General features: G+C 73.5%; 45 protein-coding genes (2 of these 45 only partly in view). 19 read left to right on the top strand and 26 right to left on the bottom strand.

The window, feature by feature from the left end; genetic code table 11:
- The 3 genes in view from egtC to egtA are tightly spaced (each overlapping or abutting the next) and all read right to left on the bottom strand, a layout consistent with a single transcriptional unit that may run on beyond the window.
- Positions 1-594, bottom strand: partial view of an ergothioneine biosynthesis protein EgtC gene (gene egtC / locus ACFYVL_RS36860; RefSeq protein ID WP_389252927.1) — the 5' portion only. The gene continues 162 nt to the left of window position 1, outside the view; 594 of the gene's 756 nt are visible here — the first part of the coding sequence; it begins with the start codon at positions 592-594; its stop codon lies beyond the left edge, outside the window.
- The gene (gene egtB, locus ACFYVL_RS36855) at positions 594-1,937 is read right to left on the bottom strand and encodes an ergothioneine biosynthesis protein EgtB (protein ID WP_389252925.1); all 1,344 of its coding nucleotides are present in this window, start codon (positions 1,935-1,937) and stop codon (positions 594-596) included. Before egtB ends, egtC begins: the two co-directional genes overlap by 1 nt.
- Positions 1,934-3,268: an ergothioneine biosynthesis glutamate--cysteine ligase EgtA gene (egtA, locus tag ACFYVL_RS36850; protein WP_389252923.1), complete on the bottom strand. Its 1,335-nt coding sequence runs from the start codon at positions 3,266-3,268 to the stop codon at positions 1,934-1,936. The genes egtB and egtA overlap by 4 nt, the downstream gene beginning before the upstream one ends.
- Positions 3,269-3,477: 209 nt before the next feature.
- Here egtA and ACFYVL_RS36845 point away from each other — a divergent pair, with 209 nt between their 5' ends.
- Entirely contained in the window at positions 3,478-4,338 is an 861-nt protein-coding gene (locus ACFYVL_RS36845) for a TIGR02452 family protein (RefSeq protein ID WP_389252921.1), read from the top strand.
- On the opposite strand, the gene ACFYVL_RS36840 is transcribed toward ACFYVL_RS36845, so the two are convergent.
- Positions 4,296-4,694 carry a type II toxin-antitoxin system PemK/MazF family toxin gene (locus ACFYVL_RS36840; protein WP_389253030.1) on the bottom strand — a complete coding sequence of 133 codons (399 nt, stop codon included), beginning with the start codon at positions 4,692-4,694 and terminating at the stop codon, positions 4,296-4,298. The two genes, ACFYVL_RS36845 and ACFYVL_RS36840, sit on opposite strands and share 43 nt — an antisense overlap.
- Before the next feature lie 136 nt (positions 4,695-4,830).
- On the opposite strand from ACFYVL_RS36840, the gene ACFYVL_RS36835 reads away from it, so the two are divergent.
- Positions 4,831-5,883, top strand: coding sequence for a glycosyl hydrolase family 18 protein (locus ACFYVL_RS36835; RefSeq protein ID WP_389252919.1), 1,053 nt, complete (start codon positions 4,831-4,833; stop codon positions 5,881-5,883).
- A 97-nt stretch (positions 5,884-5,980) separates the two neighbouring features.
- On the opposite strand, the gene ACFYVL_RS36830 is transcribed toward ACFYVL_RS36835, so the two are convergent.
- Positions 5,981-6,673, bottom strand: a complete 693-nt coding sequence (locus ACFYVL_RS36830) for an alpha/beta fold hydrolase (protein WP_389252917.1) — start codon at positions 6,671-6,673, stop codon at positions 5,981-5,983.
- Between the two features lie 97 nt (positions 6,674-6,770).
- Positions 6,771-8,021 (bottom strand): MFS transporter, encoded by a 1,251-nt coding sequence (locus ACFYVL_RS36825; RefSeq protein ID WP_389252915.1) that lies wholly within the window; start codon positions 8,019-8,021, stop codon positions 6,771-6,773.
- A 196-nt stretch (positions 8,022-8,217) separates the two neighbouring features.
- Between ACFYVL_RS36825 and ACFYVL_RS36820 the strand changes: the two genes are divergently transcribed.
- Positions 8,218-9,243 carry a LacI family DNA-binding transcriptional regulator gene (locus ACFYVL_RS36820; protein ID WP_389252913.1) on the top strand — a complete coding sequence of 342 codons (1,026 nt, stop codon included), beginning with the start codon at positions 8,218-8,220 and terminating at the stop codon, positions 9,241-9,243.
- A 232-nt stretch (positions 9,244-9,475) separates the two neighbouring features.
- Entirely contained in the window at positions 9,476-10,666 is a 1,191-nt protein-coding gene (locus tag ACFYVL_RS36815; RefSeq protein ID WP_389252911.1) for a thiolase family protein, read from the top strand.
- 80 nt (positions 10,667-10,746) lie between these two features.
- Here ACFYVL_RS36815 and trxA read toward each other — a convergent pair whose 3' ends face one another.
- Entirely contained in the window at positions 10,747-11,139 is a 393-nt protein-coding gene (trxA, locus tag ACFYVL_RS36810) for a thioredoxin (RefSeq protein WP_389252909.1), read from the bottom strand.
- Between the two features lie 125 nt (positions 11,140-11,264).
- Here trxA and ACFYVL_RS36805 point away from each other — a divergent pair, with 125 nt between their 5' ends.
- From ACFYVL_RS36805 to ACFYVL_RS36780, 6 genes are all read left to right on the top strand, one after another.
- A complete protein-coding gene (locus ACFYVL_RS36805; RefSeq protein ID WP_389252906.1) occupies positions 11,265-12,713 on the top strand; it encodes a dihydrolipoyl dehydrogenase family protein in 1,449 nt (482 codons plus the stop codon).
- Between the two features lie 203 nt (positions 12,714-12,916).
- Entirely contained in the window at positions 12,917-13,945 is a 1,029-nt protein-coding gene (tdh, locus tag ACFYVL_RS36800) for an L-threonine 3-dehydrogenase (RefSeq protein WP_389252904.1), read from the top strand.
- 171 nt (positions 13,946-14,116) lie between these two features.
- Positions 14,117-15,310, top strand: a complete 1,194-nt coding sequence (locus ACFYVL_RS36795) for a glycine C-acetyltransferase (protein WP_389252901.1) — start codon at positions 14,117-14,119, stop codon at positions 15,308-15,310.
- On the top strand, positions 15,307-16,221 hold the full coding sequence (locus tag ACFYVL_RS36790; RefSeq protein WP_389252898.1) for a LysR family transcriptional regulator: 915 nt from the start codon (positions 15,307-15,309) through the stop codon (positions 16,219-16,221). Before ACFYVL_RS36795 ends, ACFYVL_RS36790 begins: the two co-directional genes overlap by 4 nt.
- Positions 16,222-16,425: 204 nt before the next feature.
- Positions 16,426-18,315 carry an ABC transporter ATP-binding protein gene (locus ACFYVL_RS36785; RefSeq protein WP_389252897.1) on the top strand — a complete coding sequence of 630 codons (1,890 nt, stop codon included), beginning with the start codon at positions 16,426-16,428 and terminating at the stop codon, positions 18,313-18,315.
- Between the two features lie 166 nt (positions 18,316-18,481).
- A complete protein-coding gene (locus ACFYVL_RS36780; protein ID WP_389252895.1) occupies positions 18,482-19,351 on the top strand; it encodes a winged helix-turn-helix transcriptional regulator in 870 nt (289 codons plus the stop codon).
- Positions 19,352-19,382: 31 nt separating this feature from the next.
- Here ACFYVL_RS36780 and ACFYVL_RS36775 read toward each other — a convergent pair whose 3' ends face one another.
- Both ACFYVL_RS36775 and ACFYVL_RS36770 read right to left on the bottom strand, forming a co-directional pair.
- On the bottom strand, positions 19,383-19,832 hold the full coding sequence (locus tag ACFYVL_RS36775) for a nucleoside deaminase (protein ID WP_389252893.1): 450 nt from the start codon (positions 19,830-19,832) through the stop codon (positions 19,383-19,385).
- Positions 19,833-19,896: 64 nt separating this feature from the next.
- Positions 19,897-20,919, bottom strand: a complete 1,023-nt coding sequence (locus ACFYVL_RS36770) for an Lrp/AsnC family transcriptional regulator (RefSeq protein WP_389252891.1) — start codon at positions 20,917-20,919, stop codon at positions 19,897-19,899.
- 120 nt (positions 20,920-21,039) lie between these two features.
- Between ACFYVL_RS36770 and ACFYVL_RS36765 the strand changes: the two genes are divergently transcribed.
- Together ACFYVL_RS36765 and ACFYVL_RS36760 are read left to right on the top strand one after the other, a co-directional pair.
- The gene (locus tag ACFYVL_RS36765) at positions 21,040-22,557 is read left to right on the top strand and encodes an MFS transporter (protein WP_389252889.1); all 1,518 of its coding nucleotides are present in this window, start codon (positions 21,040-21,042) and stop codon (positions 22,555-22,557) included.
- Positions 22,558-23,206: 649 nt separating this feature from the next.
- Entirely contained in the window at positions 23,207-24,382 is a 1,176-nt protein-coding gene (locus tag ACFYVL_RS36760) for a methyltransferase (RefSeq protein WP_389252887.1), read from the top strand.
- 268 nt (positions 24,383-24,650) lie between these two features.
- On the opposite strand, the gene ACFYVL_RS36755 is transcribed toward ACFYVL_RS36760, so the two are convergent.
- Positions 24,651-25,022: a tetratricopeptide repeat protein gene (locus ACFYVL_RS36755; protein WP_389252885.1), complete on the bottom strand. Its 372-nt coding sequence runs from the start codon at positions 25,020-25,022 to the stop codon at positions 24,651-24,653.
- Between the two features lie 160 nt (positions 25,023-25,182).
- Here ACFYVL_RS36755 and ACFYVL_RS36750 point away from each other — a divergent pair, with 160 nt between their 5' ends.
- Positions 25,183-26,148 (top strand): pirin family protein, encoded by a 966-nt coding sequence (locus tag ACFYVL_RS36750; RefSeq protein WP_389252883.1) that lies wholly within the window; start codon positions 25,183-25,185, stop codon positions 26,146-26,148.
- Between the two features lie 37 nt (positions 26,149-26,185).
- Here ACFYVL_RS36750 and ACFYVL_RS36745 read toward each other — a convergent pair whose 3' ends face one another.
- The 8 genes from ACFYVL_RS36745 to ACFYVL_RS36710 form a co-directional block, all read right to left on the bottom strand.
- Positions 26,186-27,106 carry an RNA polymerase sigma-70 factor gene (locus ACFYVL_RS36745; protein ID WP_389252881.1) on the bottom strand — a complete coding sequence of 307 codons (921 nt, stop codon included), beginning with the start codon at positions 27,104-27,106 and terminating at the stop codon, positions 26,186-26,188.
- Entirely contained in the window at positions 27,103-28,308 is a 1,206-nt protein-coding gene (locus ACFYVL_RS36740; protein ID WP_389252879.1) for an NAD(P)/FAD-dependent oxidoreductase, read from the bottom strand. The genes ACFYVL_RS36745 and ACFYVL_RS36740 overlap by 4 nt, the downstream gene beginning before the upstream one ends.
- Positions 28,309-28,566: 258 nt before the next feature.
- Entirely contained in the window at positions 28,567-31,623 is a 3,057-nt protein-coding gene (locus ACFYVL_RS36735) for a BTAD domain-containing putative transcriptional regulator (protein ID WP_389252877.1), read from the bottom strand.
- Between the two features lie 464 nt (positions 31,624-32,087).
- On the bottom strand, positions 32,088-32,789 hold the full coding sequence (locus ACFYVL_RS36730) for a glutamine amidotransferase (RefSeq protein WP_389252875.1): 702 nt from the start codon (positions 32,787-32,789) through the stop codon (positions 32,088-32,090).
- Between the two features lie 61 nt (positions 32,790-32,850).
- A complete protein-coding gene (locus tag ACFYVL_RS36725) occupies positions 32,851-33,855 on the bottom strand; it encodes a PDR/VanB family oxidoreductase (protein ID WP_389252873.1) in 1,005 nt (334 codons plus the stop codon).
- A gap of 345 nt (positions 33,856-34,200) precedes the next feature.
- Positions 34,201-35,169, bottom strand: a complete 969-nt coding sequence (locus ACFYVL_RS36720; RefSeq protein ID WP_389253028.1) for a diiron oxygenase — start codon at positions 35,167-35,169, stop codon at positions 34,201-34,203.
- Positions 35,170-35,263: 94 nt separating this feature from the next.
- Positions 35,264-36,490 carry a hypothetical protein gene (locus ACFYVL_RS36715; protein WP_389252871.1) on the bottom strand — a complete coding sequence of 409 codons (1,227 nt, stop codon included), beginning with the start codon at positions 36,488-36,490 and terminating at the stop codon, positions 35,264-35,266.
- A gap of 453 nt (positions 36,491-36,943) precedes the next feature.
- Positions 36,944-37,885 carry a PrsW family intramembrane metalloprotease gene (locus ACFYVL_RS36710; protein ID WP_389252869.1) on the bottom strand — a complete coding sequence of 314 codons (942 nt, stop codon included), beginning with the start codon at positions 37,883-37,885 and terminating at the stop codon, positions 36,944-36,946.
- A 335-nt stretch (positions 37,886-38,220) separates the two neighbouring features.
- Between ACFYVL_RS36710 and ACFYVL_RS36705 the strand changes: the two genes are divergently transcribed.
- Both ACFYVL_RS36705 and ACFYVL_RS36700 read left to right on the top strand, forming a co-directional pair.
- Positions 38,221-40,782: an ATP-dependent Clp protease ATP-binding subunit gene (locus ACFYVL_RS36705; protein ID WP_389252868.1), complete on the top strand. Its 2,562-nt coding sequence runs from the start codon at positions 38,221-38,223 to the stop codon at positions 40,780-40,782.
- Positions 40,783-40,816: 34 nt separating this feature from the next.
- Positions 40,817-42,211: a glutamate decarboxylase gene (locus tag ACFYVL_RS36700; RefSeq protein ID WP_389252866.1), complete on the top strand. Its 1,395-nt coding sequence runs from the start codon at positions 40,817-40,819 to the stop codon at positions 42,209-42,211.
- Positions 42,212-42,247: 36 nt separating this feature from the next.
- Here the strand turns inward: ACFYVL_RS36700 and ACFYVL_RS36695 are convergent, their stop codons facing one another.
- Positions 42,248-44,527: an ATP-binding protein gene (locus tag ACFYVL_RS36695; protein ID WP_389252864.1), complete on the bottom strand. Its 2,280-nt coding sequence runs from the start codon at positions 44,525-44,527 to the stop codon at positions 42,248-42,250.
- 270 nt (positions 44,528-44,797) lie between these two features.
- On the opposite strand from ACFYVL_RS36695, the gene ACFYVL_RS36690 reads away from it, so the two are divergent.
- Positions 44,798-45,598: a hypothetical protein gene (locus tag ACFYVL_RS36690; RefSeq protein ID WP_389252862.1), complete on the top strand. Its 801-nt coding sequence runs from the start codon at positions 44,798-44,800 to the stop codon at positions 45,596-45,598.
- 58 nt (positions 45,599-45,656) lie between these two features.
- Here ACFYVL_RS36690 and ACFYVL_RS36685 read toward each other — a convergent pair whose 3' ends face one another.
- The 7 genes from ACFYVL_RS36685 to ACFYVL_RS36655 form a co-directional block, all read right to left on the bottom strand.
- Positions 45,657-49,541: a hypothetical protein gene (locus ACFYVL_RS36685; protein WP_389252860.1), complete on the bottom strand. Its 3,885-nt coding sequence runs from the start codon at positions 49,539-49,541 to the stop codon at positions 45,657-45,659.
- 48 nt (positions 49,542-49,589) lie between these two features.
- Positions 49,590-50,162: a GNAT family N-acetyltransferase gene (locus ACFYVL_RS36680; RefSeq protein ID WP_389252858.1), complete on the bottom strand. Its 573-nt coding sequence runs from the start codon at positions 50,160-50,162 to the stop codon at positions 49,590-49,592.
- A 93-nt stretch (positions 50,163-50,255) separates the two neighbouring features.
- Positions 50,256-50,681 carry an SAM-dependent methyltransferase gene (locus ACFYVL_RS36675; RefSeq protein ID WP_389252856.1) on the bottom strand — a complete coding sequence of 142 codons (426 nt, stop codon included), beginning with the start codon at positions 50,679-50,681 and terminating at the stop codon, positions 50,256-50,258.
- Between the two features lie 148 nt (positions 50,682-50,829).
- Positions 50,830-53,046 carry an MMPL family transporter gene (locus tag ACFYVL_RS36670; RefSeq protein ID WP_389252854.1) on the bottom strand — a complete coding sequence of 739 codons (2,217 nt, stop codon included), beginning with the start codon at positions 53,044-53,046 and terminating at the stop codon, positions 50,830-50,832.
- Between the two features lie 108 nt (positions 53,047-53,154).
- On the bottom strand, positions 53,155-53,637 hold the full coding sequence (locus ACFYVL_RS36665) for a MarR family winged helix-turn-helix transcriptional regulator (protein WP_389253026.1): 483 nt from the start codon (positions 53,635-53,637) through the stop codon (positions 53,155-53,157).
- Positions 53,638-53,717: 80 nt separating this feature from the next.
- Entirely contained in the window at positions 53,718-53,924 is a 207-nt protein-coding gene (locus ACFYVL_RS36660) for a cold shock domain-containing protein (protein ID WP_389252852.1), read from the bottom strand.
- A 192-nt stretch (positions 53,925-54,116) separates the two neighbouring features.
- The gene (locus ACFYVL_RS36655; protein WP_389252850.1) at positions 54,117-54,782 is read right to left on the bottom strand and encodes a methyltransferase domain-containing protein; all 666 of its coding nucleotides are present in this window, start codon (positions 54,780-54,782) and stop codon (positions 54,117-54,119) included.
- A gap of 152 nt (positions 54,783-54,934) precedes the next feature.
- Between ACFYVL_RS36655 and ACFYVL_RS36650 the strand changes: the two genes are divergently transcribed.
- The 3 genes in view from ACFYVL_RS36650 to ACFYVL_RS36640 are tightly spaced (each overlapping or abutting the next) and all read left to right on the top strand, a layout consistent with a single transcriptional unit that may run on beyond the window.
- Positions 54,935-55,606, top strand: a complete 672-nt coding sequence (locus ACFYVL_RS36650) for an ABC transporter permease (protein ID WP_389252848.1) — start codon at positions 54,935-54,937, stop codon at positions 55,604-55,606.
- Positions 55,603-56,277 (top strand): ABC transporter permease, encoded by a 675-nt coding sequence (locus tag ACFYVL_RS36645; RefSeq protein ID WP_389252846.1) that lies wholly within the window; start codon positions 55,603-55,605, stop codon positions 56,275-56,277. Before ACFYVL_RS36650 ends, ACFYVL_RS36645 begins: the two co-directional genes overlap by 4 nt.
- Positions 56,274-57,131: the 5' portion of an ABC transporter substrate-binding protein gene (locus tag ACFYVL_RS36640; protein WP_389252844.1), read on the top strand. It continues 153 nt past the right edge of the window; only the first 858 of its 1,011 coding nucleotides appear in the window; the start codon lies at positions 56,274-56,276; the stop codon falls past the right edge of the window. Before ACFYVL_RS36645 ends, ACFYVL_RS36640 begins: the two co-directional genes overlap by 4 nt.

Below are 57,131 nucleotides of genomic sequence, written 5' to 3'. Positions count from 1 at the left end.
CCAGGCGGTCGCGGTGACGGTCTCGCCGTCGGTGAGCAGCAGGTTCAGCCGCGATCCCGGCGCCGCCCCGGCCACCTCCCAGACCGTGTCGGCCAGCGCCTGGCCCGGCTCGTCGCCGTTGCGCAGCCGGTGCAGCACGAGCGCCCAGACGAGCGCCGAGTCGCAGCGTGCCTCCAGACCGAGCAGCGCCGCGGCGGGCAGGGCCGCGGCGAGCGGGGCGAGGCTGCCGGGCCAGCCGCGGACCGCCCCGTTGTGGCTGAACAGCCAGCGGCCGGAACCGAACGGCGCCGCCGCCGCCTCCCCGTCCGCACCCGCCTCGGTGGCGTCGCGCACGGCCGCGAGCAGCGCGCCGGTACGCACGACCCGGGCCAGGTCCGCGAAGTTCGGGTCCGCCCACATCGGGCCGGTGCGCCGGTAGCGGGCGGGCACCGGGTCGCCCGGCGCGTACCAGCCGGCACCGAAACCGTCCGCGTTGACCGTGCCGTACTTCTGCATCCGGGGCGCCCAGGCCTGCCGGTACAGGCCGTGCGCCGGCGCGACGAGCACCTCGCCGAGCGCCGACTCCGGTCCCAGAAAGGCGAGATGACGGCACATCAGAGGGCACCTTCCGCCGCGTCGCGGGCGGTCCGGAACCCGGCGAAGATCTGCCGGCGCACCGGCAGGTCCCAGTTGCGGAAGGTGCCCCGGCAGGCCACCGCGTCCACGGCGAACGACCCGCCCCGCAGCACCTTGTGCTCCGGGCCGAAGAAGACTTCCGAGTACTCGCGGTACGGGAACGGGGCGAACCCCGGATAGGGCAGGAAGTCGCTCGACGTCCACTCCCACACGTCCCCGATCAACTGCCGTATCCCCAGCGGCGACTCGCCGGCCGGATAGGCGCCGGCCGGTGCCGGGCGCAGGTGCCGCTGCCCGAGGTTGGCGTGCTCGGGCGTCGGGTCCGCGTCGCCCCACGGATAGCGCGTCGAACGGCCCGTCGCCGGATCGAAGCGGGCCGCCTTCTCCCACTCCGCCTCCGTCGGCAGCCGCCGCCCCGCCCACCGGGCGTACGCGTCCGCCTCGTACCAGCTGACGTGCAGCACCGGCTCGTCCGGCGGCACGGGCTCCGTCACGCCGAACCGGCGGCGCAGCCACCGTGCCCCCTCGCGCCGCCAGAACAGCGGTGCTTCCAGGGAGTGCCGGCGGACCATGTCCCAGCCCGCCGGGTCCCACCAGCGCTCCTCGCGGTACCCGCCGTCCTCGACGAACGCCAGGTACGCCTCGTTGCGGACGGGCGTCACGTCCAGCAGGAACGGCGGTACGAACACGGGGTGCGCGGGACGCTCGTTGTCCAGCGCCCACGGCTCGGCCGACGTCCCCTGGGTGTACGGGCCGCCCGGCACCAGGACCTCGGCGGGCAGCGAGGCCGCCGCGTCCGGGGCCACCGGCGGCGGGGGAGCGGTCAGCGCGGCCGGGCCGCCGCGCAGCTGATGGGTAATCAGCATCGTTTCGTCGTGCTGCTGTTCGTGCTGGGCGATCATCCCGAAGGCGAAACCGGCGTCCAGCAGCGGCGCACCGCGCAGCGGACTGCGCTCCAGCACGTCCAGGGCCCGGCCGCGCACCTCGGCGGCGTACGCGCGGGCCTCGGCCGGGGCGAGCAGCGGCAGGGCGGGCCGCTCGGCGCGCGGATGCTCGAAGGCGTCGTACACGGTGTCGATCTCGGGGCGCATCGGCTCGCGTCCGCCGACCGTCCGCAGGAGCCACTGCTCCTCCTGGTTGCCGATGTGCGCCAGGTCCCACACCAGGGGGGACATCAACGGCGAGTGCTGGGCGGTCAGTTCGGCGTCGTCGACGCACGAGGTGAGCAGCGCGGTGCGCTCCCGGGCGCGGGAGAGCGCCTCGACGGCACGGCTGCGGAGCCCCTCGGAGTCCAGGTCCGGGGGCTGGGTGGTCTCGGTCATGCGGGCGGGTCCTCTCCGGGGCGCGGGGCGAAACCGGGGGCGGGCGGGGGCGGGGTGCGAACGGCGGCGGGATGCGCGTCGAGCAGGTCGTCGGCGGGGCTGCGGCCGGGCACCACGTACCGCTCGGTGAACGCGGCGACCGCGTCCCGTACCGCGCGGTCCGCGCCCAGCCGGGGCAGCGCCTCGCGCGCCACCGCGAAGCACGCCACCGCGGCGGCGTGCAGATCCGGGTCGGCCAGCCCGGTGCGGGCCGCGGACTCCCACAGCGGATTGCGCGGAGCGGGCTGCGAACCCGCTAGCTCCGCCAGGGGTTTGACGGCACGCCAGGCCGACTCGGCGGCGGCCGGGTCGTCGAAGAGCGCCGCCGTCACGGCCACCGGCACCAGCCAGCCGTCCGGGCCCGGCTGCGCGTCGATCATCCGCAGCTCCAGATGGCCCTGGGGGCGCACCGGCGGGAACAGCGTGGTCAGGTGGTACTCCAGATCGGCCCGGGTGGGCGGCCTGCCCACCCGCGCGGCGTCGGTGAACCACTCCCGGAAGGTCAGCCCCTCAGGCGCGGGCCGCAGCGCGCCGTCCGGGTCCTTCACGCACAGCACCGTCGCGTCCAGCGCGAGGCGCGTCCAGGCGGCCCTCGGCTCGACGCCGGTGGCCGGGGCCTGCGAGCGGGCGGCCTCGATGCCCGCCCACAGCGCCTGCCGGTGCGAACGCCAGCCGGTGGCGGCTCCGCGCGCGAGGGGCGAGTGGGCGAACACGGCGACCAGTACCGCGCCCAGCAGATGGGCCAGCGCCCAGCGGCGGCCGAGTCCGAGCGGTCCGGGTTCCTCGTGCCCGGCGTCCAGGCACACCTGGATCGAGGCGGACGTGCACATCATGGCCATGCCCGAGGGGCCGCTCCGGCCGAGGTGGCCCTCCATGGCCTCGTACCGGGGCTCGCGCAGGAAGCGCCGCGGCGGGTGCCAGGGGTCCTGGCCGTACCCGGCGAGTTCGAGTTCCTGGGGGCGGAGTGCCTCGCGCAGCGCGTCCAGGTCGGCGGAGACGGTGCGCAGGCAGTCGGTGAGCGATGCGGCGGGCAGCGAGCTGAGCTCCAGCTGGCCGCCGGGTTCGACGGTGACGGCCGACCGCAGGGGCAGGGCCCTGGCCGTGGCGTGGGCCGCGGCGAGACGGTCGGGGGAGACGGGCAGATGCGGCTGGTGGGCGTCGTGGACGAGCCATTCGAGTTCGACCCCGAGCGTGCGGGGCGGGCCCGTCTTGAAGCAGATACATCGGAGGAGGTCCTCCGCCTCCGTCTCGGAGATGGGCGGTCCGCCCTCTCCGAACATGTCCTCGGGCATGGCTGTTCCTCCTGTCGGAGACCGCGCCGGGGCGGTCGTCCCCGGCCGGTCGGGCCGGGGCACAGCAGACCACCTAAGCGACTGTCCGCGCGTCGCACAAGAGTGCCTTTGAGCCGCCCGGGTGGACGGCCGGCGACGCCGCAGGCCGAACTCCCGGAGCGGACAAAAGAGTTTGCGCGCACGCCCGTACCGAGGTGAACATCTGCCCCGTGAGCGCACGACTACGCGGTATCGCGAAAGAGACCGAGACAATCGTCGGCGAAGGGCGGTACACCGCGCCCGGCGGCCGGACCGTGTCCCTGGCCGCAGCCCTGGAAACCGCCCTGGCCGGCACCCGGACGTACGGGCCCGAACCGGTCCCCGTCGACCCGGACACGGACCGTGCCACCCGCTTCGAGGTGAGCGCAGAGAGCAGCACCGAGGCCGCCCGCCGCCTCGCCGGCGACGCCACCGGGCCGGTGGCGGTCCTGGTCTTCGCCTCCGCCCGCAACCCCGGCGGCGGCTACCTCAACGGCGCGCAGGCTCAGGAGGAGGCCGTCTGCCGGTCCTCCGCGCTGTACGCGTGCCTGCTGCGGGCACCCGGCTTCTACGCCCACCACCGGGCCGAGCGCGACGTGTTCTACACCGACCGGGTGATCCACGCCCCCGGCGTACCGGTGTTCCGCGACGACCGGGGCGCCCTGCTGGCCGACCCGTACACCGTCGGCTTCCTCACCTCGCCCGCCCCCAACGCCGGTGCCATCGCCCGCAACGCACCGCGGGAGGCGCACCGCGTTCCCGGCGTGCTCGTCACGCGCGCCGGCCGCGTCCTGGAGACCGCGGCGGCCTGCGGCTACCGCCGGCTGGTGCTGGGGGCGTGGGGGTGCGGGGTCTTCCGGAACGACCCGGCGACGGTGGCCGGGGCGTTCCACGGCCACCTCACCGGGGACGGCCGGTTCGCCGGCCACTTCGACGAGGTGGTGTTCGCGGTGCTGGACCGCACGGGCGGCGGACCGGCGCTCACCGCCTTCCGCGACGCGTTCGCCGCTCAGCTCCAGCCGTACAACTCCCGCAGCCTGAACACCACCTGATCGAACCGCGCACGGTCCAGGGCGCACGCCTCGCGGCGCATCCCCTCCTCGTGCACCCGCAGCACCCGGTCCAGGTCCACCCACGAGTCCCGGCCCGCGCCGTCCCACGGGCCCGAACCGATCGCCAGCCACTCCCGGTCGTGGTCGTGCCGTTTGCTGGACAGCCGCACCGCCAGCAGCGTCCCCGCCTCCTCGCGGGCCACCACCAGCACCGGGCGGTCCTTGCCCCGGCCGTCGTTCTCCTCGAACGGCACCCAGGTCCAGACGATTTCGCCGGGATCGGGGTCGCCGTCGTGCTCCGGCGCGTACTCGGTGCGGACCGGCCCGATGCGGCCGGGGTCGGCCTCGGTCGTCATGGCCGGGCCGGAGCTGCCCGGCAGGTCCCTGGGGTCGTCGAGTGAAGTCGTCACGCCCGCCAGGGTAGGGGACCGGGTCCCTCCGGTCGGCCCAGTCCACCCGGCGGCGGCGCGGCCCGCACCGCAGGCTCTGATCATGCGCCCCACCACGCTCCTCGCCGCCCTGACCGCCGTCGCCCTGCTGACCGGACCCGCCGCCTCGCACGCGGACACCCCCGACCCGGACCGCCGGGACCCGGCCGCACCCGCCCGCACCGTCTCCGCCTGGCTGCCCTACTGGGACCAGGAGACCGGCTACCACGACGCCCTCGCGCACGCCGACCAGCTCCACACCGTCAGCCCCTTCTGGTACGAACTCAAGGCCGCCGACCGGGTGGACGCGCACCCCGGCGCCGAACAGAAACACATCGTCGACGGCCTCCACGCGGCCGGCATCAAGGTCGTGCCCACCGTCAACGAGGCCCTGCCCGCGGGACGGCTCGCCGCCCTCGTCACCAGCCCGGCACAGCGCGCCCAGCACGTCCGCACCCTCCTGGCGGTCGCGGACCGGGGCGACTACGACGGGCTCGAACTCGACTACGAGTCCATCGCGCCCACCGGCGACGCCACCTACCGCGAGGTCCGCGCCGGGTACGCCGCCCTCGTCACCGAACTCTGCGCCGAACTCCACCGCCGCGCACTGACCTGCGCGGTCGCGGTCTCCCCGCAGGCCGACGGCAACGGCCGGATCTGGGACTACCCGGCGCTCGGCCGGGCCGCCGACCGGGTCCGCATCATGGGCTACGACCTGCACTGGCGCGGCTCCGGGCCGGGCCCGCTGGCCACCCCCGACTGGTACGACCGCACCCTCGCGCACGCCACCTCGCTGATCCCGCCCGCGAAGATCGAGATGGCGCTGCCCGGATACGGGTGGGACTGGTCGCCCGGCACCCCGACCCGGCACGTCACCTGGAAGGAGGCGGAGGCGCTGCGCGAGCGCCAGGGCAGCCCGTACACCTTCGACGCGGACGCGGGCTCGCCCCACTTCACGTACCGGGAGGGGAACGCGCGGCGCACCGTCTGGTACCAGGACGCCCGCGGCGTAGCCGCCCACCTCCCGGCGCTGCGCAAGCACGGCGTCACCGGCACGGGCCTGTGGGCGCTGGGCTTCGAGGACCCGCGGATGTGGGAGGAGCTGGCACGCGGCTGACCGCACCGCCGGGGCGCGCCGCACGTCCCGGAACCCGCTGCCGCACGTGCGAGCGGCCGGCCCCCCCGGGCAGGGGACCGGCCGCTTCCGGCAGAGATCAGATCCAGCCATCCAGCGACGCCATGAATCCGTCGAAGTCGTCGCGCTGGATGGTGTGTCCGGCGCCCTTGACGGTGCGCACCTCGAAGCCGCGCTCGCGCAGCAGAGCCGCCCGCGCCTCGTCGATGATCAGGCTCGGGTCGGCCAGCTGCACCAGCGACGGCACGACGGGCCCGGCCGGCAGCAGGTCCTGGCCCCGCAGCCCGGTCAGGGCGAGCGCGGTGGTCTCGTCCCAGAGCCCCAGGGTCGCCACCTCGATGTCCACGTCGGCCGGCTCCCAGCGCGGGTTCATCGCCGCGATCTGCTCCCGGGGCGCCGACTTGAACTGCGCGAACACCTCCGGGCCGAACCCGTCGGGCAGCTCCAGGTGCCACGCCGGATCGGAGTAGACCGCACGCCGCGGCCGCAGCCGGTCCACGGCCAGCGAGAGGGTGAGGCCGCCCAGCGAGTGCCCGAGGGCCAGCTCGGCGCCGGCCGGGAGGGTCTCCACGAGGTCGTCGGCGAACAGCTGCGGGGAGTACTCGCCGCGCCCGCTGAGGCCGTGGCCGCGCAGGTCCACGGCGATGACGCGGTAGCCCCTGTCCGCGAGGGCCGGGCCGACGGTGCGCCAGGCGCGGTGGTCGGCCATGATGCCGTGGACCAGGAGAGCGATGCGGTCGCCCTCGCCCCAGGTGTGGGTGTTCAGCTGCACGACGGTGCCTTTCCGGTGGTACGGGTGGAACGGGTGGTGGCCCGGTGGGCCGGGATCGCGCCCCGGCCGGGTGCGGCCGGGGCGGGGAGAGGGGCGGTCAGCGGACGCCGCGGATCGGGCGGACCGCGAGGGCGCCCAGCAGCGAGAGGACCGCCGCGACCAGGAACAGGGCGGTGTAGCCGCCGCTGAGCTGGACGATCAGACCGGCTATGAACGGTGCGGCGATCTGCGGGCCCGCGTTGGCGACGTTGAGTATGCCCATGTCGCGGGCGGCGTCCTCGGACTTCGGCAGCACCATCGTCACCAGGGCGGTGTCCACGGCCATGTAGCAGCCGAAGCCGAGGCCGTTGACGGCGCCGAAGAGCAGCATCGCGGTCCAGCTCGCCGAGACGGCGGGGAAGACCATGGCGAGCGCGGCCAGCAGGGCCGAGACGCCGACGAACAGCTTGCGGCGGTCGAACCTGTCGGACAGCCAGCCGCCGAGGACGGTGGAGACCACCGAGGCGGCGGAGTTGACCATGGTGAGGATCGCCGCGGCGGCCTCCGGCTTGAGGCCCGCGGGCAGCTCGATGTGGTCCTGGAGGATGTACAGCTGGAAGCCGAGCACCGCGAAGTAGCCGAGGATCAGCAGCGCGCGCCCGATGAATGCCCACCGGAAGTCGTGGTGGGCCAGGGCGCTCGCGAAGGACGCCAGCTGCCGCTTCAGCGGCAGCGGGGCCTTGCCGGGGCGGCGCTCCTCGCGGGCGCAGGTGGTGAACAGCACCGCGGCCGCCGCGACCATGGCCCCGAACACCAGGTAGCCGGTGCGGTAGCTGTCGGAGAACGCGGCACCGATCAGCGCGCCGATGGTCGATCCGATCGGAATGCCGAGCCCGACGGCCGCGGAGGCCTTGCCGCGTGCGGCGAGCGGGACGCGGTCGGGGACGACGGAGGTGAGGGCCGCCTGGTAGAAGTTCATCGCGGCCTGGCCGAGGCACCAGACGATGGTCACCAGCAGCACGGTGTTGACACTGCCCAGCAGCGCCATCACGACGAGCGCGCCGATGCCGCCGCCGAGGATCCACGGGTTGCGGCGCCCGGAACGGTCGGACAGCGCCCCCGCCATCGGGTTGAAGAGCGTCGCGAAGATCGCGGAGACACCGGAGACCACGGTCATGTTGCTGACCTTGTTCGCCGGGTCGATGGCGGCGACCTGGAGTGCCATCACGAAGCCGGGAACGCCGATGTAGAGGGCGTACATGACGGTGTTGCCGACGAGCAGCAGCGGCAGCAGCCCACGGGTGGGGCGGGGCGCCTGAGCGGAGTCGGTAGCGGCGCTGGTGCCGGTACCGGAGGAGGAAAGGGCCACGCTGCCCTCCAGTGTCGAGAGAGACGAATGGGACGAGGGGAGAGCTCCGGCCGGGATCCGGGGAAAGGGGGTCGCGGCGGGCGCTTCGAAAGCCAAGGTGACACGTGTCAGTGACGCGTGTAAACGCTTTGTAGCACCGAAATCCGGCCAACCGCTAGACCCTGTGCCGCACTCGTCTGGAAAGATGCCGGACGAGATGAGCCAGACACCCAAGAAGCAAGTCGACCCACCCGTCCCCACCAGCACCGATGTCGCGCGCCTGGCAGGCGTCTCCCGGGCCACCGTGTCCTACGTGCTGAACAACACCTCGGCTGTGCGGATCAGCGAACCCACCCGGCGCAGGGTCCGCGAGGCCGCCGAGGAGCTCGGCTACGTGCCGCACGCCGCGGCGCGCAGCCTGCGCGCCGGGCACACCCGCATGGTGCTGCTGCCGACGGCGCACATCCCCGTCGGGCCGCTCTACGGCCAGTTCTTCAACGAACTCCACTGGGCGCTGCGCAACCTCGACTACACGGTCGTCCAGTACGGCAGCCTCGGCCTCAGCGGCGACGAGGCCGCCCGCGCCTGGGCCGAGCTGCGCCCGGTCGCCGTGGTGTCGCTCGGCGAGATCACCCTGAACGCGCGCGGGGTGGAGCTCCTCAAGCGCTCCGGTGCCAAGGCGGTCATCACCATGGGGCCCCAGCGCGTCGAGGGCGCCCACTCGCTGGTGATGGACCAGCGCGAGGTGGGCATCGCCGCCGCCCGCCACCTCCTGGAGCGCGGCTACCGGCGGATCGGCGCCGTCGTCCCGGAGGAACCGGGACTGGACATCTTCGCCAAACCGCGCCTGGCGGGCCTGCGCAAGGCGGTCACCGGCACGGAGGCGACCGTCGAACCGCTCGGCATGCGCTACGACGAGGAGTCGGCGGCCGCACTCGCCGCGCGCTGGCGCGACCTGGGCCTGGACGCGGTGTTCGCGTACAACGACGAGTACGCGCAGCTCCTCATGCACGCCCTCCAGGACGCCGGCGTCGACGTGCCCGGCGACACCGCGGTGATGGGCGCCGACGACCTCCTGATGGGCAAACTGCTGCGGCCGAGCCTCAGCACGGTCCACATGGACCTCACCCCCGGCCGGCACCTCGCCGACCTGGTCGACCGGCTGGTGCAGAACCCGTCGGGGGCGGCCCTGGAGAACCACGACCTGATGGGCGCGTACGCGGTGGCCCGCGAGTCCAGCTGACGGTCCCCCGGGCGGGGCGGGCCGGGGGAGCGGGCCCGCGGGCGGCCCGCACCGGGGTGCGGGTGCCGTGTCCCGGTGGCCGTTGACAGCCGGGGGGACGCGGCACAGACTCGGGCGCGGGTGATCAAGGGCGATCACGGGCGGTCCCACGGCGCGGGTGCGGGTACCCGTACGGCCGCGGGCGCCGGTGTGGGCCCGGGTCCCAACGCCCGCCTTCCGGAGGAGAGTTCCGATGCCCACCAGCATCCGCGACGTCTATGTCGTCGACGCCGTCCGCACGCCCATCGGCAAGTTCGGGGGAGCGCTCTCCGGAGTGCGCCCCGACGACCTCGCCGCCCATGTGGTGCGCGCCCTGATCGACCGCACCCCGGACCTCGACCCGGCCCGGGTCGACGACGTCTACTTCGGTGACGCCAACGGGGCGGGCGAGGACAACCGCGACGTGGCCCGCATGGCGGTGCTGCTCGCCGGGCTGCCGGTGAGCGTGCCCGGCGTGACCGTCAACCGGCTCTGCGGCTCGGGCCTGGAGGCCGTCGTCCAGGCCGCCCGTGCCATCGCGCTCGGCGACGCCTCGGTGGCGGTCGCGGGCGGCGTGGAGTCGATGTCCCGGGCGCCGTACGTGCTCCAGAAGCCCGAGCGGGCCTTCCCGGCCGGTCACCAGCAGCTGCACTCCACCACCCTCGGCTGGCGGATGACCAACCCGGCCATGCCCGCCGAGTGGACCGTCTCCCTCGGCGAGGGCGCCGAACTCGTCGCGGACCGGCACAAGATCGGCCGGGAGGCCCAGGACGCCTTCGCCCTCGCCAGCCACCACAAGGCCGCCGCCGCGTGGGCCGAGGGACTGTACGACGGGGAGGTCGTGCCGTACGAGGGCGTCGCGCTGCTGCGGGACGAGTGCATCCGGGAGTCCTCGACGCCCGAGACCCTGGCCAAGCTGAAGCCCGTGTTCCGCCCGGACGGCACGGTCACCGCGGGGAACTCCTCGCCGCTCAACGACGGCGCCGCGGCCCTGCTGCTGGTCGACGAGGAGGGGCTGCGGGCCACCGGCCGCGAACCTCTCGCCCGCATCCGCTCCTCCGCCGTCACCGGCATCGAACCGCAGCTCTTCGGGCTCGGCCCGGTGGAGGCCGTCGGCCGGGCCCTGGCCAGGGCGGGCCGCACCTTCGACGACCTCACCACCTTCGAGCTGAACGAGGCGTTCGCCGCCCAGTCGCTGGGCTGTCTCGCCGAGTGGCCCCAGCTGGACCCCGCCGTGGTCAACCCGCGCGGCGGCGCGCTCGCCCTCGGCCACCCGCTCGGCGCCTCCGGCGCGCGGCTCGCGGGCTCGGTCGCCCACCAGCTCGCGGCGGCCGGCTCGGGCACCGGCCTGGCCGCCCTGTGCATCGGGGTCGGGCAGGGACTGGCACTGGTCCTGGAGCGCTGAGAAACCCGGCTGCCCGGACATGCCGGTGGGCGCCGCCTTCAGAAGGGGGCGCCCACCGGGCCTGCGGAAAAGAGAGCCGTTCAGCCGGCGTCCTGCTGTTCGCCGGACCCCTCGGACTGAGCCTTCTCGATGGACTTGCGCACCTCGTCCATGTCCAGGTTGCGGGCCTGGCCGATGATGTCCTCCAGCGCCGCCTCGGGCAGCGCACCCGGCTGGGCGAACACCGCGACGTTCTCCCGGACGATCATCAGGGTCGGGATGGACTGGATCTCGAAGGCGGCTGCCAGCTCCTGCTGCGCCTCGGTGTCGACCTTGGCGAAGACGAGGTCCTCGTGACGGTCGGAAGCCCCCTCGTAGACCGGTGCGAACTGACGGCAGGGGCCGCACCACGACGCCCAGAAGTCGATCAGGACGAAGTCGTTGTCGGTCACTACGCTGTCGAAGTTTTCTTTGGTCAGCTCGACAGTGGCCATGTTGTGCTCCTCTTCCGTCATTCAGGGCGTCGCCGTCACCGCACAACGATGCCCGGCGCCGCCCTATTCCAAGAATGCGCCTTCCCCTGTGGTCGCGTCGCACACCACCCGACAGACTGGGTTTCATGACAGCTGACGCAGGAACCGAAGAGACCCACGAGAGCCTTGAGTACGACGTGGTGGTGCTGGGTGCGGGCCCGGTCGGCGAGAACGTCGCGGACCGGGCCAGGGCGGCCGGGCTGAGCGTGGCGGTCGTCGAGGAGGAACTGATCGGCGGCGAGTGCTCGTACTGGGCGTGCATGCCCAGCAAGGCCCTGCTGCGACCGGTCACCGCGCGCGCCGACGCCCGCCGGGTACCCGGGCTGGCACAGTCCGTCGAAGGTCCGCTGGACGTCCCCGCGGTCCTCGCGCACCGCGACTACTACACCTCGAACTGGAAGGACGACGGCCAGGTCGGCTGGCTGGAGTCCATCGACGTCGCCATCCACCGCGGCCACGGCCGCCTCGACGGCCCCCGCCGGGTCGTCGTGCAGGCCCCCGACGGCACCCGCACGGCACTGACCGCGCGCCACGCCGTCGCCGTGTGCACCGGCACCCGGGCGGTCGTGCCCGACCTGCCCGGCGTCGCGGAAGCCAGGCCGTGGACCAGCCGCGAGGCCACCAGCTCCGAGTCCGTGCCGGACCGGCTGGTGGTCGTCGGCGGCGGAGTGGTCGGCGTGGAGATGGCCACCGCCTGGCAGGCCTTCGGCTCGCGGGTCACCCTCCTGGTCCGGGGCGAGGGGCTGCTGCCGAGGATGGAGCCCTTCGCGGGCGAGTACGTCGCCGAGGCACTCCAGGAGGCCGGCGCGACGATCCGCACCGGAGCGAACGTGGCCTCCGTCCAGCGGCACGGCGCCACCCTGACCGTCACCCTCGACGACGGCGGCACCATCGAGGCCGAGGAGATCCTCTTCGCGGTGGGCCGCGCCCCGCGGACGGACGACATCGGGCTGGAGACGGTCGGACTCGAACCGGGGTCCTGGCTGACCGTCGACGACAGCTGCCGGGTCGCCGACTCGGAGTGGCTGTACGCCGTCGGCGACGCCAACCACCGCGCGCTCCTCACCCACCAGGGCAAGTACCAGGCGCGCATCGCGGGCGACGCGATCGGCGCCCGCGCCCTGGGCAAACCCGTGGACGACGCCCCCTGGGGCAGGCACTCCGCCACCGCCGACCACGCGAGCGTCCCGCAGGTCGTCTTCACCGACCCCGAGGCGGGCGCGGTCGGCCTCTCCCTCGCGGAGGCCGAGGCAGCGGGCCGCCGGGTGCGGGCCGTCGACCACGACATGGGCGCGGTCGCCGGAGCCGGCCTCTACGCCAAGGGCTACCGGGGCCGCGCCCGGATGGTCGTGGACCTCGACACCGAGACCCTCCTCGGCGTCACCTTCGTGGGCCCCGGCGTCAGCGAACTGGTGCACTCCGCGACGGTCGCGGTGGTCGGCCAGGTGCCCGTGTCGAGGCTGTGGCACGCGGTCCCCTCGTACCCGACGATCAGCGAGATCTGGCTGCGGCTGCTGGAAACGTACAGGTCATGACGGTGTACGAACGGTGCGGGCGGGTGTGCGAATGAAGCTGGCCTTGGGGTCCGGTTAAGAAAACCTCGATGGACGCGGGCCGTCCCGATCGGCAGATTGGAGCCCACAAGCGATCATCGCGGCCCGTGCCGCGACGTCCCGCCACGGGCCGGTGCACCCGCACGCGCGCCGCCGTCATGTCCCACGAGCCTGGAGCCACAGCCATGAGAGCACTCGTCAAGCACAAGGCCGAGCCGGGGCTGTGGCTCATGGACGTGCCCGAGCCGGAGACCGGCGCGGGGGACGTGCTCATCAAGGTGCTGCGCACCGGTATCTGCGGCACCGACCTGCACATCCGCAACTGGGACGGCTGGGCCCAGCAGGCCGTCACCACGCCCCGGGTCCTCGGCCACGAGTTCGTCGGCGAGGTCGCGCACATCGGCGCCGACGTGCAGGACATCAAGGTCGGCGACATCGTGAGCGGCGAGGGCCACCTGGTGTGCGGCAAGTGCCGCAACTGTCTGGCCGGCCGCCGCCACCTCTGCCGCTCCACCGTCGGCCTCGGCGTCGGCGTGGACGGCGCCTTCGCCGAGTACGTCGCGCTGCCCGCCTCCAACGTGTGGGTGCACCGGACCAAGGTCGACCTCGACGTCGCGGCGATCTTCGACCCGTTCGGCAACGCCGTGCACACCGCGCTGTCCTTCCCGCTGGTCGGCGAGGACGTCCTGATCACCGGCGCGGGCCCGATCGGCATCATGGCCGCCGCCGTCGCCAAGCACGCCGGTGCCCGCAGCGTCGTCATCACCGACGTCAGCGAGCCCCGCCTGGAGCTGGCCCGCAAGGTCGGCGCCACCCTCGCCGTCAACGTCGCGCAGTCCTCCATCGCCGAGGCGCAGGCCAAGCTCGGCCTCAAGGAGGGCTTCGACATCGGCCTGGAGATGTCCGGCCGGCCCGAGGCCATGCGCGACATGGTCGCCAACATGACGCACGGCGGCCGGATCGCCATGCTGGGCCTGCCCGCGGAGGAGTTCGCGGTCGACTGGGCGAAGATCGTCACCTCGATGATCACCGTCAAGGGCATCTACGGCCGCGAGATGTACGAGACCTGGTACGCGATGACCGTGCTGATCGAGGCGGGCCTCGACCTGAGCCCCGTCATCACCGGCACCTACGGCTACCAGGACTTCGAAGCCGCCTTCGACGAGGCCGCCACCGCCCGCAGCGGCAAGATCATCCTCGACTGGACCGTCTGAGCCCGCCGGCCCGGCCCGCCCAGGGGCGCCCGTACGGACGTGGAGAACGGACCGCACCTCCCGGCCCGCGCGCCGCGCCGCGACGTCCGCGCGCCCCTTCGGCCCACCCGCCAGGCCCCGGCGGACACTGACACCGCCACCCACTCCACCGCGACCCCCAGGGAGCCCTCCATGTACGCGTCCGTCCGCGACGAGCTGCGCGCCACCCTCGACGAGATCCGCGAGGCCGGCCTCTACAAGCCCGAGCGCGTGATCACCAGCCCGCAGTCCGCGACCGTCGGCGTCACCGCCGACGGACAGGCCGCCGAGGTCCTCAACTTCTGCGCCAACAACTACCTCGGCCTCGCCGACCACCCCGAGGTCGTCGCAGCCGCCAAGGACGCCCTGGACCGCTGGGGCTACGGCATGGCCTCGGTCCGCTTCATCTGCGGCACCCAGGACGTCCACAAGGAGCTGGAGGCCCGGCTCTCGGCGTTCCTCGGCCAGGAGGACACGATCCTCTACTCCTCCTGCTTCGACGCCAACGGCGGTGTCTTCGAGACCCTCCTGGGCCCCGAGGACGCGGTCATCTCCGACGCCCTCAACCACGCCAGCATCATCGACGGCATCCGCCTCTCCAAGGCCGCCCGGCACCGCTACGCCAACCGCGACATGGCCGAGCTGGAGGCCAAGCTCAAGGAGACCGCGGGCGCGCGCCGCCGCCTCATCGTCACCGACGGCGTCTTCTCCATGGACGGCTACGTCGCCCCGCTCCAGGAGATCTGCGACCTCGCCGACCGCTACGAAGCCATGGTCATGGTCGACGACTCGCACGCGGTGGGCTTCGTGGGCGCCGGTGGCCGCGGCACCCCCGAGCTGCACGGGGTGATGGACCGCGTCGACATCATCACCGGCACCCTCGGCAAGGCCCTGGGCGGTGCCTCCGGCGGCTACGTCGCGGCCCGCGCCGAGATCGTCGCCCTGCTGCGCCAGCGCTCGCGCCCGTACCTCTTCTCCAACTCCCTCGCCCCGGTCATCGCCGCCGCCTCCCTGAAGGTCCTCGACCTGCTGGAGTCCGCCGGCGACCTGCGCGAGAAGCTCGCCGCGAACACCGAGCTGTTCCGTACGAAGATGACCGAGGCCGGATTCGACATCCTGCCCGGCGACCACGCCATCGCCCCCGTCATGATCGGCGACGCCGCCGAGGCCGGCCGGATGGCCGAGCTGCTCCTGGAGCGCGGCGTGTACGTGATCGGCTTCTCCTACCCGGTGGTCCCGATGGGCAAGGCCCGCATCCGCGTGCAGCTGTCCGCCGCCCACTCCACCGCCGACGTCGAGAGGGCGATTGCGGCGTTCGTCGACGCACGGGCGACACTGGCTGGGTGATCGACCCCAGACGGCTCCGCATCCTGAGGGCCGTGGCGGACCACCGAACGGTGACCGCCGCGGCCTCCGTGCTGTACCTGACCCCCTCGGCCGTGTCCCAGCAGCTCAACGCGCTGGAGCAGGAGACCGGACACACCCTGCTGATCCGCAGCGGCAAGGGGGTGGAACTGACCGCGGCGGGCGAGATCCTGCTCGCCCACACCCACGCCGTGCTCGCCCAGCTGGAGCGCGCCGAGGCCGAACTCGCCGCGTACGCGGGCGGTGCGGCCGGCGAGGTCGCGGTCGCCTCCTTCGCCACCGGCATCGCCGAGGTCGTCGCCCCCGCCGTCGGCCGCCTCGCGGGCGAGCACCCCGGCATCCGGATGCGGGTGTGGGACGCGGAGGGCGACGAGAGCCTGCCGCTGGTCCTCGGCGGCAAGGCGGACGTGGCGGTCGCCGTCGAGTACCGGGGCGCACCCCGCGAGGACGACCGCAGGCTCGCACGGGTTCCGCTGTACGCCGAGCCCTTCGACGCCGTACTGCCCGCCGGGCACCCCCTGGGCGACAGCGCCCATGTCGCGCTCTCCGGCCTCGCCGACAGCGACTGGATCGGCCCCTACCCGGGCAACCCCTGCCACGACATGGTGCTGCGCGCCTGCGAACTCGCTGGCTTCGAGCCGCGTTTGCAGCACTCCTCCGACGACTTCCGCGCCGTGGTCGCCCTGGCCGGGGCCGGGGCGGGCGTGGCGCTGGTGCCGCGCTCCGCGCTGCGCGGCATGGAGCTGAAGGACGCCGTCGTACGCCCGGTGACCGGGCACGCGGCGACCCGCAGGGTGTTCGCCGCCGTCCGCCGGGGAGCCGAGGAGCACCCGCTGATCCGTCCGGTGCTGGACGCGCTGGTCACGTCCGCGGGCGGGCTCTCCACCGGCTGACGGGGCGGTCCGGGAGGCGGCCGGGGCGGTTCGAGGAGGCCGGTCGGGGAGGTCGAACAGGTTGTTCCCGCAGGCCCGTTGGGAGGGTGCTGCGGGAATCCGTTGACCACAAGTGCGGTTGAGGTCCTAGCGTGCTCAGTGTTCCCCGGGCCGCTTCGGCCGACGGGAAATCGAGCGTCGGACAAGCGCCCCCGGAGGCACCTCGTGGACATGGAAGTCACCGCCTGGACATCGATGCACAGCGTGATGACGGCGCAGGAGGACCGTCGGCCCTTCTCCCGGGCCACTCTGCGCCGCATCGCCGCGTTCGCCCGCCCGCACCGCGCCAAACTGATCCAGTTCCTGGTGCTGAGCGTGATCACCGCCCTGCTCGCGGTCGCCACCCCCGTTCTGGCCGGCCGGGTGGTCGACGCGATCGTCAAGGGCAACGACACGGGCACCATCACCCGCCTCGCCCTGCTCATCGCCCTGATCGCCGTCGTCGAGGCGGCCCTCGCGCTCGGCACCCGCTGGCTGTCGTCCACCCTCGGCGAAGGGCTGATCCTCGACCTGCGCACCGCCGTCTTCGACCACGTCCAGCGGATGCCGGTCGCCTTCTTCACCCGCACCCGTACCGGCGCCCTGGTCAGCAGGCTCAACAACGACGTCATCGGCGCCCAGCGCGCCTTCAGCAACACCCTCTCCGGCGTCGTCTCCAACCTGGTCACCCTGCTGCTGACGCTCGCCGTGATGCTCAGCATCTCCTGGCAGATCACCCTGCTCGCCCTGGTGCTGCTGCCGGTGTTCGTGGTGCCCGCACGGCGGATGGGCTCGCGGATGGCCAGGCTCCAGCGCGAGGCCGCCGGGCACAACGCCACCATGGGCACCCAGATGACCGAGCGGTTCTCCGCCCCCGGCGCCACCCTCATCAAGCTCTTCGGCCGCCCCGCCGACGAGTCCGCCGAGTTCGCCGCCCGCGCGGGACGGGTGCGCGACATCGGGGTCCGCACCGCCATGGTGCAGTCCACCTTCATCACCGCGCTCACCCTCGTCTCCGCCCTGGCCCTCGCGCTGGTCTACGGGCTCGGCGGGTACTACGCCCTGCGCGGCAGCCTGGACCCCGGCGCGGTCGTCGCGCTCGCGCTGCTGTTGACCCGGCTGTACGCCCCGCTGACCGCCCTGGCCGGCGCCCGCGTCGAGGTGATGAGCGCACTGGTCAGCTTCGAGCGGGTCTTCGAGATCCTCGACCTCAAGCCGCTGATCGCCGAGAAGCCGGACGCCCGCGAGGTCCCCGAAGGCCCGGTCTCCGTCGAGTTCGACAAGGTCACCTTCGGCTACCCGGCCGCCGACAAGGTCTCCCTCGCCTCCCTGGAGGACGTCGCCGCCCTCGACAACCGGGGCGGCACCGACGTCCTGCACGACGTGTCCTTCCGCGCCGAACCCGGCCACATGATCGCCCTCGTCGGCTCGTCCGGCGCCGGCAAGTCGACCATCGCGCAGCTGCTGCCCCGGCTGTACGACGCCGACGCGGGCGCGGTGCGGATCGGCGGCGTCGACGTCCGCGACCTCAGCGCCGACTCCATCCGGCAGACCCTCGGCATGGTCACCCAGGACGGCCACCTCTTCCACGAGTCCGTACGGTCCAACCTGCTGCTGGCCCGCCCGGACGCCACCGAGGAGGACATCTGGGACGCCCTGCGCCGCTCCCGCCTCGACGAGCTCATCGCCGCCCTGCCCGACGGACTCGACACCGTCGTGGGGGAGCGCGGCTACCGTCTCTCCGGCGGCGAGCGCCAGCGGCTCACCATCGCCCGGCTGCTGCTGGCCCGGCAGCGGGTGGTCATCCTCGACGAGGCCACCGCGCACCTCGACTCCACCTCCGAGGCCGCCGTGCAGGAAGCACTCGCGGAGGCGCTGGACGGACGTACCGCCGTCGTCATCGCACACCGGCTGTCGACGGTACGGGCCGCCGATCTGATCCTGGTCGTGGAGGACGGGAGGATCGTTGAACGAGGGACCCACACGGAACTGCTGGCCGCGCACGGGCGCTACGAGCAGCTGTACCGCACCCAGTTCGAGCGGCCCGGCTCGGAGAAGGCGCACCCGGTCGGCTGACGCGCAACCGGCCGGCCGGGGGATGCGCAACCGGCCGGCCGAGGCCGCGCAGCCGGTCGGCCGGGGACGCGCAGCCGATCGGCGGGGGCCGCGCAGTCGTCGGCCCGTACGGAAAGGGAACCTACTATGGGCGGATGACCCCGCCCCGCCGCCCCCGAGGAAGCCGATGACCCGCAGGCACCAGACCGACGAGACCTGCGGGATCGCCACGGCCGCCGGGGTCGTCGGCGACTGGTGGACGCTGCTGGTCCTGCGCGAGATCGCCCGCGGACACGTCCGCTTCGACGGGCTCGCCCACGAACTCGGCCTCTCCCGCAAGGTCCTCTCCGAGCGGCTCGCCACCCTCACCGAGCACCAGGTGCTGGAGCGCCGCCCCTACCAGGAGCGCCCCACCCGCCACGAGTACGTCCTCACCGAGCGCGGCCGGGGCCTGATCCCGGTCCTCGTCTCGCTCCAGGACTGGGCCGACCGGTGGGTGCTGGGCGACGGCACCCTCACCGGGAACGCCGACCCGGAGGGCGGCGGGAGCGCCCGGGTGCACCAGCTCGTGGGAACCCGCGTCCCGGAGGACCCGGAGCTGCCCGGCACCGACGGAGGCCTCCACTCCACGGTCGCGCCGGACGCCCGCGCCACCGTCCTCTTCGCCTACCCCGCCACCGGTGTCCCCGGCGGCCCGCCCCGCCCCGACGTGCCGGGAGCGGCCGGCTGCACCCTGGAGAACCGGCTCTTCCGCGACGCCTGGCCGCGGTTCGAAGCCGCAGGGCTCGCGGTGCGCGGGGTGAGCACCCAGACTCCCCGCGAACAGGCGGACTTCGCCCGCGCCGAGGACCTGCCGTTCCTCCTGCTCTCCGACGACCGGCTCCGGCTGGCCGCCGCACTGCGCCTGCCCACCTTCCGGTCCGGCCAGGACCTCCGCCTCAAACGGCTGATCCTGATCGTCGACGCGCAGCGCACCGTGCGGCACGCGCTGTTCCCGGTGACGGACATCCCCGCGGCCGTCGAGGAAGCGCTCGCCCTGGCAGCGGCGCTCCCGTGAACGGCGCGGCAGGCCGACCGGCCGCGCACGGTCACTCGCCGATGTCCTCGTTCCACAGCTCTGGCCTCGCCGCGACGAAGTCCCGCATCGTCCGCACGCACCCGGGGTCGTCGAGCAGGACGATCTCCACCCCGTGCTCGGCCAGCCAGTCGTGCCCGCCGTGGAAGGTCCGCGCCTCGCCGACGACCACCCGCGAGATGCCGAACTGGCGCACCAGACCGCTGCAGTACCAGCACGGCGACAGCGTCGTGACCATGGTGGTGCCCCGGTAGGTGCGCTGCCGCCCGGCGTCGCGGAAGGCTGCGGTCTCCGCGTGCGTCGACGGGTCGCCGTCCTGCACCCGCCGGTTGTGACCGCGCCCCAGCAACGTGCCGTCCGCGCCGTAGAGGGCCGCGCCGATCGGGATGCCGCCCTCGGCGAGACCGGCCGCGGCCTCCTCGACGGCGGTCGCCAGCCACTGCCGGGCCTGTGCCTGATCCATGTTCTGCTTCCTGCCTCTCGGGTGTTTCCCGTCCCTCGGGTGTCCGGGGGATCGCGCCGCCGCCTCAGGAGGACCTGCGCCCCGCCGGATCCTCCTCGTACATCAACTGCTTGACCCGCCGCAGCACGGGCGTGCACTCCACGTGCTGCACGCCCTCCAGGACGCCCAGCTTCTCGGTCAGGTAGGTGTACAGCGCCTCGGTGTCGCGGTTGAGGACCACCGCGAGGAGGTTGCACGGGCCCGCCGCCGCGCCCGCGAACACCACCTCCGGGTGGGCGGCCATCGCCGCGCCCACCGAGGCCAGCGCCGCGGGAGCGGCCGTGATCCACAGCATCGCGGCACTGACGTGACCGAGCCACTCCGAGTCGAACTGTGTGTCGATGTAGAGCGCCCCGGACGCCAGGAGCTGGTCGAGCCGCCGCCGCAGCGCCGACTCCGAGCGCCCCGTCAGCTTCTGGAGCTCGGCGAAGGAGGCCCGGCCGTCGGCCTCCAGAGCGGCGACGAGCGGCTCGTCCTCCTCGGTGATACGGACGCGGGGCCGCTGCCCGTCCGCTCCCGGGCCGTCCTGCGCCCCGTACCGGGGGCGCAGCAGAGCCACCTCCTCGGCCGTGAGGGCGGTGCTCTTGGCGAACCACCCTGCCGGACCTCCGTAGAACCGGTGCAGCGCCTGGTACGCCTGGATCTCCACGATCCGGGGCGTCCGCGGCAGCTTCCCCAGCAGCAGTTCCTCGTGCTCGCCGCGCGAGCGTGCCCGGGTCACGCAGACCACCTCGGTGCCGCCCGAGGTCAGCGCGATCCACGCGGTGTCCGGGCGGCGGGCCAGCGCCCGGGAGATCGCCCCGGCGGACTCCGGTGCGCAGCGCAGCCGCAGCGTCCACGACTCCTGCCCGAGCACGGTGTGGTCGCGCACCCCCACCACCCGCACCCGGCCTTCGGTCCGCATCCGTTTGAAGCGGCGGGCCACGGTCTGGTCGGAGACCCTGAGAACGGCGGCGATCCGGCTGAAGGAGGCGCGGGCATCGACCTCCAGGGCGTGCAGGAGGCGCTGGTCCAGCTCGTCGAGTGCGTGGTGATCCACCGTCCGCATACCCCCTGGAGTCGGATTCCGTCGATCGGTGCCCGCCGGGTAGGTCAACCCGGCGGCCTTGGCCGAGCGTACGGGAACAGCCCGGGACGCCTCGCCCCGGCGGAGAAAGGACGGAACACCATGCGCAAGTGGGGGCCGCTCACCGCGGTCTGTCTCGGCACCTTCATGCTGCTGCTCGACGTGACGATCGTGATCGTGGCACTGCCCGACATCGCGGGTTCGCTGGGCGCCTCGCTCTCCGAGCTCCAGTGGGTGATCGACATCTACGCCCTGGCGCTGGCCGCGCTGCTGCTCGGCGCGGGCGCCGCCGCCGACGTGACCGGGCGGCGCCGGGTGTACGTGGCGGGCACGGTCCTGTTCGCGCTGGCCTCGCTGGCGTGCGGGCTCGCCACGGGCCCGGTGATGCTGATAGCCGTGCGCGGCCTCCAGGGCGTGGGCGGGGCCGCGATGTTCGCGACGACACTGTCCCTGCTGGGCGCCTCCTACCAGGGCAGGGACCGCTCGGTCGCGCTCGGTGTGTGGGGCGCGGTGAGCGGCGCCGCGGCGGCCATCGGACCGGTGCTCGGCGGGGTGCTCACCCAGGCCCTGGACTGGCGGTGGATCTTCCTGGTGAACCTGCCGGTCAGCGCGGCGGCGGTCTGGATGACGGTGCGGTACGTGCCCCGGACGGGCGGCCGGGGCGGACAGCGGGTCGACTGGGCGGGCACGGCCGCTTTCGCCCTCTTCGCGGGCGCGCTCACCCTGGCGGTCGTACGCGCGGACTCCGTCGGCTGGGCCTCCACGACCACCCTGAGCACGCTGACCGTCGCGGTGCTCGCCCTCGTGGCGTTCGTCGTGGTCGAACGCCGGGCGGCGCACCCGCTGCTGGACCTGCGGCTGCTGCGGCGGCCCTCGTTCGCCGCGGTGATGGTGGGCGCGCTGGCGTTCAACGCGGCGGCCTTCGGCGTGCTCCCGTACACCTCGATCTGGTTGCAGACGCTGATGGGGATGAGCCCGGTACGGGGCGGACTGGTGGTGCTCCCGCTCGCGGTGGCCTCCTTCGTGGTGGCCGCGATCGGCGGACGGCTGCTGCACGGGGCGTCGCCGCGCCTGGTCATCGGGGGCGGCCTGGTGCTGATCGGCGGCGGGGCACTGGCCCAGTCGGTGCTCGCCGCGGACTCCGGCTGGGCCGTGCTCGTCCCCGGGTTCGTACTGGTGGGCATCGGCGTCGGACTGCTCTCGCCGGCCCTCGCCGGGGCCGCGCTGGCCTCCGTACCCGCACGGAACGCGGGCATGGCGGGCGGCGCGGTGAACACCTTCCGCCAGCTCGGGTACGCGCTGGGCGTGGCGGCCTTCGGCACCGTCGTCACCTCCCGCATGGCGGATTCGCTGCGCGCGGTCACCGGTGACGCACGGTCGGCGCGCGAGGCCGCACACGCCCTGGCGGGCGGCGGGGCGGACGCGCTGCGCGGCCGGCTCCCGGACGAGGCACTGCACGCGGCGTTCGCGGCAGGGCTGGACGGAGCGGCCCTGGCGGCGGGGGCGACGGGGATCCTGGCGGGACTCGCGGTGCTGCTGTTCCTCAAGCCCGTACGACAGCCCGAGGGCGGGACCCCGGGGGAGCAGGACAAGGAGCAGGCGGCGGCGGGGGCACGCTGAGGTGGGCCGGGGGTTGGGCCGGGGGCGAGGCCGGAGCCGGGGGTGAGGCCGGAGCCGGAGCCAGGACCGGGGCGGGGACAGAGCAGGAGCCGGGGCCGGGCGGGGACGACAGCCGGGGCCTGGGTCGGTCTGGGCCGGGGCCGAGCGAGGTCGAAGCGAGCCGGGGCCGACCCAAGCCGGGGTTGCCCCAAACCGGGATCGAAGGGCGCCGGGATCGACGTGAGCCGGGGCCGGCCAAAGTCGGGGTTGACCCAAGCCGGGGCCGACCCAAGCCGGGGTAGGCCCAAGCCGGGGTCGAAGCGAGCCGGGACCGAAGAGGGCCGGGGGCGAAGCGAGCCGCGGCCGACCTGAGCCGGGGTTGGCCCAAGCCAAGCCAGAGCCGACCCGAGCCAAGGCCGACCCAAGCCAGGCCCGATGCCAGCCGGGATCGAAGGGCGCCGGGTTCGAGGCGAGACGGGGCCGCGCGCCCCGGGGCCGCGCCTGCCGGGCCGGTTCCGTCCCCCCGGCGCGCGAGGGGAACCGGCAGCACCGGCGCGGCGCGTGAACCGGCCGGGGCGTCGCCCGGACGGCCGGTAGCACGGGCCCGGCCGGGTGCCGCAACGGGGGAGTCGGCCCCGGGGCCCGCGCGCCGGGTTAGCCTGAACCCACAATGAACCGTTTGACGACGTCATGGGGCGTGTCCGAGCTCGCCCGCTTCCCCGAGGACCCCCGCGACACGCTGCGCGCGTGGGACGCCGCCGACGAGTACCTGCTGCGCTTCCTGGCGGGTGACGACGACACCCCCGCGACCGACCTCTCCGGCGAGGTCGTCGTCCTGGGCGACCGGTGGGGCTCCCTGGTCACCGCACTGGCCGCACACCGCCCCACCCAGATCACCGACTCGTACCTGGGCCGCGAGGGCACCCGCGCCAACCTCCGCCGCAACGGCACGGACCCCGACACCCTCCGCCTGCTGTCCACCCAGGCCCCCCCGCCCGAGCGGATCGACGTGCTGCTCGTCCGGGTGCCCAAGAGCCTCGCGCTCCTGGAGGACCAGCTGCACCGGCTCGCCCCGGCCCTCCACCCGAACTCCGTCGTCGTCGGCACCGGCATGGTCAAGGAGATCCACACCTCCACGCTGCGCCTGTTCGAGCGGTTCATCGGCCCCACCCGCACCTCCCTCGCGGAGAAGAAGGCCCGGCTGATCTTCAGTACGCCCACCGCGTCACCCGACCGCAACGGCGACCCGTGGCCGCTCACCTACACCCTGGACACCGACGCCGGGGCCGGAGCGGGCGTGACGGTCACCAACCACGCCGGCATCTTCTGCGCCGAGCGCCTGGACATCGGCACCCGGTTCTTCCTGAAGCACCTGCCGGAGCGGCTGCCGCAGGGCAGCGCCGAACCCGCCCGCATCCTCGACCTCGGCTGCGGAAACGGCGTCGTCGGCACGGCGGCGGCGCTCGCGCACCCCGGGGCCGAGGTGCTGTTCGCCGACGAGTCCTACCAGGCGGTGGCCTCCGCCGAGGCGACGTACCTGGCCAACGTCCCCGAGGGCCGGGGCAAGGGCGAGTTCGCGGTGGGCGACGGCACGGCGGGGATTTCCGAAGGTTCGATCGACCTCGTGTTGAACAATCCTCCGTTCCACTCGCACCAGGCGACCACCGACGCCACGGCCCGCCGCATGTTCGCGGGCGCGCGCGACGTACTGCGCCCCGGCGGGGAACTCCTCGTCGTCGGCAACCGCCACCTCGGCTACCACGTACGGCTGCGCAGGCTCTTCGGGAACTGCGAAGTGATCGCGAGCGACCCGAAGTTCGTGGTCCTGCGCGCGGTCAGGCGCTGACTCCCACCCGTCTCGCCCCGGACCCGGCCGGTATGGCGGAGGGGGGGGGGGGGGGCGGCCCCCCCCCCGCCCCCCCCCACCCCCCCCCCCCCGCCCCCCCCCGCCCCCCCCCGCCCCCCCCCCCGCCCGCGACCGCGCCTCCGGCTCGGGGGGGGGCCGCGGCGTGGTCCGGCGCGCCCCCCCCCGCGGCCCCCCCCGCCGCCCGCCGGGGGGGGGGGGGCGGGGGGGGCCCCGCCCCCCCGCCCGCTCCGCCATCCACCGGTCCCGCTCAGCGCTCCAGCGACTCGAAGTCACCGGACAGCGCCGCGGCCGTCCGCAGGTACGGCGCCGCCTCGTCGTGCCGGCCCTGGCGCTCCAGGGTGCGGCCCAGCATCAGCTGCGCGTAATGCTCGACGGGCCAGCTCTCCAGCACCGTCCGCAGCTCCTGCTCCGCCTTGCCGAGCTGGGCGGAGTGGTAGTACGAGCGGGCCAGCAGCAGCCGCGGCGAGGCCAGCTCCGGGACCTCCTCGACCAGCGGGCCGAGGATGCGCGCCGCCTTGTCGTACTCCTTCGCGTCGAAGAACAGCTGCGCACGGTCCCAGCGCTCGGCGGTGCTGCCCTGCTGGTAGTACGCGTCGTTGAGGTTGACCTGGATGTCCACTGTGCGCTCCTGCCCTTTCGTGCGGCCCCCGCTCCTGACCCGGAGCCGAGGCGGTCATCCCCTCCAACACACGATGTTCGTTGAACATTCCACTACGTTTCAGGGGGGTGCCGCGGCGGCACTGCCCCCGGACCTCGCCGGGCGGCAGTACGTTGACGCCATGAGCAATCTCGATCGTCAGCCCGTGCCCACCGTCTGCGGCGGACGCGGATTCGTCGCCGCCGAGCCGGTGCGCGAACTCCTCTCGCCCCGCCGGGTGCAGCTCGGCGAGTCCACCGAGGTCCGGCGGCTGCTGCCGAACCTGGGGCGGCGCATGGTCGGTGCCTGGGCCTTCGTCGACCACTACGGCCCCGACGACATCGCCGACGAGCCCGGGATGCAGGTCGCACCGCACCCCCACATGGGCCTGCAGACCGTCAGCTGGCTGCACGAGGGCGAGGTCCTGCACCGCGACAGCACGGGCAGCCTGGCCACCATCCGCCCCCGGGAACTCGGTCTGATGACGTCCGGCCGCGCCATCAGCCACTCCGAGGAGTCCCCCCGGCCGCACGCCCGCATGCTGCACGGCGCACAGCTCTGGGTCGCCCTGCCCGACGCCCACCGCCACACCGAACCGCACTTCCAGCACCACGCCGACCTGCCGCAGGTCACCGCCCCCGGCCTGACCGCCACCGTGATCCTGGGCGAACTGGACGGCGCCGCATCGCCGGGCACCGCGTACACCCCGATCGTCGGCGCGGACATCGCCCTGGCCCGCGGCGCGCGGGCCACCCTCCCGCTCGACGCGGACTTCGAGTACGCGGTCCTGTCGATGTCCGGCGAGGCCCACGTGGACGGCGTCCCGGTGCGCCCCGGCTCGATGCTGTACCTGGGCTGCGGCCGCACCGAACTCCCGCTGCGCGCCGAGTCCGACGCGGGCCTGATGCTCCTGGGCGGCGAGCCCTTCGAGGAGGAGCTGGTCATGTTCTGGAACTGGATCGGACGCTCGCACGAGGAGATCGTGCAGGCCCGCGAGGACTGGATGAAGGGGACGAGATTCGGCGAGGTGAAGGGCTACGACGGCTCTCCGATTCCGGCCCCCGAGCTGCCGCCGACGCACCTGAAGCCGCGAGGGAGGGTGCGCTGAGCCGCTGTTCCGCGCCGGCTGCTCGCGGTGGGGACGCTCACCGCGTCCCCATGTCGTGAGCGGTTCCGTCGGCGACGGCTCGGAGTTTGTCCGGGTTGGCCACGTTGTGGATGGCGGTGATGCGGCCGTCGGCGTCGAAGTCGAACGTGACGGTGGCGATCACGCGTCCCGGCGCGCTGAAGACGATGCCCGGCCCGCCGTTGATCCCGACGAGTTCGGCCTTCATGTCGGCGGGCTCGACGCCCTGGTAGGTGACGGTGCCGATGGCCGCGAACCAGTTGGCCACCGTGTTCGCGCCGACAACCGGGCGCAGCGCCTGTTTCACCTTGCCGCCGCCGTCGGTCCACAGGGTGACGTCCGGGGACAGCAGTTCCATCAGGGTGTTGATGTCACCGCCGGTCGTGGCGGCGAAGAACCGCTCGGTGGCCTCGCGCTGCCGGGTCCGGTCGGCTGCGAAGCGTGGCCGCCGGGCCCGTACGTGCTCGCGGGCGCGGTGCGCGGCCTGACGTACCGCGGGTTCGGTACGTTCCACCGCCTCGGCGATTTCGGCGTGGCTGAAGCCGAAGACCTCCTTGAGCACGAACACCGCGCGCTCCAGCGGGCTGAGCGTTTCCAGCACCACCAGCATGGCCATCGACACGGACTCGGCGTTCGCTGCGGCCTCGGAGGCGTCCCCGCCGGTGAGGATGGGCTCGGGCAGCCACGGTCCCACGTAGGTCTCGCGCTTGTGCCGGGTCGAACGCAGCCGTTCCAGCGCCAGGTTGGAGACGATCCGCGTCAAGTACGCCTTGGCGTCGGCCACCTGCGAGCGGTCCGCGGCCGACCACTTGATCCAGGCGTCCTGGACCGCGTCCTCGGCGTCGGCCGCGGTGCCCAGGAGGCGGTAGGCCACGGAGAACAGCAGACCGCGGTGCTCGTGGAAGACCTGCTGGTCGGGGTGGGCCTGCAGATTGGTCACCGGGCCGCCCCGACACGGGTGAAGCGGCCCCCGCGGGGCCAGAACGCGCCCGAGGCGGGCATCTTCTTCATACGGCCGTAGGTCGGCCAGGGCGAGGCGGTCACCGTCTCCTTGTACCAGACGGCCATGCGGCCGGTCAGGCAGATCCGGCGCGGGCTGTCATCGGGGCGGGTGAACTGCACCACGGCATCGCCGCGTCCCAGGCTCACCGGCGTGTGGTAGTAGCCGAAGCGGAACGGCTTGGGCTGCTTGCCGTTGAGCACACGGCCGACGGACAGCGCGGCGTGCACCCCGGTCGGCATGCCGCCCTGGCAGGTGCCGTGCATCACGCCGTAGCCCTGGCGGATCGCGGCCGCGTCGCCGATCGCGTACACGTCCGGGTGGGACACCGACCGCAGTGCGGCGTCGGTGACGATGCGTCCGCGCCGGTCGACGGTCAGCCCGGCGGCGGCCGCCAGCGGCGACACCCGCGTCCCGCTCGTCCACAGGACCGCGTCGGCGGCGATGCTCTCCCCGCCTGCCAGTTCCACCCCGCCGGGCAGCACCTTCACCACTTCGACCCCGGCGCGCACCTCAACTCCCAACCGGTCGAGTGCGGCGTCCACATGTGCCTTGGCCTTGGGTGTCATGGCCTCACCGGGCGCGGCCCGGCCCAGCAGCACGACGTCCAACTCCGGGTGGCGCTCGGCGATCTCGGTGGCCGACTCGACGCCGGTCAGTCCGCTGCCGCCGACCACCACCGTGCCGCTGCCGAGCCGCCCCAGCCGGTCGGCGAGCAACTCGGCCTCCTGGACACTGCTCAGGGTGTACGCGTGGTCCTCGGCCCCCGGCACCGCCGACGTGTCGGCCACACTGCCCAACCCGTACACCAATGTGTCGTAGTGCAGCACCCGGTCGTCGTCGATCCGCACCGTCTTGGCGTCCGCGTCCACCGCCGTCACCCAGCCCCGTACGAATCGCGCGCCCGTGCCCTCCAGCATCTCCGGGATGCTCAGCTCGGCGAGCCGTCGGCCGGTCGCCGTCATGTGCAGCCGCATGCGCTCGGTGAACCGTTCCTGCGCATTGACCACGGTCACCTGTACGCCCTCGCGCCGCTTGCCCCGGGCCGCCAGTTGGACGGCCGCGGCCATACCCGCGTACCCGGCCCCCAGAATCACCACACGGTGTGTGCTCGTCATGCCGGTCTCCTGCTGTGCGCTCATCGTTCCGTCCTCCTCCATCGCTGCTGATGACCACTAGATGGAAGGGGGCCTCCCGTCCGTGACACGAGATTGATGTGACGCGCACCACAGCTCGAATCGATGTCCGCCAGAAGCCTCCGGGCAAGAAAGTGACGGTCGGGGCGTCGTGCGGCCCCAAGAACGGCGCGTCCATCCGGTCACGCGCCCACACAGCCGCCGTGCCCCGCGGATCGCTCGCCGGATGACCAGGGCCGAGAGCCGTCGGTGGTGTCGGGCTCCTTACGCCCGCGCGGGCGCCGGTGGGGGTGCGGTGGCCGTCGCGGGGGCTGTCCGGGAGGATTCCAGTGGCGTCGCGGTCCCTGCTCCAGGGGTGGGCGGGGCGACCGGCGGGCACTCCTCCAGGGCGTAGGCGACCGCTCTCTCCGAGGGCAGTTGGGCGCCCTGGCGCAGGGCGGTGTCGCAGGCCGTGCGGCCGAGGGACTCCCGGGCCCGGCGTACCCCCTCGTCGTGCGGGGCCCGCCAGTACGCCGAGCCGAACCAGGGCACCCCGATGGTGGTCCACTGCTCCGCCGCCGCCCCGAGCAGCAGGGCCGCCCGGCGGTCCGTCCCGTCGGCGGCGGCGATCCAGCCCAGCAGGTCGACGGTCATGGCCGCACCCAGCCGGTCGCGGAAGTCCCGCTTCATGCGCAGGCACTCTCTCGCGTGCCGGGCCGCCACCGCCCGGTCACCGTCCGCCGACTCGGCGAAGGCCTGTACGTAGAGGACGTAGGAGAGGGTCCACCTCTCGTCGTGGGCGGCGCACGTGCTGCGTGCCTTCCGGCAGAGCTCGACTGCCCGGTCCGGCTCGCCCAGGAAGACGCTTGCCATGGCGAGCTGCGCCTGCGCCATGATCACCATGCTGTCCGTGGCGCCGAGCGCGGAGTAGTGGTCGAGGGCCTCTTCGAGCAGCAGCCGCGCGTGCCCCGGCTCGTCGCGGAGCAGGGCGGCGGCGCCCGCCATGTGCGTGCCGTGGGCCATCGCCGCGTCGTCACCGAGCCGCCCGGCCACCTCCCGGCACTCCGCCGAGCGAGTCACGCTCGCGGCGAGGTCCCCGCGCAGGTACGCGATCCGGCTCATCACCCACAGGGCCTTCGCGCGTTCCCCCGAGGGCTCCCGGGTCAGGCGCAGCGCCCGGTCGAGCCAGCGCTGCGCCTCCTCCACGTAGCCGCAGGCGATCCAGTAGAAGTACAGGGCGGCGGCCAGCCGGGCGCCGGCCGGGCCTTCCCCCGCCGTGGCGAAGGAGAAGCCGAGCGCCTCGCGGAAGTTGGCGTGCTCCGAGCGCAGGCGGTCCGCCCAGACCGCCTGCCCGGAGCCGAACCACTCCCGCTCGCCCTGCTCGGCGAGCGCCAGGTAGTGGTCCCGGTGGCGACGGCGCAGCGCGATCCGCCGGTCGCCGTCGCGGATCTGCCGTCGCCCGTACTCGCGCAGCGTCTCCAGGAGCCGGAAGCGGATGCCGCCCGCCGACCGCTCACGGATCAGTACCGATTTGTCGACCAGCCCGTCGACCAGGTCGAGGATCTCCCCGGTGGGGAGGTCGTCGCCCGCGCAGACCGCCTCGGCCGCCTCCAGGTCGAAACTGTCGGTGAAGGTCGACAGCCGCACCCAGAGCAACCGTTCGTCGTCCGTGCACAGATGGAAGCTCCAGCACACCGTCGCCTGCAGGGTCTGGTGGCGCGGCAGCGCGGTGGGCCGGGCCGACGCCAGCACCCTGAAGCGGTCGTCGAGCCGGGCCAGCAGCTGTTCGGGGGAGAGCGTCCGCAGCCGCCCGGCCGCCAGCTCGATCGCCAGCGGAATGCCGTCGAGCCGCTGGCAGATCCGGGTCACGGTCGCCCTGATCTCCGGCGACATGGCGAATCCGCAGGGGACCGCGGCCCGCGCCCGGTGCGCGAACAGGGTGACGGCGGCCGACTCCTCGTCCGGCGCCGCCCCGGTCCCGGCCGAATCCTCGCGGCCACGGGCGGCCTCCGGCAGCACCCGCAGAGGTGCCACCGGCAGGAAGTGCTCACCGTCGATGGCCAGCGGCTGCCTGCTCGTGGCGAGCACCCGCAGACGGGTGGCGGCCTTGAGCAGGGCGTCGACGAGCACGGCACAGGCGTGCAGCACGTGCTCGCAGTCGTCCAGCACCAGGAGCACCTCGCGGTCCCGGAGATGCCGTACCAGCGAGGCCAGGGGGGTGCCGCCCGTCTGGACGTGGACGTCCAGTGCCTCGGCCACCGCGTGCGCGACGAGTCCGGGGTCGGAGAGTCCGGCCAGTTCGACCAGCCACACGCCGTCCCGGAAGTCCGGCCGATGGTTGAGGGCGGCACGCAGCCCCAGTCTCGTCTTGCCCACGCCGCCCACCCCGGTCAGCGTCACCAGCCGGCTCGCCGCCAACAGGTCGCGCACCCCGTCCAGTTCGCGCTGCCTGCCCACGAAGCTGGTCAGCTCCGTGGGCAGGTTTCCCCGCGCCCGCGGTGCGGCCCCCTGCTCCGGGCGGTCCTCGGGCGGGGGAAGTACGGCGGGCACCTCGGGGGTGGGGGCGGGCGGGTCGAGCGCGGTGTCGGCGGCCAGGATCTGTTCGTGCACGCGGCGCAGTTCCGCGCCCGGCTCGATGCCCAGCTCCTCGGTCAGCAGCCGGTGGGCGTCCCGGTACGCCTGCAGGGCCTCGGCCTGCCTGCCCGAGCGGTGCAGGGCGCGCATCAGCAGGGCGTGCGGCCGCTCCCGCAGCGGGTGCGCGGCGATCAGCCGGCGCAGCTCGCCCACCAGATCGGTGTCGGCCCCCAGCGCCAGATCGACCTCGATGCGTTCCTCCAGCACCCCCAGCCGGTGCTCCTCCAGCCGGTCCCGCTCGGCGTCCAGGAGCGGGCTGGCCAGCCCCTCGCACAGCCTGCCCCGCCACATCCGCAACGCGGTGTGCAGCGCCTCGGCCGCCGCGCGCAGGTCCCCGGCGGCGCGGGCGGAGCGCCCGCGTTCCATCTGCCCCGTGAGCACCTCCCGGTCCAGCCCGCCGGGCGGCACCGTGAGCACGTAGCCGGCCTCGGTCCAGTTCAGCAGACGTGACGGCGCGCGGGCCGGGCGGCCGGGTTCCAGTACCCGGCGCAGTCCGGCGGCGTGCCGCTGGAGCAGATTGACGGCCCGCCCGGGGGCCGCGGCCCCCCACACCGCCTCGATCAGCTTCCCCCGGGACACCGGACGGTTGGCGTTCAGCAGCAGTACGGCGAGCATCACCCGCTGCTGCACCGGCCCCGCGTCCAGTTCCTCGCCGTCGCGCCAAACCCGTAACGGGCCGAGCAGATCGAACCTGAGCTTTCCGGACATCGATCGGCCTTCCATCGACGTCACCCCCGTGAAGCAGTCCTCGTCACCCTCACCGGCGGTACTCCCGCCGGTCACCCGAGGGGCGGCCCCCGCGCACCGGCCGTGGCCGGCGCCGCGTACCCGTCCCGCGCCCTTGACCCGCACGAGGAGGCGGTGCCGCCACCCCGGCCGACCGTGCAGGCGGTGCGAGGTTCTCCGGCCGAGGGGAAGTGCGGCGGAGCCGTCGCGCCACGTGACGGGGGTGCTGGAGTGGCCCGCCGGGGCGTCGATCCGGCCGTGTCTGCGACCTGTCGGCGACAGCGGGCGCACGGGCCTCTCGTGCGGGAGACCTTCAGCGTCACTCCTCAGGGAAGACGCAGGGGCGGGCGCCGACGATGCCCGCGAATGGCAAAATCGCGGTCATGCGTCGGCGCTCCTGTCCCAGAAGGGGGTGTTCGCCGCGGGCCGTCCCCGCTGCGGACCTGCTACGCCAGCGCCTCGTCCAGCCAGCGGTCGAGGAACGTCCTGCTGCGGCTCTCCAGCTGTCCCGCGTACCGGTGGGTGTCCGCCCGGATTCCCTCGACGGACACCCCGGGTGCCTGCCCTATCTCGTGGGCGTGGCCGATCAGCCAGGACTCGATGGCGGAACCGAGCACCTCCACGTGGAACTGCAGCCCGAGCGCGGTGCGCCCGACCGCGAAGGCCTGGTTCGTGCACACCGGGGTGGAGGCGAGGTGCGTGGCCCCCGTCGGCAGGTCGAAGGTGTCGCCGTGCCAGTGCAGCACCGGGGAGGTCAGCCCGGCGAGGGGTGACCCGGCCCCCTCCTCGGACAGTTCGACCGGGCCCCAGCCGATCTCCTTCGCCTCGGCCGGGTAGACCTTGGCACCCAGCGCGGCGGCGATCAGCTGGGCACCCAGGCAGATGCCCAGCACTGGTTCCGCACGGGACAGCCTGGCCCGGATCAGCGCCAACTCCTCCTCCAGGAAGGGGTACGCATCGGTGTCGAGGGCGCCGACGGGCCCGCCGAGGACGACGAGCAGCCGCGGCGAGCGCCGTTCCACCCGGCTGCGGAGCCGGCCCTTGCCGGCGTCGACGTAGCTGACGTTCATACCGCGTTCGAGCAGCACCTGCGCGAAGGAACCGAGGTCCTCGAAGGCGACGTGCCGGATGGCCACGGCTTCTGTCATGGGGATCATCTCCGGGAGGGCGAGGTGCACCGGACCGCTGCGGCCGGTGGTGCTTGCGTGGTCAGAGGTCCAGCACGAGCCGGGTCCCGCAGGCCCGGGAGACGCAGATCATCATGGTGTCCCCGGACGCCTTCTGCCTGTCGGTCAGGACGGAGTCACGGTGTTCGACGGTCCCCTCGACGACACCGGTCTCGCAGGTGCCGCAGATGCCTTCGCGGCAGGCCGCGAAGGTCGGTACGCCCGCGCGGTCGGCCACGTCGAGGATCGACTCGTGCGGGGCGACCGTCAGGGTCAGGTCCGAGCGGCCGCACACCACTTCGAAGGCGGTGGCCCGGTCCGCCTCCTCGGGCGGCACCGGCCGGGCCCGGAAGCGCTCGGTGCGCAGGCTGTCGGCCGGCCAGCCGGCGCAGCCGTTCTCCACGGCGGCGACCAGGGGTTCCGGCCCGCAGCAGTACACCAGGCAGTCCTCCCTCGGCGGGTCGAGCACCGTCGCCAGCGGGAGGAGCCCCGCTTCGTCCTGCGGGTGGATCGTCACCCGGTCGCCGTAGGGCTTCAGTTCGTCGAGGAAGGCCATCGACTCCCGGGTCCGGCCGCCGTAGAGCAGCTGCCAGTCCCGCCCGTCCGCCTCGGCCGCGGCGATCATCGGCAGGATCGGGGTGATGCCGATGCCGCCGGCGACGAAGAGGTAGCGGGCGGCCGGTTCCAGCGGGAAGTGGTTGCGCGGCCCGCGGACCAGGACGTCCGTGCCGGCGCCGATCTCCTGGTGCACATGGCGGGAGCCGCCGCGGCCGTTCGGTTCGCGCAGGACGGCGACGCGCCACGCGTACCGGTCGTCCGGGTTGCCGCACAGCGAGTACTGCCGTACGAGGTCGATTTCGGGAATTATCAGGTCGATGTGGGCCCCCGGCGTCCAGCGGGGCAGTTCGCCCCCGGCCGGATCGACGAGGGTGAGGGTGACCACGCCGTCGGCGGCCCTCACCCGCTCGCCGACGCGTAGGACGGCGGTGTGTTCCTCACGGGATGCGGGCGCGTTCGGCGCCGCCAGGTCTGCGATGTCAACGGACATGTCCTGCTGGCTCCTGCGTTCTGTGCGACTGGGAGGGAAGTGGGGAGAAGCGGGGACGGGACGGCGCGAGGGCCGGGCGTGCGGGCACTCAGGTCCGGCGCGAGGGCCGGGACCACGTGCGTGCGGGTACCGCGGAAGCACCCGTGGTGCTTGTGCAAGCGCCCCGAAAGCACCGGCAGGCGCCGCGAAAGCACCGGCGGGTGGCGCGAGAGCGCCCGCGGGAAGCGCGAGAGCACTCGTGGTGCGTAGGGATCGGTGGTGCGTAGGGACCGGCGGTGCGTGCGTGCGGCCGTGCGGGGGAGAGCGGGCCCGGTGCGGTCATGGCGCCGCACCGGACCCGCTCGGTCAGGAGATCAGACCCTGCCGGGCGAAACTCTCACGGGCCGCGGCGGAGTCCAGGAGACCGATCTCCTCGGCGAGCGAGACGATCTCCGCGTAGTTCAGCGACGTCAGATCGGCGGCTCCCAGGCTCCGGCAGTCCCGGATCATCTCGTCGGCCTGCGGGAACCCGATCTGCCGCAGCATCGACAGCCAGACGTCCAGTTCCCGGTCCGCGAACCAGACCACCGGCTCGGCGAGCACGTCGGCGAAGGCGGCGCGCTGCTGTTCCGTCAACTCGTGCGCGAAGAGCTGCGCCAGGGACCTGAACAGCGGGCTGTGCACCATCTCGTCGTGCCGGTGCGCCGCCACCGTCATCCGGTTGAAGGACTGGATCTCCTCGCTCTCGCTGAGCAGATGCAGATAGTCACTGATGAAGATCTCCGACACCACCGCGGTGGCGAACTGGACCATTCGCCCCTGCCACGGCTCGGTGGACCGCTGCTGGCGGTCGCGCATGTGGCGGACCAGGTTGAACTGCGGAATCTCCAGGTCCGCCAGCCCGCGCCGGGCACGCGTCAGCCGGCTCGCCTGCTCCACGAGGTGGACGTGGTAGACCTCGTCCACCATCGTTTCGCACACCGCCATCTGCGAGTCGTCGGAACGGAGACCTGGCATCGCCCCGCCGAGGATGTCGAGACAGGTCGGATTCACGATCTCCGTCTCGATCTGCGTGGTCTTGGCGTTGTACATCAGCCAACCGCAGCTCAGCACACGGGACTTCATCTCCGGCGTACTCGACCTGTACTGCGGCATGTTCCGGAACGGCAGGAGGCTTTCGAGGAAGTCCTCCTTGTCCGCCTCGAAGAACGGCTCCAGCTCCTGCTTCTTCACATATGCGCGCCGGGGCCAACTGGTGGCCAGACGCCCGAGCATGATCTTGGTGTGGGACAGTTCATCGGTCTCGGCGGCCCGGGGATCCAGGCCCTCGTCCATGATCACGAGTACGACTCCAATGCGGCAACGCTGCCGCGGTCTGCTTCTTCGGGCTTTCTCGTCACGCTGCTTGCGGTCGTGGCACGGTGCGCGCTCAGCGGTTCCGCCCGGCGGCGAACTCCCCGTGGAACATCATCAGTCCGTCGTCGTGGTCGTAGATCTTGGCCACCTTGTCCGTGTTGGTGTCGATACGCACGAGGTGGTCGCTCACGAAGCTGGAGACGAACACCGAGTCCTCGTCGACCATGGCCGTGGCGGTGTGGGCGTTGCGGAAGTCGGCGGGCAGCTCCCGGCCGGGGCGCATCCGCTTGAGGAAGCGGGGGTGGGCACGGTCCTGGATGTCCCAGATCGAGATGTAGCCGTCGCGCCCGTAGTTGAAGGGGCTGTCGAACTGCGGACCCCACGAGTCCTCCTCCGCCACGTACAGCTTGTCCTTGGCGATGGCCAGGTCCGAGGGCGACCTGTACATGCCCGCGCCGCCCGGTGTACGGGTGTGGCCGATGACCATCTCGGCGGTGTCCAGGTCGGTGTCGATCAGCCAGACGCTCGGTCCGACGACCGTGGCCCCCTGGGGCGTCCTGGACGTGGAGCCGATCTGCATGGCCCCGATGTACGCGTAGCGGTTGTCGATCCACTGGGCGTAGTGCGCGAACGCGCCGTACTCCATCTCCGTGCCCAGGGTGATGGTGTGCGTCGCCTCGACCTTGCCGGTGTGCCGGTCGGGCCGGTAGACGCGCACCTCGCCGATGTCGTAGTCGTACCCGACGCCCAGCCCGACGGTGCCCTTCGGGTTGAAGTTGACCCCGTGGGTCTGCCGGGTCAGCCTGCGGTCCGAGTACAGGACGCGCTGCTCCAGCGTGCCGTCGTGCCGGATCCTGAAACCGCGGACCCGGTCGTCCGTGTAGTGCGTGATGTACGTGAACCGGGAACGGGGCAGGAAGGTCGGCCCGTGCGTCTGGGTGTACAGCGGCCTGGTCCACGGCATGATCGGCTGGTTCGGCGAGGTCTGCTTGAGGTTCGGCATGTCGGACGGGGTGCCGGAGACGTCCAGCGGGACGATCTGCCGGACCTCGACGTCGGCGCTGCCGCCGTCCCAGTCGATGCCGTTCAGGTGCAGCACCACGATGGACCCGTTGAAGGGCGGGATGGCGTCCGTGGCGATGTACACCGTCTCCTCGTCGGCGGCTATCCACGAGTGCTGGAGGCTCGCGGGTTGCCAGCCGTCGAGGCTTTCGAGTGCGACGGTGACGAGCTTGTCCTCCTCCGCGTGGACGAGGACGAGCTCCTTGGACATCATGTTCACTCCAGTGAGAATGTGCATTCTCGTGTGCTCCCGAGTAGGTGGTCGGTCGTTGCTGTCCACGGTGCGACGCAGCTGTGCACGCACACCGGTCGACGCCGTTCCGCGAAGCTGCCGCGGTCGGCGGACCGGGGCCGGGAAAATCGCCCGGACCCGGTACCGTGCCTCGCGAATCGGCTCGCAGCCCCGGCGCCGGACCGGCCGCCGCACGGCCGGACCGTGCGGGTCCGCCTGGGGCGACGCCACTGCTCTTCGGAGACTGCGCCCGCCGGCCGGGGAGCACCTCGGTGCCCGCCCCACGCGGCGAAGTACCCATCGTGCGTGAGCGGGTTGCAGCACCTATTGCAGAACTCGTTGCAGCGGACCGCGCGGAGCGGCCCGACGGTTGCTCCCGTCGGGCCGGACGGCCTCAGCCGTACACCTGCCGCCGCACCGGCCCCTCCCGCCACCGGGGCGGGCGGCCAGGGGCGCCGGTCAGCGGGTGCGGGAGTACGGAGTCCCCGGGGCGGACGGGGCCGTGCGGCCGGAGCGGGCCAGGGAGAGCAGCCAGGCGATGCCCACCAGGGACACCACGATCAGCCCGCCGTCGGAGAACAGCGTGAAGAGGTGCTTCTGCTCGGCGGTGGGCCGGGGGATGTAGCCCTGGGCGAACAGGGAGCGCTGCAGTTCGTCGGCGGGGGACAGGCGGGCGACCAGCCACACCGCGATGCCGTGCATCGAGTCCCACAGCGCGTGCAGCAGCGAGACGCCCAGGTAGGTGCCGAGGACCGGGCCGCCGAGCCGGTAGCGGCCGTTCGTCCGGCGGTGCGCCAGCAGGACCCCGCCCGCGATGGCGGTCCACAGGCCGTGCCCGAACGGAGCGAGCAGACCCCGCAGGACCTCCGTTTCCAGCAGCGAACGCAGGTCGAGCCCGTCCAGCGTGAGCGCGGCATTGAACGCGTAACCGGCGCTCTCGAAGGCGGCGAAGCCGAACCCGACCGCCGCGCCCAGCACCAGCCCCGCGCGCAGACCGCGCAGTTGCCGGTAGTGCCGTACGACGTACATCAGGGCCAGCAGCTTCACGGCCTCCTCGATCAGGCCGACCCCCGCGAACATCCACACCGAGGGGCGCAGCAGGTACGACTCCACCACCGAGGCGCCGAGCACGCCGAGGATGCCGCCGACGACGAAGCAGCGCAGCAGGACGTTGACGCCCAGGTCGCGCCCGTGCTTCTCGTACGCCCACAGCGCGAAGACACCGGGCACGAGGAAGCTGCCCAGCAGGATCAGGGTGGGCAGGAGATTGGTGTTCTTCGTCGTGTACGTGATGACCGCCGTCAGCAGCCACAGCGCGAGGCCGCCCAGCAGACAGCGCAGCCACAGGCCGGGCTTCGGCGGGGCAGGGGCGGTCGGTCCGGGCTCGGCCTGCTGGCTCATGGCACCTCTTCGGTCCGGTCGCGGGGGCGGACGTGCCGTGCCCGCCCTCAGGACCTGCTCATCCGGGGGCTCAGGGGGCGGAGCCGGGCGGGGAACTCCTGCGGGTGCGGGCGGGAGGCACGCTGCCAGCCTGGCAGCCGGGACGGTGGCGCGGTGCGCTGACATGGGCCGGACGGGTGGCGGACGCGTCAGGAGGGCGACCGCGAAGTTCACCCGACCGGCCGTCGTGTCCCTGCGTGCCTCCTGTTCCTCGGGTGCACTGGAGGGGATCTCTCCGCGTCCGGCAATGCGCCCGGAAATTCCCGGACACCCCCGGCGATCCCAGGACGGCCTCCATGACCATGTCCCCCTTCGAGTCCTTCGGCGGCTCGGACCCGTTCAACGACATCCTGAACCGCTTCTTCGGGATGTCCCCGGCCTCGTCCCCGCCGCAGGTGCAACGGGTGCCGATCGGGCGGCTGTTGACCGACTCGTCGCGGGAGCTGATCGAGCGGGCGACCACCCGGGCGGTCGAGGACGGCAGCAGGGACCTGGACACCGAGCACCTGCTGTGGGCGGCCACCCAGGTGGACCCCGCCCGCGGCCTGCTCGCGCGGGCGGGCGTCGACCCCGACCGGCTCGGGAAGGAGATCGCGGAGACCCTGCCGGGCGAGAGCGCGGTGCCGTCCGCCGAGCCCAGCATGACGCCCGCCGTCAAGCGCGTACTGCTCAAGGCGTTCGAGGAGTCCCAGGCCGCGGGCGGCACCTACATCGGCCCCGAACACATCCTCGCCGCCCTCCTCGGCACCCCGGAGTCCGGTGCGGCACGGACCCTGTCCGCCCAGGGGGCCGACCCGGCGAAGCTGCGGGACACCACCGAGGGCGCCGTACGCGCGGAAGGAACCGCGGCCGGCGGCACCACCAGCCGGACGCCCACCCTGGACGAGTTCGGACGGGACCTGACGGAGGAGGCGAAGGCGGGCAGGCTCGACCCGGTGGTCGGGCGCGGCGAGGAGATCGAGCAGACCGTCGAGATCCTCTCCCGCCGCTCGAAGAACAACCCCGTCCTCATCGGTGAGCCGGGCGTCGGCAAGACCGCCATCGTCGAGGGCCTCGCGCAGCGGATCGTGGCGGGCGACGTGCCCAAGACGCTCAAGGGCAAGCGGGTGATCGGCCTGGACCTGTCCGGCCTGGTGGCCGGCGCCCAGTACCGGGGCCAGTTCGAGGAACGGCTCAAGAAGGTCATCGACGAGGTGAAGTCGGCCTCCGAAGGGCTGGTGCTGTTCATCGACGAACTGCACACCGTCGTCGGCGCCGGGGCCACCGGAGAAGGCTCGATGGACGCGGGCAACATGCTCAAACCCGCCCTGGCGCGCGGCGAGTTGCACGTGGTGGGCGCGACCACCATCGACGAGTACCGCAAGTACGTGGAGAAGGACGCCGCACTGGAACGCCGCTTCCAGCCCGTCATGGTGCCCGAGCCCTCGGTCGAGGAGACGGTGGAGATCCTGGAGGGGCTGCGGGACTCCTACGAGGCCCACCACCAGGTGCGCTTCGGCGACGGCGCCCTGACCGCCGCCGCCGAACTCTCCGACCGCTACATCAGCAACCGCTTCCTGCCCGACAAGGCCATCGACCTCATCGACCAGGCGGGCGCCCGGGTGCGGCTGCGCAGCAGCGGCCGCTCCACCGAGGTCGTCGCGCGCGAGGACAGGCTGGCCAGACTGAACCGCGAGAAGGACGAGGCGGTCGCCGCCGAGGACTTCGAGAAGGCGTCCGGCCTCAAGCGCACGATCGCCGAGACCGAGAGCGAACTGGCCGGGATCGAGGAACGGCGCGAGGGCGTCGTGGAGGTGACGGCCGCCGACATCGCCGACGTCGTCGCCCGCCGCACCGGCATCCCCGTCTCCCAGCTCACCGCGAGCGAGAAGGAGAAGCTGCTCGCACTGGAGGACGCGCTGCACTCACGCGTGGTCGGCCAGGACGAGGCGGTCCTCGCCATCTCCGAGGCGGTGCGCCGCAGTCGCGCGGGAATGGGCGACCCCAACCGTCCCGTCGGCTCCTTCCTCTTCCTCGGCCCCACCGGAGTCGGAAAGACCGAACTGGCCAAGGCGCTCGCCGAGTTGCTGTTCGGCGACGAGGACCGCATGGTCCGCTTCGACATGAGCGAGTTCCAGGAGAAGCACACCGTCTCCCGGCTGGTCGGCGCCCCGCCCGGATACATCGGGCACGACGAGGCGGGCCAGCTGACCGAGCGGATCCGCCGCCAGCCGTACAGCGTGCTGCTCTTCGACGAGATCGAGAAGGCCCACCCCGACGTCTTCCACACCCTCCTCCAGGTCCTCGACGACGGACGGCTGACCGACTCCCAGGGGCGGACCGTCGACTTCCGCAACTGCGTCGTGATCATGACCTCCAACATCGGCGCCGCCCGCATCCTGGCCCACCACGGCGACGTGTCGGAGATCAAGGACGACCTGAAGCAGGACCTGCGCGCCTTCCTGGCGCCGGAGTTCCTCAACCGCATCGACGAGACGATCATCTTCCACGGCCTGGGCGAGGAGGATCTCGGCCGGATCGTCGATCTCATGCTGGAGAGCAGCAGACGCCGGGTACGCGCCCAGGACATGGATCTCGTGGTCACCGAGGCGGCCAGGAAGCTGCTCGTCGCGCACGGCCACCAGCCGGAGTTCGGCGCGCGCCCGCTGCGCCGCACGATCCAGGGCGAACTCGACAACCGGCTGGCGATGCTGATGCTCAGCGGCGAGGCCCTGCCCGGCGACACCATCACGGCCGATGTCCAGGACGACTCCCTCACCTGCTCCGTCGCCAGGCCCGCCGGACCTGCGAGTGCGGGAGCCGCGCCGGGCGCCGACCCGGGACCGGACCCGGAAACGGCCGGGGACACCACGGCCTAGCCCGGCGCCCCCGCCACCGGAAGGAGTCCTGCCCGTGCCCCTGCACCGAGCCACGCACCGCGCCGTCGACCCGGCGAGCCCGTACGACGACGTGTACGCGCTGCCCATCAGCGAGCGCGTCCTGCCCAAGTACCGGATCCCCGAGAAGGTTTCCGACGCCAGGGCCGTCCACGAGCTGATCCGCGGCGAGCTCGCCCTGGACGGCAACGCCTCGCAGAACCTCGCCACCTTCTGCACCACCTGGGCGGAGCCCGAGGTGCACGCGCTGATGGACGAGTGCCTCGACAAGAACATGATCGACAAGGACGAGTACCCGCAGACCGCCGAGATCGAGAACCGCTGCGTCCACATGCTCGCCGACCTGTGGAACTCGCCCCGGGGCGAAACCACCCTGGGCTGTTCCACCACCGGCTCCAGCGAGGCCTGCATGCTCGGCGGGCTCGCCCTCAAGTGGCGCTGGCGCAACCGCCGCACGGCCGAGGGCAAACCCACCGACCGCCCCAACATCGTGGCCGGCCCGGTGCAGGTGTGCTGGGAGAAGTTCGCCCGCTACTTCGACGTCGAACTGCGCCAGGTCCCCCTGGAGCCCGACGCGGTCGGCATGCGCGCCCACCAGCTGAAGGACTACGTCGACGAGAACACCATCGGCGTGGTCGCCATCCTCGGCGTCACCTTCACCTGCGCCTACGAACCCGTCGCGGAGATCGTCGCCGAGCTCGACCGCATCCAGGCCGAGACCGGGCTCGACATCCCCGTACACGTCGATGCGGCCAGCGGCGGCTTCCTCGCCCCGTTCCTCAGCCCCGAACTGGTCTGGGACTTCCGGCTGCCGCGCGTCGCCTCCATCAACTCCTCCGGCCACAAGTACGGCATGGCGCCGCTGGGGGTCGGCTGGGTGGTGTGGCGCTCCGCCGACCTGCTGCCCGACGACCTGGTCTTCCGCGTCGACTACCTCGGCGGCGACCTGCCCACCTTCGCCCTGAACTTCTCCCGTCCCGGCGGCGAGATCGTCGCCCAGTACTACAACCTGCTGCGCCTGGGCCGCGAGGGCTACCGCAAGGTGTACGAGGTGTGCGCGGCCACCGCCCACGCGCTCGCCCAACGGATCACGCGGGAGGGCCCGTTCACCGTCCTGTACGACGGACGAGGCGCACTGCCCGCCGTCTGCTGGCGGCTCACCGACCCGGCCACCGCCGGGTTCACCCTGTACGACCTGACCGACGAACTGCGCAAACGAGGCTGGCAGGTGCCCGCGTACCCGCTGCCCGCCGGGCGCGCGGACACCGTCGTCCAGCGGGTCCTGGTGCGCCACGGCACCAGCCACAACACGATCGCGCTCCTCGCCGACGACCTCGGCAGGGCGGTCGGGACCCTCACCGCACGGGGCCCCGGCGGGCACGCGGCCGAGCAGTCGGGATTCCACCACTGAGCCACGGGCCCCCGGCCCACGGGCCCCGGGGCGCGGCTAGCCGGTCAGCGTCGGGATCTCCGTACGGCTGGTGATCCCGAGCTTGGCCAGGATGTGCTCGACGTGGGCGTCGGCCGTGCGTTTGGAGATGACCAGCCGCTCGGCGATCTCCCGGTTGGACAGGCCCTCGCCGATGAGCGCGGCCACCTCCCGCTCCCGGCGGGTCAGCGTGCCCGGGGTCGCGGGCGCGGCACGTCTGCCGCGCACCTCGGAGGGGGTGTCCGCGTCGGACCGCACCGCGGCCAGCACCTGGGTCCCGGTCAGCCGGCTGCCGACCGCGTACCAGGAGTCGAACCCGGCCTCGCCCAGCTCGGCGCGCAGCGCCGCCCGCGCCGAGTCCAGGGGCTTCTCCAGCAGCGGCGCCATCGCGGCGAACAGGTCCCCGCCCACCCGGGCGTGGTCGGCGTACCCCATCAGCCAGGCGGACCGGACGCACCGCTCCTCCCGTGCCGCGGCCCAGGAGAGCAGCAGGCAGCAGGTCGCGGCGAGCGGGATGTGGTCGATCTCGCTCGCCTTCTCCAGCGCCGTGCGCAGCGTCGCCGCGCTCTGCTCGTACTGCCCGTCGAGCCACAGCAGCAGCCCCATGACCGTCAGGATCGAACCGTGCAACTGCTGCCCGCCGCTCCCCTCCACCCTGGCCAGGCCGTCGGAGCACCACTCCAGCGCGGTCGGCAGGTCACCGAGGACGGCGGTGGCCAGGGCGCCCTCGTAGCACGCCGTGGTGTACCCGAGCGTGTCGTCGTCGGCCAGGATCAGCCGGCGGACCGCGTCCGCCCTCGACCGCCCCCCGGGGTCCTGCCGCAGCATGTCCAGGATGCTCAGCATCAGACCCGCGTAGTGGGCGACCCAGTCGATGCCGGTGCGCTCGGCGATCCGCCGGGCCTGCTCCAGCAGCGGGCGGCTCTTCTCGCCGCCCTCCTTGCGGGCCAGCGAAAGCCCCCTGCTGAGCAGGCCGAAAGCCTGTTCCTGGCACTCCTCCGTGACCAGGGCCAGGCCCTTCTCGATCCAGTAGCAGCCCTCCGAACTGGCCCCCGAGGAGCGCCAGTACGGCATCAGGTTGCTCGCGATGCGCAGTCCTTCGCGCGCCCGGCCGGGCGTGGAGTACGCGTACTCCATGGCGGCCCGCACATCGGCGTGCCGGGAGCGCAGCAGATGCAGGTGACCGGCCTGCGCGGAGGTGGCCAGCTCGTCCCAGTAGCGCTGGACGGCGTCGTGGTAGTACGCGAAGTGGCGGGCCCGCACCTGCGCGGTGCCGCCGGACTCGTCGAGCCAGTGCGCCCCGTACTCACGCAGGGTGTCGAGCAGCCGGTACTGGTCGGTCCCGGCGCTGTCGCGCTGCACCACGGACTTGTCGACGAGCGCGATCAGGTGCTGCAGCACCTCGCCCCTCGGCACCTCGTCACCGGCGCACACCTGCTCGGCCGCCTCCACCCCGAAGCCGCCCGCGAAGACGGAGAGCCGCGCCCACAGCAGGCGTTCGGCGGGCGAGCACAGCTCGTGCGACCAGCCGATCGCCGTCCGCAGCGTCTGGTGGCGGGCGAGCGCGCCCCGCCGCCCACCGGTCAGCACGTCGAAGCGCGCGTTGAGCCGGGCCGTCAGCTGGTCCAGCGGCAGGGCGCGCAGCCGCACCGCGGCCAGCTCCAGCGCCAGCGGAATGCCGTCCAGCCTGCGCACCAGCGACAGCACCTGCTCCTGGTCGGCGGCGGTGACCTCGAAACCCGGGCACGCGGCGGCGGCGCGCTGGGTGAACAGCCGCACCCCTTCCTCGTCGCACATCGGGGTCAGCGGCCAGCAGTGCTCCCCGGGCACGTCCAGCGGCTGCCTGCTGGTGGCCAGGACGGTGACGCCCGGGGCCTCCCGCAGCAGCACGTCCGAGAGCATCGCGCAGGCGTCGAGCAGGTGCTCGCAGGTGTCCAGGACGATCAGCAGCCGCCGGCCCCGCAGATGGGCGAGGACGGCGTCCACCACGTCGGACGGCTTCTGCCCGGTCTGCTCGGGGAGTTGGAGCGCACCGGCCAGGGTGGCGGGCAGCAGCTCCGGGTCGCGCAGCGCCGACAGCTCGACCAGCCAGATCCCGTCGGGAAACGCGTCGGTGAGACCGGCCGCCGCGGTCAGCGCGGTCCGGCTCTTGCCCACCCCGCCGGGACCGACGACCGTCACGATGCGGGCCTGGGCCAACAGGCCGCGGATCTGGCCGACTTCCTTCTCCCGGCCCACGAAACTGGTCAGTTCGTCCTGTAGCCGGCCGCCTTGCCGATGGCCGAAGCCGAAGCCCATGTCGCCCCGATCTGCCTCTCGTTCACTGCTCCGGGCCGAGTGGAGCCCGGGACCGGGAGCGAGTTTAGTGCCGGGGAGGCGGATCGTGCGGGGTGTTTGCACGTCCGGCCTGCGGCGGAGACCCCCGGGGGGTTCCCGGGAACCGGCATCTCCCGCGGGGCGCCGCGGCCCGCCCCGGGCACCGGCGCGGGCCCTCGTGCGGAGGTACGGGGGCACTCCCTCGGGCGGTCAGGAGAGGTGCCCGGACCGCCGCACGGTGACACTGACCCCATGAGCGACACCGACACGGGCACCGGGCCGGGCGGGGCCACGGAGCGCGCCCAGGACCGCAGGGGCGGGCCCGGACACCTGGTGCTGCTGGCGGTCGTCTTCACCGTCCCGGTGCTCAAGCTCGCCTGGACGCTCGGCGGCAGCGGCGCGGCCGGTGACGCCCTGGTCGCGATGGAGCCGGGCAACTGGCCCGACGTCCTCATCGGCATGCTCTTGAGCGACCCGCTGCTCGCCGCTGTGCTCGCCGTCACGGCCTCCCGCACCTCGTACGCCTACTTCGCGGCCCGCGGCGGCGCCCCTTCCCGCCCCGACGTGCCTCTCGCGCACGTCGCGGTCACGGCGACCGTGCTGCCCGCCACCTTCGGCCTGATCCTGGGCGCCTTCCACGGCTGGTGGTGGGGGACGGCGGTGGCGCTCGGCTCGCTGGCGCTGCGCCTGGGCGTGATCGCCGAGTACCGTACGGGCCGCCGCTCGCGCGGCGACGGCCGACGCGTCCGCACGGCGGCCACCACGTGGCAGCAGCGAGCCGCGGACGCCGCCCGGGTCGTGGCCCTGCTGCTCGCCGGACTCGTGCTGCCGGTCCTCGCGGTGATCGACGCACTGGACGGCCGGGCGTGGACCACCGTCGTCGAGTGCGACGTGAACACCGGCCGGGGGACCGGCCGGGACCGCCTGGTCGAGCTCCAGCGCAAGGGCGACGGCGTCGTCGGCTGGGACATCGAGGGCGGCCAGGTGGTCAACGGCAGCAACTGCGGCGTGCTGGAGGACAACGCGGTCCGCGCCCCGTGGTGGAACTCCTGAGCCGGTGGCTCCGGGGCGGGAAGCGGAACACGCCGCGGCGTCCGCCTCCCGGCCCGGGTCAGCTCCCCAGTAGGGCGGCCACCGTGGACAGCGGGTCCCACCGCGGGTCACGTCCGGTCAGCCGGTCCGCGACCCGTGCCCAGGCGGCCGGGTCCGTGCCGAGCCGTTCGCGGACGAGAGCGGCCAGTTCGGTGCGTGCGGCACCGGCCTGCGGCGGCGCGTCCGTGCGGCGGTCGGCCGCGTTGAGGAAGGCGAGCATCCGCGCGGCCGGGGCCGCCAGGTGCAGCAGGTCCGCACCGCTGAGCAGCCCCGCCGTGAGCAGGCCGTCGAGCTGTGTGGTGGGCGCACAGTGGTACTGGGTGCCCAGACCGTGCCCGGCCCGCTCGCGGGTGAGCGCGGCGTCCCCGGGCAGCCCGACCGCACCTGGCTCCGGCAGCAGCGCCGCGTGCCGCAGCCGCACCTCGTCCGGCACGTCCGCCGAGGTGACCACGTCGCCCCAGTACGGGAGGGGTTCTGCGGCGTGCGCGGCTTCGAGGGCCGCCCAGTCCACCGCCTCGCCGGGCGGGAGGGAGCCCATGACGGAGAGCGTCTGATGGGCGTACGTCGCCCTGCGCAGCTTCACGACGAGCTTCGCCGGAGCCAGCTCGCGGTCCAGGCGGGCCCGGAGCACCGACGCCGGGGAGTCCGACGCCAGGGCCTTCGCGCACACCGTGGTGGCGGCCCGCCCCAGCAGGTCGCGGCCCGCGATGCGGGCGAGCCGGTCGGGGCCGCCGTGTTCGAGCAGCCGCAGACAGCCCAGGAGCTGGTGGCCGAGCCCCAGCCGGGAGCCCTCGGCGGTGAGGATCTCCTCGATCAGGTCCGGTTCGGCCGAGCACAGCCACACCCGGCCACCGGCCGGACCCGCCGAACCGTCGGCCCGCCAGGCGGCCAGCACCCGGGCCCCCAGCGACGGCTGCCCGGAACCCGGGTCCGGCCGGGAGCGCGACACGATCCGGCGGACGGAGGGCCCGTGGTGCAGGCGTCGCAGCAGCACCAGGTCGATGTCCGGGTCGTCGAGGTCGGCGAGCCGCGCCGCCGAACCGTCGTCCAGCCAGCGGCACTGCTCGGCGAGTACCCGCAGTGCGGCGGGGTCGCGCCCGTCGAGCAGCCGGTCGAGCACGTGGCGGGGCGTGGTGACCTCGCGCAGCAGGTACGCGGCGAGGAGCCAGGGCCCGTCCGGGCCGAGCCGGGGAAGTACGGCGTCGACCACCTCGGGGTCCGCGAGACAGAGCAGGGTGCCCTCCGGCCAGGCCCACAGGTGGTTGCCCCGTGCGAGTAGCGCGATGGCCTCGTCGGGGGTGCGCGGCCGGGCAGTGTCGGGGAAGGGCCCCCGGTCCCGTGGCACGGCTGTTCCGGCCGGCACGGCTGCCCCGGCGGGCGGTGCCGCCGTGCCGCTGGCCGAGCCGTGGCCGGGTGTACGGGCGAGCCGCAACAGCTCCGCCCAGCTCGGCCCGTCGGCCGGAGCCGTGTCGCCGGACAGGGCGGCCCGGGTCGCCGTCGCGGCCAGCCGGAGCCACGCGTCGGGGTCGGTGCCGAGCTCCGCGCGCAGTCTGCGCGCCAGCGCGGCCCGCCACGCGTGGGCGAACGCCAGCCGCCGCCAGTCGTGGGGCAGCAGGAGCAGCCGGTGCGCGGGAAGCAGGGTGAGCAGCTCCTCGGCGGGCAGCACGCCCTGTGCGTAGGACTGCTCCGTGAGACGGGCGCTGTTGCCCTGGGTGGACGGGGGCCGTTCGCGGATCGCCGCCAGAGTGGGCGGTGCGTAGGCGTAACCGTCCTCGGACGCCGGGACCGAGTGGGACTCACAGGCGTCGGCGAACCAGTCCGGGGTGGCCAGTCCGGGCGCGTCCGCCCCGTCGTACGTGCTCAGTGCGCGCAGCACGTCCGGATCGTCTGGCAGCGGTGCCCCGGTGGGCGCGAGGGAGTACAGCAGGTCCAGGGCGGACAGGGCGAGCGACCGGTCCCGGCGCGGCATCGGAGGCCGGGACGGGGCATCGGACGGGCGGGGGCCCGGCACGGAGCGGCACTCGCCGTCGGCACGGGTGTCCGCTTGCGCCGTGCCCGGTGCGCGCGAACCCGGCCCGTGCGTGTCGCCGCCGTGGGAGCCACCTGCCTGCGTGTCTCCTGCCTCCGCGCGTACCTCTGGCGCCCCCGCCTCGACGGCTCCCGCGTCCCTCCGGACCCGTCCCGCCTCCGCGCCCGCCTCTGGCGGTTCCCCCTCGACTTCGACGGCTCCCGCGTCCGCCCGCACCCGTCCCGCCTCCGCGATCAACTCCGCGAGGGTTCCGGGGTGTTCGGGCAGCGCGGTGTCGAGGGCCGCCCAGGCGTGCGGGTGGTCGCCCAGGTGGGTTTCGGTGAGCGTTAGCAGCGCGGTGGCGCACTCCTCGGCCACGAGGTTCCGCTCGGCCAGCCGGGCCAGTGCCGCCACCGCGTGCACGGCGGGCCGTGCGGTGTGCACCAGCTCGGCCGCGTCGAGCAGTCCGGCGGCGGCCATGCCTTCCGCCCAGCGGGCGGCACTGTCGTCGAGCGGCTCCCGGGCCAGCCGTTCGGCGGGGGAGTCGCTGTTCCCGGCCCGGCGGCCCCCGGCCCGCCACGGCTCGTTGAGCACGCTCAGCCGGAACACCCGGCGCTGGGCGTCGCTCGCCGCCTCGTGCCGGGCCAGCTCCTCGCAGGCCTTGGGCATGAACGGCGTTGCCCCGTGGGCCGCGGTCAGCGCGTCGAGGTCGTGGGCGTACGGCTCGGACAGCAGGTCGCGCAGCGTGCTGGTGCCCCTGGCGGTGGCCAGCAGCTCGGGCAGGCGCGCGGGATCCTCGTACGGTTCGCACCGTGCGCGCAGCTCGCGCGCGGCGGAACGCGCGCGGCCGTCCTGGTCGGCACGGCCCGCGTCGTCGGCCCCGACACCGGACAAGGCCTCGCCCACCACGGCCGCGACCGGTCCGCTCACCGCCCCGGCCGCGAGCAGTGCCCGCACCGCGGACGGCCCGCACCGCTCCCAGACCCGCAACAGCGCGTACTGCTCCGCCACTTGGCGCACCCCGGACCGCAGTGCCGCGGCCACCAGGGAGGGATCGCCGGAGCCGAGCAGCGGCGCGAGCCAGGTCCTCGGCACGTCGCCGCGCGGCGCGGTCAGCTCCGCCCGCAGGGTCTCGTCCAGCGGAACCGTGTCGAGCCGGTGCGCGACGGTGCGGCGCAGCGACGGGGTGGCCCGCGGGTTCCGGTAGACGGCTGCCGCGACCTGCGGGTCCCCGACCGCCAACAGCCGGGCCAGGACACGGGAGTCGAGCCGGGGATGGCGGGCGAGGGCCGCGCGGACGCGGGAATCGCCGTGGTCCACGACCGCGTCCACGAGGGACCGCGCGGGCTGCGTGCCGCCTTCGAGCAGGTACGCCACCGCCCGTTCGGGAAGGGCGGCCAGCGCGACGGCCGCGTGGCCCGGATCCGTGTGCTCCAGCAGCATTCCGAGCGTGTCGTGCACACTGCGGGGCGCCGGAGCACGCAGTACGCCGCTGTCCGGTGCGGCCTCCGTCGCCCCGGTCGGGGGCAGTTCGGCGAGCAGCGCGGGCAGAGTGCCCCGATGGCCCCCGAGCGCGTCGTGCAGGGCACGCCAGAGACGCGGGTCGCCGCCCAGATGCTTTCCGGTCAACCGGCCCAGCAGCAGAGCGGTTTCGGCGTCGGCGCCCCCGGTGGCCGCGACCTTCGCCGCGACCGCGCGCGCCGGACGCGTATCCTCCACCACGCCAGGCGCACCGCCCTCGGCGACGCCTTCCGCGCGTCCGGCACTCCTTCGGCTCCCGATGCCCGTCGCCCGCCGCGCACCCCGGGCCGAACCGTCTTCGTCCGTACCGCCGTCGCCGACGATGGCCCGCAGCACGCGCTCGGCCGGCCCGGTCCCCCTACCCGTCACGATCATGCGATTCATGCTAGGTCCGACCACTGACAACGGCCGTGGGAGGCCCGGTCAGCGCAGGTCGTACCGCATGAGGACCCGAGGGTGCCCGGCCAGTTTCGACGTGGTGTCGGCGGCGTGGACGAAGCCGGCGCGCTCGAAGTTCTTCCGGATGCCCGCGTACGCCATCGTCAGGTCGACCTTCGCGTCGCCGCTGTCGAGCGGGTAGGCCTCGACGGCCGGTGCGCCCTGCGCGCGGGCGAACTCGACCGCGCCCGCGATCAGCGCGTGCGAGATGCCCCGCTTGCGGTGGCCGGGGCGGACCCGGACGCACCACAAGGACCAGACCGGCAGGTCGTCGACGTACGGGATCTTGCGGCTGCGGGCGAAGGAGGTGTCGGCGCGCGGTGCCACGGCCGCCCAGCCCACCGGTTCGTCACCGTCGTGGGCGAGCACGCCCGGCGGCGGCTGCTCCGCGCACAGCTCGGCCATGTGCGCGCCCCTGGCGGGCCCGCGCAGTCTGTTGTTGAGCGCGGACGGGATCCGGTAGCTGAGGCACCAGCAGACCGTGGCATCGGGAGACTTCGGGCCGAGTACGGCACGTACGTCCGCGAACTCCGAGGCCGGGCGCACTTCGATCGTCATGCCGCCACACTGCCACGGGCTCTCCCGCGCGGCACCGGGACCTCCGTGCCGGAATTCTCAGCGGGGGACCGGGGCCTCCGCACCACGTAGTCCTCAGGGCGGCACCGGCACCTCGCGCACCGGGTCCCCGCCGTCCAGGAACAGGCGCCCGCCCGGAGCGAGGGCTGCCGCGATCCGCCGCATCGCCGTGCGCCCGGTCTCGGGGTGACGGCCGTCGAGCGCACCGACCCGCACCGCGAAGACCAGGTCGAAGGGGCCCTCGTCCGGGGCGCACACGAAGTCCTCGACCGCCACCTGCCGCACCCGCAGCCGTCCCGCCGCGATCTCGGCGGCACAGGCGGCCTCCGCCAGGGCGACGGCCGTGGCCGACCGGTCGATGGCGAGGACGCTGCCGCTGTCCAGGCGCGCGGCGACGGCACGGGCGGCTGCCCCCGGCCCGCATCCGATCTCCAGAACCCTCAGGTGCGGTGCGAGGGGAAGGGCGTCCACGACTTCGGCGAGGCGACGCGACAGCGGCATGCTCCGACACTCGCACGCCGGCGGGCGAGGTGTCACCAGGGGCGGAAGCCCCCGTGGCAGCGGCGCGTCGGCCGGGGCCGCCCCGAGGGCCGGGCGCCGCCCCGTTCGGCCCGCCGCCCGCGTCCTGCGGTGCGGGCGGCGGGCCGCCTCAGCTTTTCGTACTCGCGGCCGTGGCCGGAGTCACGGGCCCGGCGGCCGGTTCGCGGCTCAGCGCCCCCGGCCACCACGCCTTCCGCCCGATGTCACGCACCAGCGCCGGGACGAGCAGCGAACGCACCACCAGGGTGTCCAGCAGCACACCGAAGGCGACGATGAACGCGATCTGCACCAGGAAGGCGAGCGGGATCACCACCAGTGCCGCGAACGTCGCCGCCAGGACGACACCCGCCGAGGTGATGACACCGCCGGTCGCGGTCAGCCCGCGCAGGATGCCCTCACGGGTGCCGTGCGTCAGCGACTCCTCCCGCACCCGCGACATCAGGAAGATGTTGTAGTCCACACCGAGTGCCACGAGGAACACGAACCCGTACAGCGGTACCGAGGAGTCAGTGCCGCTCATTCCCAGGGCGCGGAAGACCAGCGCCGAAATGCCCAGCGTGGCGACGAAGTTGAGGGCGACGGTCGCCACCAGGATCACCGGCATGAGCAGCGAACGCAGCAGCAGCGCGAGGATCACCAGGATGATCGCGAGCACCACCGGCACGATGACCTTCCGGTCGGCCGCGGCCGTCTGCTGGGTGTCGTACTGCTGCGCCGTGTAGCCGCCGACCAGGGCCTGCGCGTCGGGCACCGCGCGCACCGCGTCCCGCAGCCGGGCCACGGTGTCCTTCGCCGCGTCGCTGTCGGCCGCGTCCGCCAGGGTGGCGTCGATCCGCACCCGGCCGTCGGCCACCAGCGGCGGACCGCCGCCGGGGCGGCCGGACGCGGTCACCGCCTCGGCGTTCGCCACGCCCTTGGTCCCCTCGGCGGCGGCCTTCACCTCGGTCAGCCGGTCGGCGTCCGCGATGATGACCGCCGGGTTGCCGGAGCCGCCGGGGAAGTGCTTGCCGAGCGTCTGCTGGGCCGCGACGGACGGGGCGTCGTTGACGAAGATCTCGTCCAGCGGCACACCCCGGGAGGTGAGCATCGGGGCGAAGGCGGCGCAGGCCAGCAGGCCGGCGAGGGCGCAGACCCACACCTTGCGCGGCGCCCGGTCGACGAGCTCGGCGACCCGCTGCCACAGCCGGTGGCCACCCGCCCCGGACTCCTTCGGGTCCTTCGCGGTGTCCTCGCCCGCTGTGCGGGAGCCGGAATCCGCATCCACGTCGGCCGCGCCGCCGGCGGCCGGGCTGATCCCCGGCGTCGCCTTAGGCCGGGCGGGCCAGTACGCGGCCCGGCCCAGCAGCGCCAGGACCGCGGGCAGGAAGGTGAGGGCGCTCAGTACCGCGCAGACGATGCCGATCGCGCCGACCGGGCCCAGCGCCCGGTTGTTGGTGAGGTCGCTGAGCAGCAGCGCGAGCAGCCCCAGCGCGACGGTCGCCGCGCTCGCGGTGACCGGCCCGGCGGACTGCCGCAGCGCCGCCCGCACCGCCGTGTACCGGTCGTGGCCGGCCGCGAGCTCCTCCCGGAACCGGGCGGTCAGCAGGAGCGCGTAGTCGGTCGCCGCGCCGATGGTGAGGATCGACAGGATGCCCTGCACCTGGCCGTCCACCCGCACCACGTCGTGGTCGGCGAGCACGTACACCACCGCACTGGCCAGGCCGAGCGCGAACACCGCGCCGATGATGATGACGAGCGGCAGCAGCACGCTGCGGTACACCAGCAGCAGGATCACCAGGACCGCCAGCAGCGCCACCCCCAGCAGCAGACCGTCGATACCGGCGAACGCGCCCTTCAGGTCCGCCTGGCTGGCCGCGGGGCCCGCCAGTTCGGCCTTCGTCCCCGGCACCTGGTCAACGGCCGCCCTGATCCGGTCCAGCGTGGGCACCAGCCGGTCGCCCAGATCGGGGCGCAGCTGCACCACGCCCTGCAGCGCCCGGCCGTCCTTGGAGGCGAAGGCGGGGGAGGGCCGGCCGTCGATGCCCTCCGTCCCGTTCAGCGAGCCGAGCGCGCGCGTGGCGGCGGACCGCTCGCTCTCCCCGAGAGCGCCGCCCCCCTTCCCCGTCCAGACGACGACGGCGGGCAGGGTCTCGTCCTGCTGGAACGCCTTGCGGGCCTCGATGACCTGCGTGGACTCCGCGCTCTGCGGCAGGAAGGCGGCCTGGTCGTTGGTGGAGACCTGGCCCAGCTTTCCCGCGAACGGTCCCAGCCCTCCACCGACCCCCAGCCAGACGACCAGGAGGACGAGCGGAATCAGCCAGCGGGCGGTACGTGCGGGGGTGAACATCGCGCTCCCAAAGTCACGGGGGACATATCTCAAAGAAAAAGAATCTCAATGATTGAAGGATATTACGGCGCCGGTCGGGGCGCCGGAGCGGCGGGGGGAGGGTTCGGTTCAGCGGCGCGGCACGCGCAGTTCGCCCAGCTCGCCGTTGAGATCGGTCAGGAACCGCAGCACCAGGGCGAGTTCGTCGGAGTCGAAGCGCGCGCGGGTGCGTTCGGTCGCCTCGGCGAGCGGCATGAAGTGGCTGCGCGCCACGGACCGGGCGCTGTCCTGGTAGTGCAGATGCACCACCCGGCGGTCGGCGCTCTCCCGGGAGCGTCTGATGTGCCCGGCGCTCTCCAGCCGGTCGAGGCAGGCGGTCACCGCGCCGGACGTCAGGCCCAGGTGCTCGCGGAGCCGGCCGGGGGTCAGCGGGGTCTCGGAGTCCAGGATCGCGCCCAGCGCCTGGACATCGGTCGGGTGCAGGCTCTGCGCGGCGGCGAATCCGTGGGCCAGCCGGTTGATCTCGCCGTTCATCCGCCGCAGCTGCACCGCGAAGGCCTGGAGGTCCACGGCGCCCCCTGTTTCCCGAGCCGCCGGTGCACCCTCCGGCACGGGCTGCGCCTCTCGCGCGGTGTTTCGTTCATCTGTACCAGCCACGGGTCCAGCCTATGGGTGCGGGCCGGTCCGGCGGCTCACGGCCGCACTTCCCTGGCCTCGAAACCGTCCGCCCCGAGGACGAGGACGAAGGAGACCTGCTGTTCCGCCGAAAGGCTCCGGCACTCGCCCTCCAGGTCCTCCCGCCGGACCGGCACCGCGTCCTGCCAGCCGAGCGGGACGATCGAGCCCCGGCCGACGGAACGGTCCCACCACTCGACGAAACCTGTGCAGCGGTTGTCCATACCGGCTCCTTTCCCTCCGGGCCACGGCGGAACCCACCGCCCGGCCCCCTCGGCACGGCCGCGCGGCGCACCCGGCGGTGCCCGCCGCGGTCCACGCGCGCCGTCCCTGCTTCCGAGACTCGCGCGCGGCGGCCGTATCGGCCACACCGGCGTGCCGAACGGGCCGGTGCGCCGGCCCACTCCCGGGCGAGGTCAGGCGCGCCGGGCCAGCAGGTAGGCGCGGCGGGTGTCGGCCTCGTGGGCGTAGTGGCGGCGCTCCATGCGCATCTGAACGGCGAACCCGGCGGCCTCCAGCAGCTCCCCGACCCGCACCGGGTCGTGGAAGTGGAAGTCGACATCCACCTCGTGCCCCCACCACTCGTCCAGGTGCCGGGTCTCCTCACCGATGTGGAAGGCGAGCAGGAGCAGACCGCCGGGGCGCAGGACCCGCCGCGCCTCCGCGAGCGCCGTGGGCAGTTCGTCCGCGGAGAGGTGGATGAACGAGTAGAGGGCCACCGCCGCCCCGAACTCCCCGTCCCCGGCCGGGAGGGCGAGCAGGTCGCCGTTCCGGAACTCGACACCGGGGTAGCGGTTCCGGCCGGTCTCCAGCATTCCTTCGGACAGATCGATGCCGACCGTGTGCACGGGGTCCCGGGCCTCGGCGCCGGTACCGGCGGAGGCGAGGTGCGCCGCGATGTGCCCCGGCCCGCAGCCCAGGTCGGCCAGTGCGGTACCCGGCTCCGTCTGTTCCAGGAGGGCGGCGAGGAGGGCCCGGTCGAGCGGCTTGCCGGCCAGCTCGTCGTGCAGGCGCTTCGTGTACTCCTCGGCAACCGTGTCGTAGCTGCGGCGCACCGCGCCGTGCCGTATGTGATCACCCATGCGGGTCAGCATGCCAGGCGGGCCGGGCCCGGTCGTGGCGTTCGCGAGGACGCGGCGTCGGGGGCGGCCCGCGGGACCCGTCCGACGCGGCGCGGCACCCGTACGGTCCACCAGGACGCGCGCCCGGCCGGTTCCCGGGGCTCACTGGACAGGTGACAGCGCCCCCGGACGACTGCCTCGCGCGCAACGAGTGGATCTGCGGCGCCTATCTCTCCAGCCGCAGGGAGATCCTCGGCGAAGCGGTGCTCCAGCATCTCCAGCTCACGGTGGTGTCCGTGCTGCTCGGGCTGGTCGTCGCCGTTCCGCTGGCCCTCGCCGCGCGCCGCTGGCGCTGGGCCTCCGCACCGGTGCTCGGGCTGACGACGGTGCTCTACACGATCCCCTCGCTCGCGATGTTCTCGCTGCTCCTGCCGGTGTACGGGCTCTCCGCCTCGCTCGTGATCGCCGGCCTCGTCCTGTACTCGCTGACCCTGCTCGTCCGCAACCTCCTGGCGGGCCTGCGCGCGGTGCCGGAGGAGACCCGGCAGGCGGCCCGCGGCATGGGGTACGGGCCCGTCCGGCTGCTGCTCGCCGTCGAGCTGCCGCTGGCCCTGCCCGCCGCCATGGCCGGACTGCGCATCGCCACCGTCTCGGCGGTCTCCCTCGTCACCGTGGGCGCGATCGTCGGCCACGGCGGACTCGGCAACCTCATCTACACGGGGATGAACACCTACTTCAAGGCGCAGGTCCTCACCGCCTCGGTGCTCTGCGTGCTCATCGCCATCGCCGCCGACCTCCTGCTGCTCGGCGTACAGCGCCTGCTCACCCCCTGGACGCGCGTATGAACACCCTCTCCGAGGCCTGGGACTGGCTGACCGACGCCGCGCACTGGCACGGCGACGGCGGCATCCTCGGCCGCCTCGGCGAACACCTCTTCCTCACCGTGGTGTGCCTGCTGCTGAGCTGTCTCATCGCGCTGCCCGTCGCCCTGGTCCTCGGACACCTCGGCAGGGGCGGGGCGCTCGCCGTCAACATCTCCAACGTCGGCCGGGCCGTGCCCACCTTCGCCGTCCTGGTGCTCCTGCTGCTCACCCCGCTGGGGTCCAAGGGGGAGTGGCCGACGATCATCGCGCTGGTGCTGTTCGCCGTGCCGCCGCTGCTCACCAACGCCTACGTCGGCATGCGCGGTGTCGACCGGGACATCGTCCGGGCCGCGAACGGCATGGGCATGACGGGACGACAGGTGATGTTTCACGTGGAACTGCCGCTCGCCCTGCCGATGATCCTGACCGGGGTGCGCATCGCCGCCGTCCAGCTCGTGGCGACCGCGACGCTCGCCGCGCTGGCGGGCGGCGGCGGACTCGGCCGGATCATCACCGCGGGCTTCAACCTGGCCAGCACCCCGCAGGTGGTGGCGGGCGCGGTCCTGGTCGCCGTGTTCGCGCTGCTGGTGGAGGGAATCTTCGAAGTGGCCCAGAGATTCGCTCCCGAGTGGGCCAGGGGGCGGGCCGGATGAGCCGCCACCACCCCGCGGGTCCCCGCTCCCGTCCGTCCGGCCGCCACCGCGGCGGGCGCACGGCCGCTACGGGTCGCCACTGGTGCGCGACCGGGCTGCTGCTCCTCGCCCTTACTGGCTGCACCACCGGGCCCTCATTGGAGAACCAGGGGGAGATCACCGCCGAGCCGGGCGACAGCCACGACCTCACCATCGGCTCGGCCGGATTCACCGAGAGCGACGTCCTCGCCCAGATGTACGCGCTGCTCCTGGAGAAGGCCGGCTACCGCACCACCCTCCTGTCCGTCACCAACCGGGAACTGTACGAACCCGCCCTGGAGAGCGGTCAGATCGACGTCGTCCCGGAGTACGCGGCCACCTTCGCCGACTGGCTGAACGCCAAGAAGAACGGCGCGGACGCCACCCCCGTCGGCTCGCCCGACCTCGCCGCCACCATGAAGGCACTGCGCGCACTGGCGGAGCCGCGCGGGCTCACCGTCCTCGCCCCCGGCCGGGCCGTCGACCAGAACGCCTTCGCCGTGGCGGCCTCCTACGCCCGCGAGCACCGTCTGAGGACCCTCAGCGACCTGGGGAGGTCCAAGCTGCCCGTGCGGCTCGCGGCGGGCGACGAGTGCGTCCAGCGGCCGTACTGCGAACCCGGGCTGAAGAAGACGTACGGCATCGACATCACCGCGGTCGACCCCAAGGGCGTCGGCACCACCCCCGCCAAGCAGGCCGTGCAGAGCGGCCAGGACCAGATGGTGCTCACCACGACCACCGACGCCACCCTGGACGCCTTCGGCCTGGTGATCCTGAAGGACGACAAGCACCTCCAGAACGCCGACTACATCGTGCCCGTGGTGAACAGGGCGAGG

Origin of the sequence: Streptomyces sp. NPDC004111 (assembly GCF_042874215.1) — a bacterium.
Classification (GTDB): domain Bacteria; phylum Actinomycetota; class Actinomycetes; order Streptomycetales; family Streptomycetaceae; genus Streptomyces.
The sequence above is the reverse complement of the archived record's forward strand: the minus strand, read 5'-3'. Positions and strand labels throughout refer to the sequence as shown.

Bases quoted from the DNA above. Each gene is read 5' to 3' on its own strand.
- ACFYVL_RS36685 (WP_389252860.1), bottom strand. From the start codon at position 49,541: ATGATCGTGACGGGTAGGGGGACCGGGCCGGCCGAGCGCGTGCTGCGG.
- ACFYVL_RS36795 (WP_389252901.1), top strand. From the start codon at position 14,117: ATGTACGCGTCCGTCCGCGACGAGCTGCGCGCCACCCTCGACGAGATC.
- ACFYVL_RS36655 (WP_389252850.1), bottom strand. From the start codon at position 54,782: ATGGGTGATCACATACGGCACGGCGCGGTGCGCCGCAGCTACGACACG.
- egtA (WP_389252923.1), bottom strand. From the start codon at position 3,268: ATGCCCGAGGACATGTTCGGAGAGGGCGGACCGCCCATCTCCGAGACG.
- ACFYVL_RS36690 (WP_389252862.1), top strand. From the start codon at position 44,798: ATGAGCGACACCGACACGGGCACCGGGCCGGGCGGGGCCACGGAGCGC.
- ACFYVL_RS36645 (WP_389252846.1), top strand. From the start codon at position 55,603: ATGAACACCCTCTCCGAGGCCTGGGACTGGCTGACCGACGCCGCGCAC.
- ACFYVL_RS36710 (WP_389252869.1), bottom strand. From the start codon at position 37,885: ATGAGCCAGCAGGCCGAGCCCGGACCGACCGCCCCTGCCCCGCCGAAG.
- ACFYVL_RS36750 (WP_389252883.1), top strand. From the start codon at position 25,183: ATGAGCAATCTCGATCGTCAGCCCGTGCCCACCGTCTGCGGCGGACGC.
- ACFYVL_RS36725 (WP_389252873.1), bottom strand. From the start codon at position 33,855: ATGTCCGTTGACATCGCAGACCTGGCGGCGCCGAACGCGCCCGCATCC.
- ACFYVL_RS36695 (WP_389252864.1), bottom strand. From the start codon at position 44,527: ATGGGCTTCGGCTTCGGCCATCGGCAAGGCGGCCGGCTACAGGACGAA.
- ACFYVL_RS36805 (WP_389252906.1), top strand. From the start codon at position 11,265: ATGACAGCTGACGCAGGAACCGAAGAGACCCACGAGAGCCTTGAGTAC.
- ACFYVL_RS36720 (WP_389253028.1), bottom strand. From the start codon at position 35,169: ATGGACGAGGGCCTGGATCCCCGGGCCGCCGAGACCGATGAACTGTCC.
- tdh (WP_389252904.1), top strand. From the start codon at position 12,917: ATGAGAGCACTCGTCAAGCACAAGGCCGAGCCGGGGCTGTGGCTCATG.
- ACFYVL_RS36775 (WP_389252893.1), bottom strand. From the start codon at position 19,832: ATGGATCAGGCACAGGCCCGGCAGTGGCTGGCGACCGCCGTCGAGGAG.
- ACFYVL_RS36675 (WP_389252856.1), bottom strand. From the start codon at position 50,681: ATGCCGCTGTCGCGTCGCCTCGCCGAAGTCGTGGACGCCCTTCCCCTC.
- ACFYVL_RS36715 (WP_389252871.1), bottom strand. From the start codon at position 36,490: ATGCACATTCTCACTGGAGTGAACATGATGTCCAAGGAGCTCGTCCTC.
- ACFYVL_RS36815 (WP_389252911.1), top strand. From the start codon at position 9,476: ATGCCCACCAGCATCCGCGACGTCTATGTCGTCGACGCCGTCCGCACG.
- trxA (WP_389252909.1), bottom strand. From the start codon at position 11,139: ATGGCCACTGTCGAGCTGACCAAAGAAAACTTCGACAGCGTAGTGACC.
- ACFYVL_RS36765 (WP_389252889.1), top strand. From the start codon at position 21,040: ATGCGCAAGTGGGGGCCGCTCACCGCGGTCTGTCTCGGCACCTTCATG.
- ACFYVL_RS36840 (WP_389253030.1), bottom strand. From the start codon at position 4,694: ATGACGACCGAGGCCGACCCCGGCCGCATCGGGCCGGTCCGCACCGAG.
- ACFYVL_RS36660 (WP_389252852.1), bottom strand. From the start codon at position 53,924: ATGGACAACCGCTGCACAGGTTTCGTCGAGTGGTGGGACCGTTCCGTC.
- ACFYVL_RS36835 (WP_389252919.1), top strand. From the start codon at position 4,831: ATGCGCCCCACCACGCTCCTCGCCGCCCTGACCGCCGTCGCCCTGCTG.
- ACFYVL_RS36740 (WP_389252879.1), bottom strand. From the start codon at position 28,308: ATGAGCGCACAGCAGGAGACCGGCATGACGAGCACACACCGTGTGGTG.
- ACFYVL_RS36730 (WP_389252875.1), bottom strand. From the start codon at position 32,789: ATGACAGAAGCCGTGGCCATCCGGCACGTCGCCTTCGAGGACCTCGGT.
- ACFYVL_RS36760 (WP_389252887.1), top strand. From the start codon at position 23,207: ATGAACCGTTTGACGACGTCATGGGGCGTGTCCGAGCTCGCCCGCTTC.
- ACFYVL_RS36770 (WP_389252891.1), bottom strand. From the start codon at position 20,919: ATGCGGACGGTGGATCACCACGCACTCGACGAGCTGGACCAGCGCCTC.
- ACFYVL_RS36820 (WP_389252913.1), top strand. From the start codon at position 8,218: ATGAGCCAGACACCCAAGAAGCAAGTCGACCCACCCGTCCCCACCAGC.
- ACFYVL_RS36735 (WP_389252877.1), bottom strand. From the start codon at position 31,623: ATGTCCGGAAAGCTCAGGTTCGATCTGCTCGGCCCGTTACGGGTTTGG.
- ACFYVL_RS36670 (WP_389252854.1), bottom strand. From the start codon at position 53,046: ATGTTCACCCCCGCACGTACCGCCCGCTGGCTGATTCCGCTCGTCCTC.
- egtB (WP_389252925.1), bottom strand. From the start codon at position 1,937: ATGACCGAGACCACCCAGCCCCCGGACCTGGACTCCGAGGGGCTCCGC.
- ACFYVL_RS36705 (WP_389252868.1), top strand. From the start codon at position 38,221: ATGACCATGTCCCCCTTCGAGTCCTTCGGCGGCTCGGACCCGTTCAAC.
- ACFYVL_RS36680 (WP_389252858.1), bottom strand. From the start codon at position 50,162: ATGACGATCGAAGTGCGCCCGGCCTCGGAGTTCGCGGACGTACGTGCC.
- ACFYVL_RS36780 (WP_389252895.1), top strand. From the start codon at position 18,482: ATGACCCGCAGGCACCAGACCGACGAGACCTGCGGGATCGCCACGGCC.